At 67.4% G+C, this 57,197-nt stretch carries 53 protein-coding genes; 28 read left to right on the forward strand and 25 right to left on the reverse strand.

Annotated features, from left to right (window positions below; translation table 11 throughout):
* From NS334_RS01505 to NS334_RS01520, 4 genes are all read left to right on the forward strand, one after another.
* Positions 1–3,160: glycoside hydrolase family 2 TIM barrel-domain containing protein (locus NS334_RS01505; protein ID WP_058754217.1), on the forward strand; the 3,160-nt coding region annotated here is incomplete at its 5' end.
* Between the two features lie 117 nt (positions 3,161–3,277).
* The gene (locus NS334_RS01510) at positions 3,278–3,691 is read left to right on the forward strand and encodes a YbaN family protein (protein ID WP_058754218.1); all 414 of its coding nucleotides are present in this window, start codon (positions 3,278–3,280) and stop codon (positions 3,689–3,691) included.
* Complete coding sequence (locus NS334_RS01515) at positions 3,691–4,038, forward strand: HNH endonuclease signature motif containing protein (protein ID WP_058754219.1); 348 nt, start codon at positions 3,691–3,693, stop codon at positions 4,036–4,038. Before NS334_RS01510 ends, NS334_RS01515 begins: the two co-directional genes overlap by 1 nt.
* A gap of 226 nt (positions 4,039–4,264) precedes the next feature.
* Entirely contained in the window at positions 4,265–4,861 is a 597-nt protein-coding gene (locus tag NS334_RS01520) for a hypothetical protein (RefSeq protein WP_058754220.1), read from the forward strand.
* Positions 4,862–4,992: 131 nt separating this feature from the next.
* Here the strand turns inward: NS334_RS01520 and rnc are convergent, their stop codons facing one another.
* Together rnc and lepB are read right to left on the reverse strand one after the other, a co-directional pair.
* Positions 4,993–5,748, reverse strand: coding sequence for a ribonuclease III (gene rnc, locus NS334_RS01525; protein ID WP_241491776.1), 756 nt, complete (start codon positions 5,746–5,748; stop codon positions 4,993–4,995).
* Positions 5,703–6,518, reverse strand: a complete 816-nt coding sequence (gene lepB / locus NS334_RS01530) for a signal peptidase I (protein ID WP_058754221.1) — start codon at positions 6,516–6,518, stop codon at positions 5,703–5,705. Before lepB ends, rnc begins: the two co-directional genes overlap by 46 nt.
* A 96-nt stretch (positions 6,519–6,614) precedes the next feature.
* On the opposite strand from lepB, the gene pgi reads away from it, so the two are divergent.
* The 4 genes from pgi (at position 6,615) to gorA (ending at position 10,244) form a co-directional block, all read left to right on the forward strand.
* Positions 6,615–8,105: a glucose-6-phosphate isomerase gene (pgi, locus tag NS334_RS01535; RefSeq protein ID WP_058754276.1), complete on the forward strand. Its 1,491-nt coding sequence runs from the start codon at positions 6,615–6,617 to the stop codon at positions 8,103–8,105.
* Between the two features lie 44 nt (positions 8,106–8,149).
* A complete protein-coding gene (locus NS334_RS01540) occupies positions 8,150–8,362 on the forward strand; it encodes a type II toxin-antitoxin system VapB family antitoxin (protein ID WP_058754222.1) in 213 nt (70 codons plus the stop codon).
* Positions 8,359–8,766 (forward strand): type II toxin-antitoxin system VapC family toxin, encoded by a 408-nt coding sequence (gene vapC, locus NS334_RS01545; protein ID WP_058754223.1) that lies wholly within the window; start codon positions 8,359–8,361, stop codon positions 8,764–8,766. Before NS334_RS01540 ends, vapC begins: the two co-directional genes overlap by 4 nt.
* A gap of 128 nt (positions 8,767–8,894) precedes the next feature.
* On the forward strand, positions 8,895–10,244 hold the full coding sequence (gorA, locus tag NS334_RS01550) for a glutathione-disulfide reductase (protein ID WP_058754224.1): 1,350 nt from the start codon (positions 8,895–8,897) through the stop codon (positions 10,242–10,244).
* Between the two features lie 112 nt (positions 10,245–10,356).
* Here gorA and NS334_RS01555 read toward each other — a convergent pair whose 3' ends face one another.
* The 6 genes from NS334_RS01555 to NS334_RS01580 all read right to left on the reverse strand — a co-directional run bounded on the left by NS334_RS01555 (position 10,357) and on the right by NS334_RS01580 (position 15,785).
* Entirely contained in the window at positions 10,357–10,797 is a 441-nt protein-coding gene (locus NS334_RS01555; protein ID WP_058754225.1) for a hotdog fold thioesterase, read from the reverse strand.
* Positions 10,794–11,258: a hypothetical protein gene (locus tag NS334_RS01560; RefSeq protein WP_058754226.1), complete on the reverse strand. Its 465-nt coding sequence runs from the start codon at positions 11,256–11,258 to the stop codon at positions 10,794–10,796. Before NS334_RS01560 ends, NS334_RS01555 begins: the two co-directional genes overlap by 4 nt.
* Positions 11,249–11,479, reverse strand: coding sequence for a hypothetical protein (locus NS334_RS01565; RefSeq protein WP_153002539.1), 231 nt, complete (start codon positions 11,477–11,479; stop codon positions 11,249–11,251). Before NS334_RS01565 ends, NS334_RS01560 begins: the two co-directional genes overlap by 10 nt.
* Positions 11,480–11,525: 46 nt before the next feature.
* Positions 11,526–11,966, reverse strand: a complete 441-nt coding sequence (locus NS334_RS01570; protein ID WP_058754277.1) for a copper chaperone PCu(A)C — start codon at positions 11,964–11,966, stop codon at positions 11,526–11,528.
* A 61-nt stretch (positions 11,967–12,027) separates the two neighbouring features.
* A complete protein-coding gene (gene hrpB, locus NS334_RS01575) occupies positions 12,028–14,448 on the reverse strand; it encodes an ATP-dependent helicase HrpB (RefSeq protein WP_058754228.1) in 2,421 nt (806 codons plus the stop codon).
* Between the two features lie 344 nt (positions 14,449–14,792).
* A complete protein-coding gene (locus NS334_RS01580) occupies positions 14,793–15,785 on the reverse strand; it encodes an adenosine kinase (protein WP_058754229.1) in 993 nt (330 codons plus the stop codon).
* Between the two features lie 89 nt (positions 15,786–15,874).
* On the opposite strand from NS334_RS01580, the gene NS334_RS01585 reads away from it, so the two are divergent.
* From NS334_RS01585 to NS334_RS01595, 3 genes are all read left to right on the forward strand, one after another.
* Positions 15,875–16,543, forward strand: coding sequence for an EI24 domain-containing protein (locus tag NS334_RS01585; RefSeq protein ID WP_058754230.1), 669 nt, complete (start codon positions 15,875–15,877; stop codon positions 16,541–16,543).
* Positions 16,540–16,908: a hypothetical protein gene (locus tag NS334_RS01590; protein WP_058754231.1), complete on the forward strand. Its 369-nt coding sequence runs from the start codon at positions 16,540–16,542 to the stop codon at positions 16,906–16,908. The genes NS334_RS01585 and NS334_RS01590 overlap by 4 nt, the downstream gene beginning before the upstream one ends.
* Positions 16,909–16,973: 65 nt before the next feature.
* Positions 16,974–18,260: a cation:proton antiporter gene (locus NS334_RS01595; protein ID WP_428835027.1), complete on the forward strand. Its 1,287-nt coding sequence runs from the start codon at positions 16,974–16,976 to the stop codon at positions 18,258–18,260.
* Here NS334_RS01595 and NS334_RS01600 read toward each other — a convergent pair.
* Genes NS334_RS01600 through NS334_RS01610 form a run of 3 tightly spaced genes read right to left on the reverse strand, consistent with a single transcriptional unit; the run spans position 18,257 to position 20,350 of the window.
* The gene (locus tag NS334_RS01600; protein WP_058754232.1) at positions 18,257–18,550 is read right to left on the reverse strand and encodes a hypothetical protein; all 294 of its coding nucleotides are present in this window, start codon (positions 18,548–18,550) and stop codon (positions 18,257–18,259) included. The genes NS334_RS01595 and NS334_RS01600 overlap by 4 nt on opposite strands.
* Positions 18,543–20,099: a PepSY-associated TM helix domain-containing protein gene (locus tag NS334_RS01605; RefSeq protein ID WP_241491772.1), complete on the reverse strand. Its 1,557-nt coding sequence runs from the start codon at positions 20,097–20,099 to the stop codon at positions 18,543–18,545. The genes NS334_RS01600 and NS334_RS01605 overlap by 8 nt, the downstream gene beginning before the upstream one ends.
* A complete protein-coding gene (locus NS334_RS01610) occupies positions 20,096–20,350 on the reverse strand; it encodes a hypothetical protein (RefSeq protein WP_058754233.1) in 255 nt (84 codons plus the stop codon). Before NS334_RS01610 ends, NS334_RS01605 begins: the two co-directional genes overlap by 4 nt.
* A 207-nt stretch (positions 20,351–20,557) precedes the next feature.
* Here NS334_RS01610 and NS334_RS01615 point away from each other — a divergent pair, with 207 nt between their 5' ends.
* From NS334_RS01615 to NS334_RS01665, 11 genes are all read left to right on the forward strand, one after another.
* Positions 20,558–22,768: a TonB-dependent siderophore receptor gene (locus NS334_RS01615; RefSeq protein ID WP_193752967.1), complete on the forward strand. Its 2,211-nt coding sequence runs from the start codon at positions 20,558–20,560 to the stop codon at positions 22,766–22,768.
* 66 nt (positions 22,769–22,834) lie between these two features.
* Positions 22,835–24,598 (forward strand): type I secretion system permease/ATPase, encoded by a 1,764-nt coding sequence (locus tag NS334_RS01620; protein ID WP_241491773.1) that lies wholly within the window; start codon positions 22,835–22,837, stop codon positions 24,596–24,598.
* A gap of 3 nt (positions 24,599–24,601) precedes the next feature.
* Complete coding sequence (locus NS334_RS01625; protein ID WP_058754236.1) at positions 24,602–25,960, forward strand: HlyD family type I secretion periplasmic adaptor subunit; 1,359 nt, start codon at positions 24,602–24,604, stop codon at positions 25,958–25,960.
* 267 nt (positions 25,961–26,227) lie between these two features.
* A complete protein-coding gene (locus tag NS334_RS01630) occupies positions 26,228–27,160 on the forward strand; it encodes an ABC transporter ATP-binding protein (RefSeq protein WP_058754237.1) in 933 nt (310 codons plus the stop codon).
* Positions 27,157–28,386 (forward strand): ABC transporter permease, encoded by a 1,230-nt coding sequence (locus NS334_RS01635; RefSeq protein WP_058754238.1) that lies wholly within the window; start codon positions 27,157–27,159, stop codon positions 28,384–28,386. Before NS334_RS01630 ends, NS334_RS01635 begins: the two co-directional genes overlap by 4 nt.
* Before the next feature lie 174 nt (positions 28,387–28,560).
* Complete coding sequence (locus NS334_RS01640; protein WP_058754239.1) at positions 28,561–31,962, forward strand: TonB-dependent receptor; 3,402 nt, start codon at positions 28,561–28,563, stop codon at positions 31,960–31,962.
* Positions 31,963–32,056: 94 nt separating this feature from the next.
* Positions 32,057–33,208, forward strand: a complete 1,152-nt coding sequence (locus tag NS334_RS01645; protein ID WP_058754240.1) for a sensor histidine kinase — start codon at positions 32,057–32,059, stop codon at positions 33,206–33,208.
* Positions 33,208–34,008 (forward strand): LytR/AlgR family response regulator transcription factor, encoded by an 801-nt coding sequence (locus NS334_RS01650; protein ID WP_058754241.1) that lies wholly within the window; start codon positions 33,208–33,210, stop codon positions 34,006–34,008. Before NS334_RS01645 ends, NS334_RS01650 begins: the two co-directional genes overlap by 1 nt.
* Complete coding sequence (locus tag NS334_RS01655; RefSeq protein WP_058754242.1) at positions 34,008–34,937, forward strand: rhodanese-related sulfurtransferase; 930 nt, start codon at positions 34,008–34,010, stop codon at positions 34,935–34,937. Before NS334_RS01650 ends, NS334_RS01655 begins: the two co-directional genes overlap by 1 nt.
* Positions 34,938–35,203: 266 nt before the next feature.
* Positions 35,204–36,283: an AI-2E family transporter gene (locus NS334_RS01660; protein ID WP_058754243.1), complete on the forward strand. Its 1,080-nt coding sequence runs from the start codon at positions 35,204–35,206 to the stop codon at positions 36,281–36,283.
* 675 nt (positions 36,284–36,958) lie between these two features.
* Positions 36,959–38,824: an ABC-F family ATP-binding cassette domain-containing protein gene (locus NS334_RS01665; RefSeq protein ID WP_058754244.1), complete on the forward strand. Its 1,866-nt coding sequence runs from the start codon at positions 36,959–36,961 to the stop codon at positions 38,822–38,824.
* A gap of 148 nt (positions 38,825–38,972) precedes the next feature.
* Here NS334_RS01665 and NS334_RS01670 read toward each other — a convergent pair whose 3' ends face one another.
* Positions 38,973–39,242: a DUF3297 family protein gene (locus NS334_RS01670; protein WP_058754245.1), complete on the reverse strand. Its 270-nt coding sequence runs from the start codon at positions 39,240–39,242 to the stop codon at positions 38,973–38,975.
* A 77-nt stretch (positions 39,243–39,319) separates the two neighbouring features.
* Positions 39,320–39,691, reverse strand: coding sequence for a hypothetical protein (locus tag NS334_RS01675; protein ID WP_058754246.1), 372 nt, complete (start codon positions 39,689–39,691; stop codon positions 39,320–39,322).
* 284 nt (positions 39,692–39,975) lie between these two features.
* Here NS334_RS01675 and NS334_RS01680 point away from each other — a divergent pair, with 284 nt between their 5' ends.
* Complete coding sequence (locus tag NS334_RS01680) at positions 39,976–42,273, forward strand: TonB-dependent receptor (protein WP_058754247.1); 2,298 nt, start codon at positions 39,976–39,978, stop codon at positions 42,271–42,273.
* 30 nt (positions 42,274–42,303) lie between these two features.
* Here the strand turns inward: NS334_RS01680 and NS334_RS01685 are convergent, their stop codons facing one another.
* The 3 genes from NS334_RS01685 to NS334_RS01695 form a co-directional block, all read right to left on the reverse strand.
* Complete coding sequence (locus NS334_RS01685; RefSeq protein ID WP_058754248.1) at positions 42,304–43,002, reverse strand: HAD family hydrolase; 699 nt, start codon at positions 43,000–43,002, stop codon at positions 42,304–42,306.
* A gap of 20 nt (positions 43,003–43,022) precedes the next feature.
* Positions 43,023–43,742 (reverse strand): hypothetical protein, encoded by a 720-nt coding sequence (locus NS334_RS01690; RefSeq protein WP_193752968.1) that lies wholly within the window; start codon positions 43,740–43,742, stop codon positions 43,023–43,025.
* 604 nt (positions 43,743–44,346) lie between these two features.
* Positions 44,347–44,961: a TetR/AcrR family transcriptional regulator gene (locus NS334_RS01695; RefSeq protein ID WP_058754249.1), complete on the reverse strand. Its 615-nt coding sequence runs from the start codon at positions 44,959–44,961 to the stop codon at positions 44,347–44,349.
* Positions 44,962–45,037: 76 nt separating this feature from the next.
* Between NS334_RS01695 and NS334_RS01700 the strand changes: the two genes are divergently transcribed.
* Positions 45,038–45,400, forward strand: a complete 363-nt coding sequence (locus NS334_RS01700) for a darcynin family protein (protein WP_058754281.1) — start codon at positions 45,038–45,040, stop codon at positions 45,398–45,400.
* A gap of 211 nt (positions 45,401–45,611) precedes the next feature.
* Here NS334_RS01700 and NS334_RS01705 read toward each other — a convergent pair whose 3' ends face one another.
* The 4 genes from NS334_RS01705 to NS334_RS01720 form a co-directional block, all read right to left on the reverse strand.
* A complete protein-coding gene (locus NS334_RS01705) occupies positions 45,612–46,373 on the reverse strand; it encodes an alpha/beta fold hydrolase (protein ID WP_058754250.1) in 762 nt (253 codons plus the stop codon).
* A 152-nt stretch (positions 46,374–46,525) separates the two neighbouring features.
* Positions 46,526–48,346 (reverse strand): translational GTPase TypA, encoded by a 1,821-nt coding sequence (gene typA / locus NS334_RS01710; protein ID WP_058754251.1) that lies wholly within the window; start codon positions 48,344–48,346, stop codon positions 46,526–46,528.
* A 157-nt stretch (positions 48,347–48,503) separates the two neighbouring features.
* Positions 48,504–48,674: a metallothionein gene (locus NS334_RS01715; protein WP_058754252.1), complete on the reverse strand. Its 171-nt coding sequence runs from the start codon at positions 48,672–48,674 to the stop codon at positions 48,504–48,506.
* A gap of 4 nt (positions 48,675–48,678) precedes the next feature.
* Positions 48,679–48,984: an ArsR/SmtB family transcription factor gene (locus NS334_RS01720; RefSeq protein WP_058754253.1), complete on the reverse strand. Its 306-nt coding sequence runs from the start codon at positions 48,982–48,984 to the stop codon at positions 48,679–48,681.
* A gap of 192 nt (positions 48,985–49,176) precedes the next feature.
* On the opposite strand from NS334_RS01720, the gene NS334_RS01725 reads away from it, so the two are divergent.
* The gene (locus NS334_RS01725) at positions 49,177–50,382 is read left to right on the forward strand and encodes a toxic anion resistance protein (RefSeq protein WP_058754254.1); all 1,206 of its coding nucleotides are present in this window, start codon (positions 49,177–49,179) and stop codon (positions 50,380–50,382) included.
* 20 nt (positions 50,383–50,402) lie between these two features.
* Positions 50,403–51,068, forward strand: coding sequence for a hypothetical protein (locus tag NS334_RS01730; RefSeq protein WP_241491774.1), 666 nt, complete (start codon positions 50,403–50,405; stop codon positions 51,066–51,068).
* Between the two features lie 186 nt (positions 51,069–51,254).
* On the opposite strand, the gene NS334_RS01735 is transcribed toward NS334_RS01730, so the two are convergent.
* Positions 51,255–52,556 (reverse strand): Nramp family divalent metal transporter, encoded by a 1,302-nt coding sequence (locus NS334_RS01735; RefSeq protein ID WP_058754256.1) that lies wholly within the window; start codon positions 52,554–52,556, stop codon positions 51,255–51,257.
* Positions 52,557–52,719: 163 nt separating this feature from the next.
* The gene (locus NS334_RS01740; RefSeq protein WP_058754257.1) at positions 52,720–53,592 is read right to left on the reverse strand and encodes a 5'-methylthioadenosine phosphorylase; all 873 of its coding nucleotides are present in this window, start codon (positions 53,590–53,592) and stop codon (positions 52,720–52,722) included.
* A 24-nt stretch (positions 53,593–53,616) separates the two neighbouring features.
* Here NS334_RS01740 and NS334_RS01745 point away from each other — a divergent pair, with 24 nt between their 5' ends.
* Positions 53,617–54,036 (forward strand): DUF2147 domain-containing protein, encoded by a 420-nt coding sequence (locus tag NS334_RS01745; protein ID WP_428835028.1) that lies wholly within the window; start codon positions 53,617–53,619, stop codon positions 54,034–54,036.
* 6 nt (positions 54,037–54,042) lie between these two features.
* On the opposite strand, the gene NS334_RS01750 is transcribed toward NS334_RS01745, so the two are convergent.
* On the reverse strand, positions 54,043–54,984 hold the full coding sequence (locus NS334_RS01750; protein ID WP_153002540.1) for a GGDEF domain-containing protein: 942 nt from the start codon (positions 54,982–54,984) through the stop codon (positions 54,043–54,045).
* Positions 54,985–55,075: 91 nt separating this feature from the next.
* Complete coding sequence (locus NS334_RS01755; RefSeq protein WP_058754259.1) at positions 55,076–55,702, reverse strand: DNA-3-methyladenine glycosylase family protein; 627 nt, start codon at positions 55,700–55,702, stop codon at positions 55,076–55,078.
* A gap of 53 nt (positions 55,703–55,755) precedes the next feature.
* Between NS334_RS01755 and NS334_RS01760 the strand changes: the two genes are divergently transcribed.
* Entirely contained in the window at positions 55,756–56,073 is a 318-nt protein-coding gene (locus NS334_RS01760) for a 2Fe-2S iron-sulfur cluster-binding protein (protein WP_058754260.1), read from the forward strand.
* Positions 56,074–56,200: 127 nt separating this feature from the next.
* Here the strand turns inward: NS334_RS01760 and NS334_RS01765 are convergent, their stop codons facing one another.
* Positions 56,201–56,968: a TrmH family RNA methyltransferase gene (locus NS334_RS01765; RefSeq protein ID WP_058754261.1), complete on the reverse strand. Its 768-nt coding sequence runs from the start codon at positions 56,966–56,968 to the stop codon at positions 56,201–56,203.
* Positions 56,969–57,197: the final 229 nt, after the last annotated feature.

Raw genomic sequence — 57,197 nt, forward strand, 5'->3', positions numbered from 1 at the left:
CCCGCCCGCCCCGCTCCAGCCGCAGATCGATCCTGCCCGCCCCGACTGGGAAAATCCGGCCGTCAATTACATTGGCAAGCTGCCGGCGCACGCGACGGCCTTCCCGTTCGAGACGCGCGCCAAGGCGCTGACCGCCGACCACGCGCGATCGTCACGCTTCCTGTCGCTCAACGGTCCATGGCAGTTCAGCTTCTCTCCCGATGCCGACACCTTGCCCACCGGGTTCGAGCGCCCGGATTACGACGCGTCGCAGTGGAAGACGATCAAGGTGCCCGCCGACTGGCAGACCGAGGGCTATGACCAGCCGCGCTACAACAACATCGCCTATCCCTTCCCCGCCAACCGCCCGCTGATCCCGCACGCGACCAACCCGGTCGGGTCGTACCGCCGCACGATCCAGTTGCCGGCGGGCTGGTCCGGGCAGGACGTGGTGCTGCACATCGGCGCGGCGGGTTCCGCCTATAAGGTGTGGGTGAACGGCAAGCCGGTCGGTTATTCGGAGGACAGCAAGCTGCCGTCCGAATTCGATGTCACCCGCTTCGTGACGCCGGGCGCGAACACGATCGCCATCCAGGTGTTCCGCTGGTCCGACGGCAGCTATCTGGAGGATCAGGATTTCTGGCGCGTCTCGGGGATCGAGCGCGAGGTCTATCTGATGGCCGCGCCGCGCACCCGCGTGCGGGACGTGTTCGTCCATGCCGGGCTGGATGCGGCGTATCGCGACGGGAGGCTGGCGGTCGACATGGCGGTCGCGCCCGGCGCGGCGGTCAGCGCACGCTACGTGCTGATGGATGGCGACCGCATCGTGTCGCAGGGGCGCAGCGCGCTGGCGGCGAGCGAGGCGGAGCGCAAGACGACGCTCGACGCGACGGTGGGGAACGTGAAGCCGTGGAGCGCGGAGACCCCCAACCTCTATACCTTGCTGGTCGAGCTGTATGACGCCAAGGGCGCGCTGATCCAGTCGACGCCGCAGCGGATCGGCTTCCGCACCGTCGAGATGAAGAATGGACTGGTCAGCGTCAACGGCAAGCCGATCACCATCCGCGGCGTCAACCGCCACGAACATGACCCCGAGACGTTCCACGTCGTCAGCCGCGAGTCGATGGAACGCGACATTGTCCTGATGAAGCGCAACAACATCAACGCGCTGCGGACCTCGCACTATCCCAACGACCCGTATCTCTACGAACTCGCCGACCGTTATGGCCTATATGTCATGGACGAGGCGAATATCGAGAGCCACGCCTATATGGAGATGGGGAACAACTTCCCCGACCATCGCAGCGTCTATCAGCTCGGCTTCGATCCGGCATGGAAGTCCGCGCATGTCGACCGCGTGCTCAACATGGTCGAACGCGACAAGAACCACCCGTCGGTAATCTTCTGGTCGCTGGGCAACGAGGCGGGGATCGGCCCGAACTTCGCCGCTGCCGGCACCGCCGCCAAGGCCCGCGATCCGGGTCGCCTCATCAGCTATCTCGGCTGGGGCACCTATGAGGGCGTGCAGCAGCACCGCACCAACTGGTTCGCCGACATCTATGCGCCGATGTACGATCCGGTCGCCAAGATGGTCGATTACGCGACCAACTGGAATTACAAGCAGCCGATGATCCAGTGCGAATATGCGCACATGATGGGGAATTCGGGCGGCAACCTGAAGGAATATTGGGACACGATCTACGCCCATCCCGACAAGCTGCAGGGCGGCTTCGCCTGGGACTGGGTCGATCAGGCGATGTACCGCTACACGAAGGACGGGCGTCGCTATTGGGGTGACGGCGGCGAATACGGCCCCAACCCGGGCGGTGACATCGAGTTCGGCGACGGGATGTTACAGGCCGATCGTACCCCGAACCCGCAATTGTACGAGATCCGCAAGGTCTATGCGCCCGTTCAGTTCACCGGCTATGACGCCGGCACCGGGCAGCTGACCGTCGCGAACCATCACGATTTCCTGGGCGCGGACGGCTATGACTATGGCTGGGAAGTGCTGGAGAATGGCGTCGCGGTCGCGCGCGGCGCGCTGCCCGCACCGACCGTCGCCGCACATCAGACTGCGAAGGTCGCACTGACCCCGACCGGCTTCACCCGTCGCCCTGGTGCCGAATATGTCCTGACCGTCAGCTATCGTGCGAAGGCCGACACCGCCCCCGGCGTGAAGGCGGGGACATTGGTCGGCTGGGAACAGTTCGCACTCGGCGACACGCCCGCGCCTGCCGCACTGGCGGACAGCGGGCCGGTGACGCTGGACAGCAAGGGCGCGACAATCCGGCTGGCGGCGAACGGCACCGAGCTGGTCATCGACCGCAAGACCGGGCTGATCGACCGTTATGCGCAGAACGGTCGCCTGCTGCTGTCGGGCGGCGCGCCGAACTTCACCCGCGCGCTGACCGACAACGATCTCGGCGTCGGGACCGAGAAGCGCAACCTGCCGTGGCAGCGCGCCAGCGACGAGCGCATTGTCGAGAGCATCGACACGAAGAAGCTGCCCGGCGGCGGCGCGCAAGTGACGGTCAACTGGCTGACCGGCGGCAATGTCGCGCGCTTCGCCGCGACCTATCGCATGGCCGCCGACGGCAGCGTCGCGGTGACGGGGGACTTCCAGCCGCTCGACACGACGCTCGGCGATCCGCTGCGCGTCGGTCTCTCCTATGTCACGCCACGCGATTTCCAGACCGTGCAATGGTACGGGCGCGGGCCGCACGAAAGCTACAGCGATCGCAAGACCAGCGCGCCGCTGGGGCTGTGGCGCGGCGATATCGCGGCGCAGAACCACGACTATCTCCGCCCGCAGGAAACCGGCAACAAGGTCGACGTGCGCTGGATGGAACTGGTGCGCGGCGCCGATGGCGGGTTGCGCGTCACCGGCGACCGGCCGCTGTCGATGAACGCGCTCGCCTTCCCGTACAGCGAACTTAGCCGCCGCACGCCCGGAACGCGCAAGAGCACGGACATCGTGCCGGGCGCGAACGGCAGCCTCCTGGTCGACGCTGCGCAGTCGGGCGTCGGCGGCGATACGCAATGGAGCGACTGGGGCCGCCCGCTTGAGGCGTACCGGATCAAGGTCGCGCCGCTGCGCTACGGCTTCACGCTGTCGCCGGTGGCGGACGACCGCCACGGTGCGGGCGCGAAGCCGGCGAGCGCGACCGGCGAGGAGTGACGGCGCCGCGCCCGCCCGGTCCGGCACTGGACCGGGTCGGCGATGCCCGAAAGGTCTTGCGCGGCACCGCTCGCCCGCGCGATGCGTTGCGCCTCTCGCCGTAGAGGAACCGACACGATGGCGACCGAAGCTCCCGCCGATCCGCCGACGCCGCGCCGGCTGCACGCCGCGCTGCGGCTTGGCTGGCTCGCGCTCGGCTTCCTGTTCGTCGCGCTGGGGGTGATCGGCGCGCTGCTGCCCCTGATGCCGACGACGATCTTCCTGATCCTCGCCACGGGCTGTTTCGCGCGCTCCTCGCCCCGGCTGGAGGCGTGGCTGCTCGATCATCCGCGCTTCGGGCCGACGTTGCGCGCGTGGCGGCGCGACCGCGCGATCCCGCGCCGCGCGAAGATGCTTGCCTGTAGCGGCATCGCGGGCGGCTATGCGCTGTTCCTGCTGACCGCCGCGCCGCGCTGGCCGCTGGCGGTGGCGGTCGCGGCGATCATGGCCGGCTGCGCGCTCTATATCGTGACCCGCCGCACCGCGCGCTGATGGCGGGGCGTATCAAGCGCAAGGCGGGGCTTGCCGCTGCCGCCGCGCGCACCGAACGGGAGAGCGCCGCTCCCGACGTCTGCGCGCTCTGCGGACGCCCGCTCGGCCGTCGCGTCGAATGGCATCACGTCGTTCCGCGCAGCGAGGGCGGCACGCACACGGTGCCGCTGCACCCGATCTGTCACCGCGCGATCCACGCCAGTGCCGACAATGTCACGCTCGCACGCGCCGGGACGCTGGAGGCGATCCGCGAACGACCGCCGCTGGCACGATTCCTCCGCTGGATCGCCGACAAGCCGGCCGACTTTCACGCGCCGACCCGGCGTGCTCGCGAGTCGTCGCAATAAGGCGATATTGCGGCGCAGCACGGCGGGTGTGGCGGGATTGCGGCGGCGCCGTTCATCGCGCCGCAAGGAACCGTGGCTTTCCCGCAACAGTAAGTTTGTTCCATGCAATTGCGGCGCTTTTCTCCGCAACCAAGCCGCGAAGGCGCGGTTAAGGCAGTCCCCGGCCCGGTCGCATCGCTTTGTTGATGCGGACACCCCGGGCAACGAAACTAGTTAGAGGTATTGTATGCGTAAGCTCGTTCTTGCGGCCGTTGCCGCGTCCGCCGCGTTCGTCGCCACCCCGTCGCTGGCGCAGGACGCCACCACGACCGACACCTCGGTCGCGACGGCCCCCGACGGCACGCGCGCGTTCGGGATCGAGCCATATGTCGCCGTCCGCGGCGGCTGGGAAGAATTCCAGAGCGACAGCGTGCCCGGCGCCCCGCGCGCGGACAAGCTGAACGGCTCGCTGGTCGAGGGTCTCGCCGGCGTCAACATCCCGCTGGGCCCGGTGTTCGTCGGCGCCGAAGGTAATGTCGCCAAGGGCATCTCGGGCGACATCGACTGGCAGTACGGCGCCGCCGGCCGCTTCGGCTTCCGCGCTGGCGACAGCGGCCTGATCTACGGCAAGGTCGGCTATCAGTGGGTGAACTTCGACAAGCGCGTCGACACCAGCCGCGACTTCCACGACGTCACCTACGGCATCGGCTTCGAGGTCGGCCCGAAGGACATCGGCCTGGGCGGCATCACCAGCAACTCGGGCATCCGCCTGCGTGGCGAAGTGTCGTCGTTCGGCTGGACCAACAGCTTCCGCCCGACTCTGGGCATCGTCGCGCACTTCTGATGCGCTGACGACGGGTTTCCGGTCGCCAAGGGAGCTTCAGGCGACCGGTCCGCACCAGTTGCGTTTCGTGCGGGGAGAAAAGGGCGGGGCCAAAAGGCCTCGCCCTTTTCCTTATGCGTCGTTGACCGGCGCTACCGCCGTCGCCGCTTCGCGACCGGCACCTGGGCCTTCAACTGCGTCAGCAGCGCCTTGGCGGCGGCCGTTTCGGCTTCCTGCTTGCTGGTCCCCTCGGCGGTCAGTTCGTCCTTGCCCACCGCGACCTTCACCGTGAAGCGCGGCGCATGGCCCGGCCCGGAGCGATCGACGATGCTATAGGCCGGCACCGCGCGCCGGTTCGCCGCCGCCCATTCCTGCAACGCCGATTTGGGGTGTTGCGGCGCGCTGTCGCCGGCGTGGATGCGATCGGCCCACAACCGCCGTACCGCCGCGCGCGCCGCGTCCAGCCCGGCGGTGCGGTATAGCGCGCCCAGCAGCGCCTCCATCACGTCGCCCAGCAGATTGTCGCCGTGCTGCGCGCCATCGTCGCGCGCCTGCTTGCCGAGCCGGACATGCGCCGTGGCGCCGATCCCGCGCGCAACCTCGGCGCAGACGGCCCCCGTTACCAACGCATTGAACCGCCGCGACAATTGCCCCTCAGGCTCGTCGGGGAACGTTTCCCACAGCCACTCGGCCATCACCAGCCCAAGCACACGGTCGCCCAGGAACTCCAGCCGCTCATAGCTGTCGCCCGCCTGCCCAGAAGCATGGCTAGAATGGGTCAGCGCGCGGACGAACGGCGCGGGATCGTCGGGCACGACGCCCAGCGCCTGCCCGATCCACGCCGTCAGCTCGTCATGCGCGCTCAGAAGCCGTGCCCGATCCGGTCGAGACGCGCCGCCGATACCCAGGTCCACGGCTTGATCCATTCCGCCGCGCCGTTGGTCGACCAGAAGGTGACCAGCGCCTTGCCCTCGATCCGCTCCATCGGAATATACCCCATGCCCTCGGGCGGCGCGAAGCGGCTGTCGGCGCTGTCGTCGCGATTGTCGCCCATCAGGAACACGTTGCCGGCCGGCACGCGATAGACGTCGGTATCGTCGGCGATCGGCAGATTGCCCTGGTCGAGCACGTTGTAGCTCTTGCCGTTCGGCAGCGTCTCGCGGAACTGCGGATAGCGACAGATCGGCTGACCGCCAGCATCCACGTCCTGAAACGGCGCGCCGCATTTCTCGGCGGGAAAGTTGGGTGTCAGCGGCACGATGAAATCGGCGACGCGCTGTTTCGGGATCGCCTTGCCGTTCAGGAACAGCTGCCCGCTCTTCATCTGGATCGTGTCGCCGGGCAGGCCGATCACGCGCTTGATCACGTCATGGTCGTCCGGCCCCATCGAGCGGAACACCACCGTGTCGCCGCGCGCCGGATCGTGCGCGAAGATCCGACCCGGGATCAGCGGGATGCCCCACGGCAGCGACCAGCGCGAATAACCATAGTTCCACTTCGACACGAACAGGTAATCGCCGATCAGCAGCCGGGGCAGCATCGACTCCGACGGGATCGAAAAGGGCGAGAAGATGAAGCTGCGCAGGATGAAGACGAACAGCGCCAGCTTCAGGAGGAAGCGGATCGTCTCGTTCGTTTCCGAACGCGCGGGCTTGCCGGGGGCAGCGGGGGTGGCCATGAAGCACCGCGTCGCGCAACCGCCGCGTCGCGTCAAGCGGGAGCGTTGCGGGCGTTGAACGGTTGTGCACCGCAACAGGTCAGAAGGATGAAGCAGATGGCGGATTGGTCAAGGATCGAGGCGCTGCCGGCCGAGCGGCTGGAGACGCTGTTCGCGAACGATTCCGGCCGGCTGGCGCGGCTCTCGCTGGATGTCGCCGGCATTCACTTCGACTGGTCGAAGACGCACCTCACCCCCGATGCGGTCGCGGCATTCGAGGCACTAGCCAGGGAAACCGATCTGGCCGGCCGGCGCGAGGCGATGTTCGGCGGGAGCCATGTCAACGTCACCGAGGATCGGCCGGTCGAGCATACCGCCGAGCGTGGCGAGGGTAAGGCCGAGAGCGTCTCGCGCGCCGCTTCCTATCACGCGCGGATGCGCGCGGTGATCGACGCGATCGAGGCGGATGCGTTCGGCCCCATCCGCCACGTCCTGCACGTCGGCATCGGCGGCTCGGCGCTGGGGCCGCATCTGCTGATCGACGCGCTGGGGCGCGACAGCGACCGCTATGACGTCGCGATCGTCTCCAACGTCGACGGCATGGCGCTCGACGATGTGTTCGACCGTTTCGATCCCGCGACGACGCTGCTGGTGGTCGCCTCCAAGACCTTCACCACCACCGAGACGATGATGAACGCCGAAAGCGTCATCGCGTGGATGAGCGGCGCGGGCGTCGAGGATCCCTATGGCCGCGTGATCGCGCTGACCGCCTCGCCCGAAAAGGCGATCGATTGGGGCGTCGACGAGACACGGATCCTGCCCTTCTCCGAAGGCGTCGGCGGCCGCTATTCCTTGTGGTCCTCGATCGGCTTCCCGGCGGCGATCAAGCTGGGCTGGGAACAGTTCCAGGAGCTGCTCGACGGCGCGGCGGAGATGGACCGGCACTTCCGGCTTGCGGCGCTGCACGAGAACGCCCCCGCGCTCGCCGCCTTCGCCGACCTCTATTACACACAGGTCCGCCATGCCGAGACGCGCGCGCCCTTCGCTTATGACGAACGGCTGCGGCTGCTGCCGAGCTATCTCCAGCAGCTGGAAATGGAATCGAACGGCAAGGGCGTGACCGTCGATGGCCAGCCGGTCGGCCGCCCGACCGCCGCGATCACCTGGGGCGGCGTCGGCACCGACGCGCAGCATGCGGTGTTCCAGCTGCTGCATCAGGGCACGCACCTGGTGCCGGTCGAGTTCCTCGCCGTGATCGAGGCCGGCGACACCCTGCCCGCCGAGCACCACCGCCAGCTGCTGCTCAACGCCTTCGCGCAGGGGGCGGCGTTGATGAAGGGCAAACAGGCCGAGGATCCCGCGCGCAGCTATCCGGGCGATCGCCCGTCCTCGACATTGCTGCTGGAACGGCTCGACGCCCGAACGCTGGGCGCGCTGATCGCCTTTTACGAACATCGCGTGTTCGTGAACGGCGTGCTGCTCGGCATCAATTCCTTCGACCAGTTCGGCGTCGAGCTGGGCAAGGAAATGGCCAAGGCGGCGGCGCAGGGCGGCGGCGACTTCGACCCGTCCACCAACGACCTGATCGCGCGCGCCGGACTGGCATAAGCGCGGCCGACCGCCTATGTGTATGGCTCTGCGGAGCCATACACATGCGGACCAATATCGACATCGACGACGATCTGATGGCAAAGGTCATGCGGATCACTGGCAAGCGAACCAAGCGTGACGCCATTCACGAAGCGATGGCGCGACTGGTCGAGATCGATCAGCAGACCGCCATTCGTACCTTGCGCGGCACGATCGATTGGGACGGGAACCTAGACGATATGCGGACCAGCAAATATATCCCTGCCGACCTATGATCCTCGTCGATACGGGTGTCTGGATCGATTATTTTGGCGGCACTCGAACACCGCAAAGCGACTGGCTGGACAATCACCTATCGTCGCGACGTTTCCTCGTCGGCGATCTCGTCCTGCTGGAAGTGCTGCAGGGGTGTCGGACCGATCGACAATTTGACACGCTGCAGACGGCGCTTGGCGGTTTTCGGCGGATCACGATCGTCGATGACGGTGTGGCGGTGGCCGCTGCATACAACTATCGTACGCTACGCGCTCTCGGCATCACGATCAGAAAGACCATCGACACGCTGATCGCCACCCGCTGCATTCTCGCCGACGTGCCGCTGCTTTATAGCGACCGCGACTTCGATCCGTTCGTGCGGCATCTTGGCCTCCGCTCGGCCATGCAGGTGCCGACGCACTGACCGCCCTGTCCTACACGCGACCCGCCTGATACCAGCGCGGCACGGCACCATCCGCCGCCCCGCAGGTTCATTATCCAACGCGTGATCGTCTCAACATTCGCAACATTCGCATCTCCCGGAGCCTTTCCATGTCCGATTTCGACTACGACCTTTTCGTCATCGGCGCTGGCTCGGGCGGCACGCGCGCGGCGCGGGTGTCGGCGGCGCATGGCGCGAAGGTGGCGGTGGCCGAGGAATATCGCGTCGGCGGCACCTGCGTGATCCGCGGCTGCGTGCCCAAGAAGCTGCTCGTCTATGGCGCGCATTTCGCCGAGGACCTGCGCGATGCGCAGCAATTCGGCTGGGACGTGCCCTCCGACTGCAACTTCTACTGGCCCCGCCTGCGCGACAACGTGCTGAAGGAGGTGGACCGCATCAACGCGGCCTACACCACCACCATCGAAAGCTCGGGCGCGGAAATCATCCACCAGCGCGCGACCGTCTCCGGTCCCAATGAGGTGACGCTCGCCGACGGCACGAAGAAGACCGCCAAGACGATCCTGATCGCGGTCGGCGCGCATCCGGCGGTGCCCGAATGCCCCGGCCACGAACATGGCATCACCTCCAACGAAGCCTTCCATCTGGAAAGCATCCCGAAGCGGATCCTGATCGCGGGCGCGGGCTATATCGCCAACGAGTTCGCGGGCGTCTTCCACCAGCTTGGCGCGCACGTCATCCTGATGAACCGCACCAAGGAGATCCTGCGCGGTTACGACCTGCAGATCCGCGACCGCCTGCTCCAGATCAGCATGATGAAGGGGCTGGAGTTTCGCTTCGACGCCGCCTTCCAGGGGATCGAGAAGCAGGAAGACGGCTGCCTGACCGTCCATATGTCGAACCACGAGCCGGTCACCGTCGACCTCGTGATGTTCGCGACCGGGCGCAAGCCGAACACATACGGTCTGGGGCTGGAAACCGCCGGGGTCGAGCTCGACGATCATGGCGCGGTGAAGGTCGATGACGACAACCGCTCCACCTGCCCGTCGATCTACGCGGTCGGCGACGTCACCAACCGTATCCAGCTTACCCCCGTCGCGATCCGCGAGGGACAGGCGTTCGCCGACAATCTGTACGGCGGCAAGAACACCAAGGTCGATTACGAATGCGTCCCCGCCGCCGTCTTCAGCCACCCGCCGCTCGCGGGCGTCGGGCTGACCGAGGCGCAGGCGCGGCAGAAGCTGGGCTCGGTGAAGGTCTATTCGTCGGACTTCCGCCCGATGAAGAACGTGCTGGCGGGCCGCGACGAACGCGCGCTCTACAAGATGGTCTGCGACGGCGAGACCGACCGCGTCGTCGGCATCCACATGATCGGCCCCGACGTGCCGGAGATTATCCAGGCGGCCGCCGTCGCGGTGAAGGCCGGGCTGACCAAGGCGCAGTTCGACGCCACCGTCGCGCTCCACCCGACGATGGCGGAAGAACTGGTCCTGCTGAAGTAGCGATTCGTCATTCCCGCGAAGGCGGGAATCCAGAACCTCTGACGTTGCGGCCCTTGCAGCGAGCAGCGTGTCTGGATTCCCGCCTCCGCGAGAATGACGAAAGTGGGGCGGCTCACCCCACGCCGCCCCGCACCGAAGGGATCACCGCCGCCGTCATCCGCGCCAGACACACCAGCCGCTCCGCCTCGTCGGTCACCCGGATCGTCCACACCTGCGACGTCCGCCCCTTCGCCTCGCACGTCGCGGTGGCATATACGAACCCTTCGCCCACCGGCCGCAAGTGATTGGCGTTGATCTCCATCCCCACCGCCGCGAATTGCGTCGGATCGACGGTCGCCATTGCCCCGACCGAGGCGACCGTCTCGGCCAGCGCGACCGACGCCCCGCCATGCAACCGGCCGTACGGCTGGCGCGTCCGCTGATCGACCGGCATCCGCGCACGGATCCAGTCGTCGCCCGCCTCCACGAACTCCATGCCCAGGAACCCCGGCATCGACCCCGCACAGGCGGCGGTCAGCGCGTCGAGGTCGAGCGGTCGGTGCCAGATGGTCAAGGTCGATCTCCGAACGGCAGGATGGTGCGATATTGGTCGAGCGGCGGCGCGCCCGGCACGATGCGATGGCGGCTCAGCAGGAAGGCGTGCCGGACGATCTCCGCCTGCTGCTCGATCCCGTAGCGCTCCAGCCGCCAGCCGGGCCGGATCGCATAATCGTAGCGGCAGAACGGATGGCGCTTCAGCGGCAGGAAGATGCCCTTCTGATGCTGCCAGACATGGCACATCTCATGGATGAACAGCCCCTGATCGTCGATCGACGCAGCAGCGAAATCCTCGCGGCACAGATCGCCCTTGGGGTGGAAATGGATGCACCCGCGCGGCGCCATCACCGTCTCGCGCGGCTGGAAGAAGGCCCATTTCCCGCGCACGATCCGCACCGGCGCATAATCGATCGCCTCACCATAAACCGACCGCGCCAGCGCCACCTCGCCGTCGGTGAGCGGGCGCGCTACAGCCATTCAGCGATCCCACCGATCAGCATGAAGGGGCTATACCCCGTCCGTCGCGAACACAGGCTGTCGAGCCCCCAGATCGCCACACATCCCACCGCCAGCGCGCCGCCGATCCCCAGCGCATCGATCATGTCGACCATCTCGCCACTGAGGCAGCGATAGGCGATCACGCAGGCCACGGCTGCGACGGCGAGTTCTGTCAGGAGAAAGCCGAGGAACAGCAACATGCCCCGCAGCCCATCGACCTCGTCGTTCGGCGGCCGATACGGCGGCTCAGTCCGGCGCGACATCGCCCGCCGCAATGACCTTCGCCGACGCCTGCGCCGCGCTGCCGTCGGCGAAGCGCAATGTCAGCGGCAATGTCGTTCCTGCCGTCGCGGTCGCGGGTACGCCGAACAGCATCACGTGCCGCGCGCCCGGCGCGAAGGTCACCGTCGTCCGCGCGGGCACCGGCACGCTCGCCAGCGAGTCCATCGTCGCCATGCCGTTCCCCGTCATGCGGCTGTTGTGGAGTTCCGCGCGCTCGACGCCCGCCACCGCGACCTGCGTCAACACCATGTCGCTCGCGCCGCCATGCAGCAGGAAATAGGCCGCCGCAGGCCGCCCCGGCACCGCCGCCAACCGCACGTAAGCATGGTCGACGACCGGCGCGGCGCTGGGCGAGGAACAGGCGGCGACAGCGAACAGCGGCGCGATGATCCAGCGGCGTTGCATCCTATCTCCCTCTTTGTCGGACCGGGTGTAGGTGCCGCGCGACGCCGGAGCAAGCCGCGCATCACGACCGCCGCCGCGCGTCGGCATTCTTCGTCCGCAACGTCGGTGCGGCACCCGCCGGGTCATCCGGCCACGGATGGCGCGGATAGCGGCCGCGCATCTCGCGCGCGACATCCTTCCAGCTCCCCTGCCAGAAACCGGGCAGGTCGCGCGTCGTCTGGATCGGCCGCCCGGCAGGAGAGGTCAGCGACAGGACCAGCGGCACGCGCCCCTCCCCCACCACCGGATGCGTCGCCAGCCCGAACAGCGCCTGTACGCGCAGCTCGACCGTCGGCCCCGCCTCCGCGCCATAATCGATCGCGTGCGTCGATCCCGCCGGACTGGTGAAGTCGGCGGGCGCGAGCCGTTCGACCTGCCGCATCGCATCCCAGCCCAGCAGGTTGCGCAGCGCCTCGGTCAACGCCCCCGGTGCAATCGCATCCAGCCGCCGCTTCCCCGCGAGCAACGGCGGCAGCCAATCGTCGATCCGCTCCCGCAGGGTCGCATCGTCGAGCGGGATGCCCGCGAACCCCGCCCGCGTCCGCAGCGCCCTCGCGCTCTCCGACCACGGCAGCGACGCCATGCCGTGCGCGCGAACACCATCGACCAATGCCGCCACCAGCACCGCCGGATCAGCCTGCGTATCCGGACCGCTTGAAAGACGGATCGCTCCCAGCCGCCGCTCCCGCACCGGCTGCACGGCGCCGGTCGCCGCGTCGAAAGCGGCGGTGCGACGCGTCTCGATCCGATCGGCGAACATCGCCTCGACATCGCCCGGTTCGATCGTCGCGGCCGACAGGATGCGCGCGCCCGCCGCCATCCCCTGCGTCTCCGCGACCGCCAGCCATTCCGCGCGTGCCAGCGGAGACGTCGCGTCCAGCTTGAACCCGCGCCCGCCCGCCGATACCCAGCGCTCGCCACTCGCATCGCGCCGCCGCGCCACCCGGTCCGGGAAGGCCAGCGCCACGCATTCCGCTATCGTCGCGCCCGAGCCCCCACGCCCCGCCATCACCGCCCAGCGCTTCGCCAGCCCGCGCGCGCTCTCCGCTTTGGCCGAGCGATCCCCGCGCCAGCGCCGCAACCGCAGCTCCAGATCGGCATCCGCCCCGCCCAGCCCGCGCTCCTGCAACAGCACCGCGACCTCGGCGGCCAGCCGTTTGTCGCCCGCCTTCAAGAGCATGTGCGCGAGGCGCGGCGTCATCGGCAGCGCGGCGATCCGCCGACCGTGCGCGGTCGGGCGGCCATCATCATCAATCGCACCCAACGTCCGCAGCCGCGCGCGCGCCTCCACCACCGCCGCCTCGGGCGGCGCGTCGATCCACTTCAGCGCGCGCGGATCCGCGACACCCCACAGACCGCACGCCAGCACCAAGGCCGACAGATCGGCCTCCAATATCTCCGCCTGGTCGAAGCGCGGCATCCCCGCCGTCGCCGCCGCCTCCCACAGGCGATAGGCGACCCCCGGCCCCTGCCGCGCCGCGCGCCCGGCGCGCTGCGTCGCCGCCGCCTGCGCCGCGCGCTCGGTGACCAGCCGCGTCATCCCCGCCGCGCGGTCGTACCGGGGCCGGCGCGCCAGCCCGCTGTCCACCACGATGCGGATGCCGTCGAGCGTCAGGCTCGTCTCCGCGATCGAGGTCGCCAGCACCAGCTTGCGCACGCCATCCGGCTCGGGCCGGATCGCCGCCCGCTGCTGCGCGGGATCGAGGCTGCCGTGCAAGCGGTGCAGCCGCACGCCGGGCAGGTCGCCGATGCGCTCGGCGGTCCGTTCGATCTCGGCGACACCCGGCAGGAAGGCAAGCAACCCGCCCTCCGCTTCGCCCAGCGCGCGGCGGATCGCGGCGGCCATGGAATCCTCGATTCGCGCCTCCGCCGCGCGCCCGATATGGCGCAGCTCCAGCGGGTGGCTGCGTCCCTCGCTCTCCACCACCGGCGCACCGTCCATCAACGCCGCAAAGCGCGCGCCGTCGAGGGTCGCCGACATCGCCACCACCCGCAGGTCGGGCCGCAACCCCGCTTGCGCATCCAGCGCCAGCGCCAGCCCGAAATCGCCGTCCAGGCTGCGCTCATGCACTTCGTCGAAGAGGATCGCCGAGACGCCGGTCAGTTCGGGATCGTCCTGCAACCGCGCGGTCAGGATACCCTCGGTCAGCACCGTCACCCGCGTCGCGGCCGAGCGTTTGGTGTCGAGCCGCGTGGCATAACCGAACGTCTGCCCGACCGGCTCCCCCGCCTGCGCCGCCATCCGCTCGGCCGCCGCGCGCGCGGCAAGGCGGCGCGGACTGGTGATGAGGATTTCGCCCGAGCACCATGATTGGTCGAGGAGCGCCGGGGCGACCGCCGTCGTCTTGCCCGCGCCCGGCGGGGCAACGAGCACCGCAGAGGATCGCACGGCCAGCACGCCGAGCAGGTCGGGAAGGACGGCATGGATCGGCAGCTCACTCACCCGCTGCCTGTGGCAGACCGCCGCGCGCTTGAGAACACCGCCGCCCCACCCTGAGCGTCATTGCGAGCATAGCGAAGCAATCCAGCGACGAATCAGGACGCACTGGATTGCTTAGCTATGCTCGCGATGACGGACCGGGCATCAATCCGTCAGCGGCTCGAACTCCGCAGATTCCGTCGCCCCTGCGCAGGCACGGGCCCATGTCTGCACAATTCGGCCGGGAAGGCCCGACACAAGCACGGCCCTCCCATGTCAGCCGCTCACCTCAATTCGACAGCGATAGGCTCCTGCCTTCGCAGGGGCGACGGTGGTCATGACAACGTCGCCCCGACAACCTCAGCGCCTCACACCCCCGCCGTGATCGCCTTCAGATCGACGATCGGCCGCGCGCCGAAATGCTGGATCACCTCCGCCGCGCAGATCGCGCCGAGCGTCAGCGATGCCTCCAGCGACTTGCCGCGCGCCTGCCCGTGCAGGAAGCCGGCCGCGAACAGATCGCCGGCGCCCGTCGTGTCGACGACCTTGTCGATCGGCTGCGCGGGAACCGTGACGCGCTGATCGCCCGCCACCGCCATCGCGCCCTGTTCGGCCAGCGTCACGACGACCAGCGGCACCTTGCCCGACACCGCCGCGACCGCCGCGTCCACGGAGGACGTCTCGGTCAGGAACATGATCTCCGCCTCGTTGGCGAACAGCACGTCGATCAACCCGGCGTCGATCAGCTCCAGGAACGCCGCCCGGTGGCGGTCGATCACGAACTCCGCCGACAGCGTGAAAGCGACCTTGCGGCCCGCGTCCCGCGCGATATCGATCGCGGCGCGCATCGCGGCGCGCGGCTCTTCCGGATCCCAGAGATATCCTTCGAGGTACAGATAGCGTGCCTCGGCGATCAGCGTCGCGTCGAGCTGGTCGGAGGGCAGATAGTGCGACGCGCCCAGGAAGGTATTCATCGTCCGCTGCCCGTCGGGCGTCACGAAGATCAGGCAGCGCCCGGTTGTCGGCGCACCCGCGCGTGCCGGCGTGTCGAAGCGGATGCCCGCCGCGCGAATGTCGTGCGCGAAGACCTCGCCCAGTTGATCGTCGGCGACCTGCCCGATAAAGGCACAGGAACTACCCAGCGCCGCCATGCCCGCGATCGTGTTCGCCGCCGAACCGCCCGACACCTCCTGCCCCGGCCCCATCTTCGCATAAAGCGCGTCGGCCTCTTCCGGCGAGAAGACCAGCGCCATTGCCCCCTTGGTCATGCCGTTGTCGGCGATGAAGTCGTCGGCGGCGGGCGAGAGGATGTCGACGATGGCATTGCCGATCGCGACCACGTCATAACGAGGTTCGGTCAAGATTCTGGTATCCTGGCAGCGCGGGAAAGCGCCCGCCTAGAGCCCGCCCGCGACTTGTGCAATGGGCGCGCATGGCGCATCGCCGGGCGATGGTACGCGCGTTCCTCCTGTCGGTGCGGCAACTCGGCGATCCGCCGGTGCTGCGCGTGCTGGCCTTGTCGCTGGCGATCACGCTGGCGATATTCGTCGCGGCGGGCGCGGCGCTGTGGTGGGGGATCGACGCGGCGTTGTCCGACTGGGCGTGGCACGGGACACTGGCCGGAGTGGCGGCGACCGGCGCGACTGTGCTCGGTGCATGGCTGTTGTTCCGCGCGGTCGCCATCCTGATCGTCGGGCTGTTCGCCGATACGATCGTCGAGGCCGTCGAGCGACGCCATTATCCGGCGGCGCTGGCGAGCGCCCGGCCCGTCTCCTTCGCGCGCGGACTTCGGATGGGGCTGGCGTCGGCCGGGCGGTTCGTCGCGGTCAATCTGCTGATGACGCCAGTCTACATTGCGCTGCTCGTCACCGGCGTCGGCACGGCGGCGGCGTTCTTCGTCGTCAACGGCTGGCTGCTCGGGCGTGACCTTGGCGACATGGTCGCCGCGCGCCATCTGCCCCACGCGGCGATCCGAGACTGGCGCGCGGCGAGCGCCGGACGCCGTTTCGCGCTGGGACTTGCCGGGACCGGGCTGTTCGTGGTTCCGCTCGCGAACATCCTCGCCCCCGTGCTGGGGGCGGCGATGGCGACGCATCTTTTCCATGGAACCCGCCGATGAAGCCTCTCGCCCCGGTCGCCATCCTGATGCTGCTGACGGGTTGCGCCACGACCACCGCGAAACGCACCACCGTTCCGCGCGCGATCCCGGTTGCGCTGCCGACGCCGGGGCTGGAGGCCGTGATGGGCCAGAACGCCGCCGCGCTCACCAGAAGCTTCGGCCAGCCCGATGCCGATGTGCGCGAAGGGACCGCGCGCAAGCTGCAATTCGCCAGCGCGATCTGCATCCTCGACGCCTATCTCTATCCGGCGAAACCGAACGAGGAACCCCGCGTCACCTGGCTGGACGCGCGACAGCGCGACGGCAGCGCGATCGATCGTGCCAGTTGCGTGGCGGCGCTCAACCGCCGGGCCGGGGGACGGTAGCGCGACTCCCCGGCCCGCGCTAAGCAACGCAAAATGGAGGGGAACCGCGAGTGGCACCAGCGCAGTTGAGCGTCGTCTTCTTCATGCAGCTTTTTGCGATCGTCGCCGTCTCGCGCGGCGTGGGATGGCTGGCGAAGCGCTACCTCGGACAGCCGCAGGTCGTGGGGGAGATGATCGCGGGCGTCCTGCTCGGCCCCTCGCTGCTCGGGCTGCTCGCGCCGGAGTGGCAGGCCATGCTGTTCCCCAAGGAGACACGCGGCCTACTGTACGCGGTCGCGCAGCTCGGCGTCGGGCTCTACATGTTCATCGTCGGACTCGGCTTTCGCGCCGATCATTTTCGCAGCAACGCCCGCAGTGCCACCGCCGTCTCGCTGTCCGGCATGATCGCACCGTTCCTTGTCGCGGTGGCGATCACCCCCTGGCTGCTGTCGATCCCCGGCCTGTTCGGCCCGACCGTCACCCGGACGCAGGCGGCGCTGTTCACCGGCGCGTGCATCGCGATCACCGCTTTTCCGATGCTGGCGCGCATCATCCATGAGCGCGGCCTGTCGAATTCCCCGCTGGGCACGCTGTCGCTGTCGTCGGGGGCGATCGACGATGCGGGCGCGTGGACAGTGCTCGCGGTGGTGCTCGCCACCTTTGGCGACGGCCCGGTGGTGGCGGTGAAAGCCATCGGTGGCGCGATCCTGTTCGCTATCGTGGTGCTTGGCGTCGGGCCGAAGCTCCTTCGGTCGCTCGGCGTCCGTGCCCAGCGCACCGGGCGGATCGGCCAGAGCGACACCGGCATTGCCTTAATGCTGTTCCTGCTCGCCGCCTTCGTGATGGATGCGGTCGGCATGCATGCGGTGTTCGGGGGCTTCCTGCTGGGAGTCGCCATGCCGCGCGGCGTATTCGCCGAGGAGTTGAAGCGACAGCTGGAGCCTCTCACCGTCCTGCTCCTGCTGCCGTGCTTCTTCACCTTCTCGGGCCTCAATACGCAGCTCGGCATGGTCGCCGATCCGGCGCTGATCGGCGTCACGCTGGCCGTGCTGGTCGCCTCGGTGGCGGCAAAGGGCGGCGCCTGCTGGGCTGCCGCGCGGTTGACCGGTCAGGATAACGCCACCGCGCTGGGCGTCGGGGCGCTGATGAACGCGCGCGGGCTGATGGAACTCATCATCATCAACATCGGGCTCGCGCGCGGGATCATCGGGCCGGCGCTGTTCTCGATGCTGGTGCTGATGGCCATCGCGACCACGCTGATGGCCTCGCCGCTGTTCGAGCTGGTCTATGGTCGCACGGCGCGCGCTTCGGGCTCGCTGGGCGCGCTGACCGATGCCGATGAGACGCCGCTCGCAAAGCCGGAGCGCGCTTAACGGCGGCGCAGCGCCCGGCGTACCGGATAGAGGATCGCGGCGGGCGCCACCGACAAACCCAGTACCACCGCGACGGCGGCGATCGAGGCGCAGCTCAGCAGGCGGACCCAGCGCTCGCCATCCATCGGCGTGCCCGCGCGGACCAGCGCCAGCACGATCAGTATCGCGGCGCCGCTGCGCAACGCCCGTGCCGCGCCATCGCCGAGGACGCCCGCGTCACGCCGGAACTTGTGCGACGCCGCCGCCAGCAGCACGAACGCCGCCGCGCAGAACAGGACACCTTCAAACATGCAACGCCTCCCTCGCCCGCCGCGGTGCCTTCGTCACGCGCGGCCTGCCCGCCCGCCATGCCGCCACGGCCAGCACCAGCGCGGTCGTCAGCATCGACAGATCGAAACTCACAAACAACCAGTCGCCCGTCCGCACCGATGACCATAATCCGCGCGTCGTCGTCAGCGCGTTAACGACCGGGATGCCGGCGAACAGCAGCGCGCCGAGCGCGAACGACGCCCGCCATGCCTGCCGCGCCGGACGCGCCAACTGCAACAGCGCGACCGCACCCCAGGCGTAGAACATCGTCGCCACCTCGGCGTCCGCACGCCCCTCGGCACCGGCGGCAATCAGCCGGTTGGCAAGGAAATAGGCGGCGATCGCGATCGGCAGTCCGGCGATCGTCGCAATGTTCAGGCGCTCGACCAGCCGCAGTCCGAAGAACGGCGCGGCGTTCGGGCGGCGGCGCGCAGCCGTCCAGAGCAGCAACCCGGTGCCGACCATCGCGCATCCCGTCAGCCCCAGCAGGAACAGCACCCAGCGCAGCCCCGGTGCGGCGAACCGCGCCATGTGCAGCCCCAGCATCACGCCGACGGTCGACACACCCGGCCCCGCCTCGATCGGCTGCTGAAGGATCGCGCCGGTCGCGCCGGAATAGACGACGGTTCTGGCCCGCGCGCTGAGGCTGCTGTCGCTGCCGCTGCCGATCGCGACGGTTGCCGCCGCGTCGCCCGGATGGCGGATGATCATGCGGGATGCCGCCCCGCCCAGTCGTGCCTCCGCGTCGCGGACCAGCGGGGCGATCGCGACCAGTGGGGCAGGCCGCCCGCTCGCCGGCGTCTCCGCCGGCATGCTATAGGCTTCGCGCATGAACCGGGACGGATCCTTGTAGTTTACGGCAAGCGGATACGGCAGGTACATCAGCACCAGCGTCATCAGCCCGGTGTAGGTGATGACGGCATGGTACGGCAGCGCCAGCACCGCCGAGACATTGTGCGCGTCCAGCCAGCTGCGCTGCCCCTTGTTCCAGCGCAAGGTGAAGAAATCCGCGAAGATGCGCTTGTGCGTGACGACGCCGGAAATGATCGCGCCGAGCATGAACATCGCGCAGACGCCCGCCAGCCAGCGGCCCCATGGGTGCGGAAGCTGCAACTGGAAATGGAAGCGATACAGATGCTCACCGCCCAAAGTATCGCGGGCGTGCACCGGCGCGCCGGTCGCCGGATCCAGCACGATTTCGGGCGCACGCCTGCGGCGCTGCCCGGGCGCCGGCGTCGCGTCCGGTTTCGGAACGGCGAACACTTCCGTCACCACGTCGCGGTCATCGGGCAGCGTGATGAACCACTGCTCGTCCCCGGCATTGGTGCGCAGCAACTGGCCGACCGCGCTCTGCGCCGCCTGCGCGGGGGCGGTGCGGTTCGGCGGTAGCTCCGGCTGCATCCAGCGCGTGATCTCCGGCCGAAAATAGCTGGTGGTGCCGGTCACGAACATCGCGAACAGGATCCAGCCCGCCAGCAGACCCAACCAGCCATGGATCCACGCCATCGACTGCCGGAGCGAGCGCGTCACGGCCGCACGCCCAGCAACCAGATCGCGGCGCCAGCCACGATGGCGGTGCCCCACACCACGCCGACGACACGCGCCAGCCGCGGTTCGTGGAAGCACCAGAGCGACAGCAGGGCATAGAAGAGAAACGCGGGGATCACGCCCCAGACGGTCGCCTCGACCCGGGCGATCGGCAGCAACCGCGCGGACAAGGTGGCGACCGTTGCCATCGCGACATAGCCGCCCACCAACGCGGTCAGGCAACGCGCGAGCATCGCCCAGGCGGAACGCCGAATTTGCCACCTTCTCCGTGCCGGCATCAAAGGCTTGTCCGCCCGCTGCATCAGCATCCGTCGCTTTCCCCTTGCCTCACTCCGAGCGCCGTTATAGCAGCAACTGCGACTGACTATCAATAGTATTTGGGGATTTCGATGCATAATCCGCGCTGGGCCGCCCTGATGGCGGCGACGATGTTGTGTGGCATGACCACACCGGCCTGGGCAGCGGAAGACGAGCGTTCGATCGACGGGGTGGCGGGTGACGATGCGGGCGAGCGGGATCGCGACGAGGTGCTGGTCACCGGCGAGCGCGCGCGGCGCGGCGGCGCGATCGGCGCCAAGACCGACACGCCGCTGATCGCGCTGCCGCAGACGGTGGTGGTGATCGACGACGCAGAGCTTCGCCGCCGCAACGCGCTGTCGATCAACCAGGCGCTCGGCTATGTCGCGGGCGTCGCCCCGAACCAGCGCGGCAACGTCGCGACCCGCTACGATCAGTTGTACCTGCGCGGCTTCACCCCCGGCATCTTCGTCGACGGGATGCGCGCGCAGGGCGGCGTCTATGCCAACACGCAGTTGGACTTTCACCTGGTGGAGAGCGTCGACATCATCAAGGGACCGGCCTCCGTCCTGTACGGCAGCGGCACGCCCGGCGGGCTCGTCAACCTGGCCAGCAAGCTGCCCTATGCCGAGGCGGGCGGCCGAATCGAACTGGCCGGCGGCAATTTCGACCTGTTGCGCTCCTCGATCGACGTGAACCAGCCGCTCGACGGCGACGGCCGCTGGCGCTTCCGCGCGATCGCGGGCGCGGAACGCTCGGACGGCTTCCTGACGATGACCCGCAACCGGCGCTGGTATGCACGGCCGATGCTGACCTTCGCGCCGGACGACGCGACCAGTATCACACTGATCCTCAGCTATCAGCGCGATCCCGAATCGGCGTCGTACAGCGGCGTGCCGGTGTACGGCTCCGCCCTCCCCAATCCGTTCGGTCAGTTGCCCGTCGATCTCAACGTGTCGGAGCCCGCCTATGAGGCGTTCGATCGCGTCCAGAAGTCCGCGACGATCCTGTTCCGGCGCGAACTGAACGATACGCTGACGTGGACCAGCAACGCCCGCTACTTCGACGTCGACCTGCACTATCGTCAGATCTATCTCAGCGCGTTCCGCACGGTCGGCAGTGGTGCGGCGCGGAGCACCGACTTCTCGACGATCGTGCGGGGCGGCGGTGGTGCCGACGAACGTTTCCGCACGCTGACGCTCGATAACCGCATCGCCGCCGACTTCGCCACCGGGCCTCTACGCCATACACTGCTCGCCGGTATCGACTATGCCCATAACGAAGGGCGCAACGACCAGCAGTTCCTGACCGGTGAAACCACCAGCCCAGTCACGAACATCCCCAATTTCAACCTCTATACGCCCCGCTATGGTGGGACGATCCCCAGCTTCGCCCTGACGCAGACCCGCAGCTTCCGCCGGATCGACCAACTGGGTGCCTACGTGCAGGACCAGATCACGCTCGGCGGATTGCACCTGATCGCGAGCGGGCGGTGGGACTGGTACGACCAACTTACCCGCAACCGCACCACCGGCGCGGTGACCGAGTCGTCGCAGACCGCCTTCACCACCCGGCTGGGCGCCTTGTACGAGACGCGAGCCGGGTTGTCGCCCTTCGCCAGCTATTCGGAAAGCTTCGAGCCGCAGACCGGCGCCGGCTTCGACGGCACGCCCTTCGTGCCCGTCACGGGGCGGCAGTATGAGGCGGGGCTGAAGTTCCGGCCGCGCGGCACATCGGCGCTCTTTACGCTGTCGGCCTATGACCTGCGCCGGCAGAACGTGCCCGTGGCGGACCCGGTCAACGCCAACTTCTCGGTACAGGTCGGCGAGGTGAAGGTGCGCGGAATCGAACTGGATGGCCGCGGAGAGATAGCCCCAGGACTAAGCGTCACGGTGGCCGGGAGCTACACCGACGCGCAGGTCGTGCGCGGCAACCCGGCGGTCGGCAGCGGGCCGCAACTGTCTGGCGTCACCGGCACGAAACCGCTCGGCGTGCCCAGTTGGAGCGCGTCGAGCTTCGTCACCTGGGATCTGGAACATGTCGCGGCCGGCGCGGCCGGCGGCCTCTCGGTCGGCGGCGGGGTGCGCTACGTCGGCGAATCGGACGGCACCGCCACCTATGCAATGGGCACAGCGACCGTCGTCGAGCGATTCGCGGCGCCTGGATATGTCGTCGCCGACGCACTGATCGGTTATGATTTCGGCGCGCTGGATCCGCGCTGGGACGGGCTGAACCTGTCGGTGAACGCCGCAAACCTGTTCGACAAGCGGCACATCGCCAGCTGTTTTTTCAACAATAGCTGCTACTTCGGGGCATCGCGCACGATCGTCGGAACCCTACGCTATCGCTGGTAAGCCCCGCCCGCGCTGCATCACGGATGTCGTCGCAACTTCGTAACGAGGATGCTAGGCATTCGTTCCATGACCAGAATTTCGTCCCAGATTGCCGATGGCCCGATGCGTGTGGCGCTGGCACAATGCCGGCGCCATGTGCTGGCCGCGTTCGGGTTCAGCGCGCTCGTCAACATCCTCTATATCGCCCCGACCCTGTACATGTTGCAGGTGTACGACCGTGTCGTGCCGACCCATGGCCGACTGACATTGGTCTTCCTGACGCTGGTGCTGGTTTTCGCGCTGGTCACACTGTCGCTGCTGGACCGGGTGCGCACCCGCCTGCTGGTGCGCGCCGGGGTCGGAATGGACGCGACGCTGGCGCCACTGCTCCTCGACGCCACGCTGGGACGCCCCGACCTGCCGGTCGCCCGTCAGGCACTGCGCGAGTTCGATACGGTCCGCCAGACGCTGAGCGGCCCAGGCGTGCTGGCGCTGTTCGACGCGCCGTGGACGCCGATCTACGTCGCGGTCTGCTTCCTGGTGCATCCGTGGCTGGGCGTCGTGGCACTCGCGGGCGGGACGATCCTGCCGATCCTCGCATGGCGCAACGAAAAGGCGACGCGTGGCGCGATGGAACGCGCGCAGGTCGCGGCGACCGCCAGCTACGCCAGCCAGGAAGCGGTGCTGGGTGGTGCCGAGGCGGTCCGCGCGCTGGGAATGCGCCGCGCAATGGTCACGCGCCAGCTTCGCCACCGCGAGACGATGCTGTCGCTGCAGACCGCGGCGGGCTTCACTGGCGGCAATTACCTGACCGCCACCAAGTTCGTCCGTCTCGCGCTGCAGAGTTTCGCACTCGGGCTGGGCGCGCTGTTGGCCATCAATAATCAAATCTCGGGCGGTGCCATCTTCGCCGCCTCCTTCCTGATCGCGCGCGCGCTCGCGCCGATCGAGCTGCTGATCGGCAGCTGGAAGGGGATCGCGCAGGCGCACGGCAGCTACAAGCGGCTCGACAAGTTGCTGGCTGACGCACAGTCCGCCGGTCCGGTGACGCAGCTGCCCGCACCGAAGGGCGCGATCACGCTGGAGCATGTGACGATCCTCAACGACCAGCGTGACGGCGCGATCGTCAATGACGCGCACCTGTCGATCCTGCCTGGCGAGGTCGTTGCGATCGTCGGTCCCAGCGGCGCGGGCAAGTCGACGCTGGCGCGCGTCATTGCCGGAGCAATCCGCCCGGATCGCGGGCGCGTTCGCGTCGATGGCGCCGACGCGACCGACTGGGATCCCGAACGGCTGGCCGTGCATATCGGCTATCTGCCGCAGGATCCGACTTTGTTCGCGGGCACCGTGAAGGAGAATATCGCGCGCTTCCGGACCGAACTGGGCGAGGATGCAGCCGAGTTGGACGCGGCGGCGATCGTCGCGGCGGAGCGCGCACGGGCGCGCGAGCTGATCCAGCGGCTGCCGGGCGGTTTCGATCACGCGCTGAAGCCCGGCGGGCGCGGGCTGTCGGCGGGTCAGGCGCAGCGCGTCGCCCTGGCACGCGCGATGTTCGGCGACCCGGCGGTGCTGGTACTCGACGAACCGAACGCGCACCTCGATGCCGAGGGCGACAGCGCGCTGCTCGCCGCGATCGACCATTACAAGCAGGCTGGGCACACCATCCTGGTGGTCAGCCACAAGCTAGGCATCCTGCCGGTGGTCGACAAATTGCTGGTGATGCGCGGTGGCCGTGTGGAGATGTTCGGCCCACGTGACGAGGTGCTGCCGCAGATCGCGCCGCGCCGTCCGCGTCCGGTGCCCGACACGCCCGGCACCGTCACGATCCCCGCCCCCAGCGCGAGCGCCTGAGCCATGGCCACCCTGCCCTTTTCCGAGTCCGCTCCGACGATCGACGCGGTGCATCAGCCGGCCGATCCGGGGCGCGACATTCGCAACGGCGCGATCGTCGCCGCACTGTTCTTCATCGTCTTCCTCGGCTGGGCGGCGTTCGCGCGGCTCGACGCGGCGGCGTACGCCGAAGGGGTGCTGGCTGTCTCCGGGCAGCGCCAGTCGGTGCAGCATCGCGACGGCGGCGTGGTCGAGAAGATCTTCGTCCGCGACGGTCAGCGCGTGCAGCAGGGGCAGATGCTGATCCGCCTCGCCTCGCCCGAAGTTCTCGCCACCGAACGCGCGCTGTCGTCGCAGGTGATCCGGCTGCTCGCGCAGCGTGCGCGTCTTCAGGCCGAGCAACTCGGGCAGGGCCGTGTCGCGACGCCGCGTGAGTTCGCGTCGCTGACCGGCGAGGATCGCGCCGAGGCGCAGCTCGCGATGCGGCTGCAACAGACGGAATTGTCGGCACGCACCGCCACGCTCTCCGCCCAACGCGATGCGCTGGCCCAGCGCGGTGCGCAATCGAACGAACAGGGTCGCGGCTTCGGCGAGCAGGTCACCTCCGCGCAGGAGCAGCTCAAGCTGTTGAACGCCCAGATCGACGCCCTCCGTCCGCTGGCCGCGAAAGGCTTCGTATCGCAGACCCGGCTGCGTGAGCTGGAGCGGATGCGGGCCGAGTTGCAGGGGCAGCGCGGACAGTTCGCCGCCAGCGTCGCGCAGACCCGCGAGGCCGCGCGTGAGAGCCAGATCCAGCGCCTGGAAGCGGAACGCACCTTTTCCGAGCGCACCGCCGCCGACCTGCGCGACGTCGAGGTGCGGCTGGGCGAGATGCAGCCGAAGCTCGCCGCCGCGCGCGAGCAGCTGGCCCGCACCGAAATCCGCGCGCCCGCAACCGGTGCAGTCGTCGGCCTCACCGTCTTCACGCCCGGCGGCGTCATCCAGCCGGGCCAGAAGCTGATGGACATCGTGCCGGAACAGGCGCCGCTGCGCATCCAGGCGCGCATCTCGCCCGACGATGCCGACGACCTGAAGGTCGGGCAGCCGACCCGCGTCAAATTCCCCAGCCTGCACGAACGCGACATTCCCGACCTGCACGGTACGCTGACCCGCCTGTCGGCGGACAGCTTCACCGACGAGAAAAGCGGGATCAGCTACTTCACGGGCGAAGTGACCGTGCCGCCGGCGGAGTTGAAGGTGCTGTCGAAGTTCCGTGGAGCGTCGTTCCAGCTTCGTCCCGGCATGCCGGCACAAGTGCTGATTCCGCTGCGTAAACGAACCGCGCTGGATTATGCGCTGGAACCGCTGGTCGGCAGCTTCTGGGCGTCGTTCCGGGAACATTGATCGCGCGATGCGGCGGACAGCACGCGATGTTGTCCGCCGCAACCACCCGCCATATTGCAAATGCTCCCAGGACGATCGCCGAAAGCGCGCTTGACCACCTGAGATGCTCCGCCGCCCCTGCTCATGCGGACACGCAAAGCGCGCAAAACGGAGCTGACCGCTCCCGCCGCGACCGACACATGACGATCGCGCACGTGGTCGACCGAACGGCGACGATTGGCGCGCCTGCGGTCGCCCGCTACTGATGCCGCAAAGAGGGGCAAGCGCGTGGCATCAACCGGATTCGCCGTCATCGCCGATGGCCTGGTAAAACGATACGGGGATCGGCGCGTCGTCGACGGGGTCGATCTGGCGGTGCCGGCGGGCGCGATCTACGGCGTGCTCGGGCCGAATGGCGCGGGCAAGACCACCACGCTGCGCATGATGCTCGGCATCATTGAACCGGATGCCGGGGCGCGGATCCTGCTCGACACCGCTCATCCGCGAGATGCCGGCGACCGCGTCGGCTACCTTCCCGAAGAACGTGGCCTGTATCCGTCGATGACGGCGCGCGAAGCGGTGGCCTTCATGGCGGCGTTGCGCGGACTCGACTGGCAAACAGGACGCGCGCGCGCCGCCGACCTGCTGGAGGCGGCGGGCCTGGGCCATGCGATCGACGCGAAGATCCGCAAGCTCTCCAAGGGCATGGCGCAGCTTGTGCAATTGCTGGGTGCGGTCGTGCACCGCCCGGAGCTGCTGGTGCTCGACGAACCGTTTTCGGGGCTCGATCCGGTCAATCAGGAACGGTTGGAGGCGCTGATACTCGCCGAGCGCGATCGCGGCGCGACGATCCTGTTTTCCACCCATGTCATGCAGCATGCGCAGCGGCTCTGCGACCGGCTGGCGATCATCGCGGGGGGCCGCCGCCGCTTCGAAGGCACGGTGGACGAAGCGCGCGCGCTGTTGCCGCAACAGGTGCACTACGTGCCCGTGCGCGCCGATGACACCTTGCCGGATATGCTGCCCGCCGGGGCGCGGCGGCATGGCGAGGAATGGCGCTTCGTACTGCCGACCGATGGCGTGGAGGGGCTGTTGAAGCGCCTGATCGACGCCGGTTACGGAATCGCCGGCCTGTCGATCGAGCGACCGGGACTGCACGACGCCTTCGTGCGGATCGTCGGGCGGGATGCCGTGGCGCCGGGTCCGGACACCACCGCATGACCCGGGCGCGTCGCTACCTTCGCCAGACGCTGACGATCGCACGCCGCGATTTTACCGCGACCGTGTTCACGCCGATCTTCCTGCTGTTCCTGTTCGCGCCGCTGATCATGGCCTCGTTCGGCGCCATCGGCGGACTCGGCGCCGCAAACGCGTCGCAGGGGTCTGCGGACAAGGCGCGGCTGGTCCTGCTGCTGGCCCCTGCCGAGCAGCGAATGGTCGGTACCGCCGACACCCGGTTGCGCGCACTGTTCACCGGTGACCGGCAGCCCCCCGCGATCGACGCCCGTGCGGCGGCGGGCGACCCGCACCAGCAGGCCCGCGCCGCGTTCGACGACGCACGAGTCGATGTCGCGGCGGTGCTGTATGGCACGCTCGACCAGCCGACGATCCTGTATGCGGCCGGGAACCGTGACGATGCCCGCTATCTGGCAGTCGTCGCGCGGCAGGCGGTGCTGACCGTGCGCGCCGGCACCGCCCCGTTGCCCGAGCCGCGCATCGAGCGGATCGTCAACGGCGCACCCTCGCTGGGCGGCCGCACGGCTTCGTCCTTCTTCGCGGTGTTCGGGATCTTCTTTCTGACCTTGTTCCTGTCCGGGCAGGTCGTCGGCACGATGGCCGAAGAGCGTAACAACAAGGTGATCGAGGTGCTGGCCGCCGCCGTGCCGCTGGAAAGCGTCTTCCTGGGCAAGTTGCTGGGAATGTACGGGGTCGCGCTGCTGTTCGTCGCCTTCTGGGCGACGGTGCTCAGCCAGATCGGCATGCTGTTGCCCGCGGACATCGCGGGCGGGCTGCGGCAATTGCATCCGGCGATCGGCATGGGCGGGTTCGCTTTGCTGTTCGGTGCCTATTTCACCACCGCCTATCTCCTGCTGGGATCGGTGTTCCTCGGCGTCGGTGCGCAGGCATCGACGATGCGTGAGGTTCAGATGCTGTCGCTGCCGATCACGATCATCCAGGTCGCGATGTTCGCGCTTGCCTCCGCCGCCGTCTCGCATCCCGACAGCGCCATCGCCACCGCCGCGGCGCTGTTTCCCCTCTCCTCCCCCTTCGCGATGGCCGGGCGCGCGGCCGCGTCGGGCGGTTGGTGGCCGCACCTCGCCGCGTTGGCGTGGCAGTTGATGTGGGTGGCGATCTTCATCACCACCGGGGCGCGGCTGTTCCGGCGCGGCGTCCTGCAATCGGGCAGCGCGAAGCCCGCTTGGCGGCGGCTGCTCATCCGCGGCTGACGCGGCCGGTCAGGTCATCGGTGCTGTCGCTTTTTTGCAACGCCGCGGCAAAGTGTTGCAGCGCATGAAAGAACGACTCGGAACTGTCATGCAACCGACATAATGTCCCGCCATCGGCGCCCTGACGACGAAGCCGTCGCGGGTCGCGCTTCGGCCAAAGGGGACAATTTTTCGATGCGAAACAACCTGTTCGTGGGTGTGGCTGCGGTCGCGCTCATCATGCCGGTCGCTGCGGCGGCGCAGGAGACGACCTCGGCGATCCGCGGCAGCGTGACCGCCAACGGCGCGCCGGTCGCCGGGGCGAGCGTGACGATCCTCAATGTGCCGACAGGTGGAACCTCGACGGTGACGACCGATGCTGGCGGCAGTTTCAATGCCACGGGTCTGCGCGTTGGCGGCCCTTACACGGTGACCGTCACGGCGCCGGGCTACGCCTCGACGCAGGTCACCGACATCGAAACGGTCGTCGCGCAGAGCTTTGAGCTGCCGATCGAGCTCACCGCCGAGACCGCTGGCGGCGGCGATATCGTCGTCACGGCGTCGCGCCTGCCGAACGCCCGCAACCTGAGCCAGGGTCCGGCCAACGTCCTGTCCGCCGCGCAGATCGCCAGCGTTGCATCGGTCAACCGCGACGTCCGCGATCTGATGCGCCGCGATCCGTTCGCGCGCCTCGACTATTCGGAAGGCAGCGGCCGCGCGGTCAGCTTCGCGGGCCAGAACGCGCGCTACAACCGCTTCTCGATCGACGGCGTGCCTGTCACCGACAATTTCGGCCTGAACCCGGACGGTCTGCCGACCCGCCGCTCGCCGGTCCCGTTCGACGCGATCGGCCAGTTCCAGACCAAGGTCGCGCCTTATGACGTCCGCGAAGGCAACTTTCAGGGCGGCGCGATCAATGCGATCCTGAAGTCGGGCACCAACGAGTTCCACGGCACCGGCTTCTACGCCTATTCGAGCGACGAACTGACCGGCAAGCGTACGAAGGCGGGCCCGGGCGTTCCGACTGGTCGCGTGACCATCCCGAACTTCAAGTATGAGAATTACGGTGCCGAGCTGTCCGGCCCGATCATCAAGGACAAGCTGTTCTTCATGGTCGCGGGCGAGCGCGTCCGCGCCGGCACGCCAATCGTGGAAGGCACGCCTGGCAACAATGCCGGCACCGTGATCCCGAACATCACCGACGCCGCGGTCCAGCAGATCCAGCAGATCGCCCAGAGCCGCTACGGCTACAACACCGGCGGCATCCTGAACAATTCGGACGATCGCGACGATCGTTTGGTGGCAAAGCTGGACGCGAACCTCTCCGACACGCAGCGCGCGTCGGTGACGTACATGTACACGAAGGACCAGATCCGCTTCAATCAGAACACCCAAGTGGGCCCGGCGAGCAGCACCGGCAACGCCCCGGGTCTGGGCCTCGAGTCGAACGGCTATGTCGGCTCCAACCGGCTGCATGCAGGCGTCGTCCAGTTGAACTCGGACTGGTCCGATGAATTCTCGACGGAAGTCCGCGGCTTCTACAAGGACTACAAGCGCGGTCAGGATCCGATCCTGGGTCGAGGCTTTGCGCAATTCCAGGTCTGCACCGCGGCGCAGTCGGATCGCGGCAGCTTCGGCACCGGCGGCAGCACCGCGACGGGGATCGATCTCTCGACCAACTGCGCGAACGGCTCGGGTGTCGTCTCGTTCGGTCCCGACATTTCGCGCCAGTCGAACGAACTGACCAGCCGCACATGGGGTGGCACGGTGCAGGCCCGCCTGACCCGTGACGACCACGATCTGCGCATCTTCGGCGAAATGTCGGATACGAAGATCGTCAACCTGTTCGTTCAGCGCACGGCTGGCGACTATTATTTCGACTCGATCGCCGATTTCCAGGCAGGCAATGCCCAGCGTCTGCGGTATCAGAACGCCATTCCGTCGCTGAATCCGATCGATGCCGCCGCGCGGTTCCAGTATCAGTCCTATGCCTTCGGCATCCAGGACAATTGGCGGATCAGCGATCTGCTGACGCTGTCCTACGGCATGCGCTATGACATGTACGGCGGTCACGGTCGTCCGGCGCTGAACCAGAACTTCGTAAACCGCTACGGCTTCACCAACCAGGAGTACATCTCGGGCAAGGGTGTTTTCCAGCCGCGTGTCGGGTTCGACTTCAAGGCGACACCGCAGCTCACCTTCCGCGGCGGCATCGGCATCTTCTCGGGTGGTTCGCCGGACGTCTATATTTCGAACAGCTATTCGAATACAGGCTTCCTGACGAACAGCATCGATGTCACGCAGGCCAACAACGGCAGCTATTCGGTCGGCACCGGCGGCCAGATCCTGACCAACGTCAATGGCACGACGATCCCGACTGCGGCCAATGATCTGGTGAAGAATGCGACGACCGCGACCGGTGCTCCCACCAATGCGCTGGCGCGTGACTTCCGCCTTCCCTCGCAGTGGCGCGGTACGCTGTCGGCCGATTACGACAGCGATTTCGGCGGCTTCCTGGGCGGCGGCTGGCATCTGGGTGCCGACTTCTTGTGGTCGGAAGTCCGCGATCAGGTCTATTTCGCCGACTATCGCGTCACGCCGACCGCTCTGAAGACACCCGATGGGCGCGTCCGGTACCAGTCGGTAACGACCTTCGGTGACCGGTTCCAGGACATCGTGTTGACCAACACGTCGCAGGGCCGCGCCTATATCGGCGTAGCGCGTTTCGACAAGTCGTTCGACAACTGGCTGAACATTTCGGCCAGCTACACCTACCAAGACGTCAAGGATAAGACGCCCGCGACCTCGTCGACCGCCGGTTCCAACTATGGCAATGGTGCGTTCTTCGACGGCAGCGGTACGACCTACGGCGTGTCGAACGATCAGGTCCGTCACTTCATCAAGTACGGCGCCACCTTCGATCACGCGTTCTTCGGCGACTACAAGACCAACGTCGCCATCTTCGGCGAAACCCGCATCGGCAAGCCGTACAGCTACACGATGCAGGATACCTCGTCGAACCGCAGCCCGATCTTCGGCAACGTCGGGACGCAGTCGCGCTACCTGCTGTATGTGCCGACGTCGACCACCGACGCGCTCGTCAGCTATGGCGACACGGTCGTGAACGGCGTGGTCACGCAGACCGCGGCGCAGACGGCGCAGAACCTGGACGCGCTCATCAATTCGTCGGGCCTGTCCAAGTTCCGCGGAAAGATCGCCCCGCGCAACGCCTTCAATTCGCCGTGGTTCACGAAGGTCGATCTGCACGTTTCGCAGGAAATCCCCACCGGACTGGGCGGCAGCCGCATCACGCTGTTCGCGGACGTCGAGAACGTCGGCAACCTGATCAACAAGAACTGGGGCCAGATCCGCGAATACGCCTTCCCTTATACCACGGCGGCGATCCGTGTTCAGTGTCTGCAGGCGCCCGTTGCAACCGGTACGGCCCCAACCAGCGCGCAGACGACGCAGAACACGGGTCAGGCCTGCGCCCAGTATCGCTACACGGCACCGTCGGTGGCACCTGGTCAGCAGAACGTGATCTCGTCGCGTCAGTCGCTCTACTCGGTTCGCGTCGGCGCCCGCTTCACCTTCTGATCCGCGCCACCTGACCGATCACGGGCCGCCTTCCCCAACGGGACGGCGGCCCTTCTTTTTGCGTGACGGCGCGCGGCGGTGTAGAGAGGCCGCGATGGCGACTTCCGCGACTTCCGTCTCCGCTGCTCCCGCGCCCTCCGCATACGCCGGCACGCCGGAGCGCCCGCTGTTCGTCCGGCCGTTCTTCGAGAATAAGGCCTCCGCCTTCTGGAAGCTCCAGGCTGCGGGATGGACCGGCTATCTGGTGCTGCGTTCGGTGTCGTCGCTCAGCAGCAATACGTCGCTGCAGGTGATCGTCTCGGTGCTGATCGAGTCGATCATCGGCTATTGCATCACGCTGCTGCTCTCGACGCTCTACGGCTATTACCGCCAGCTGCCGCGCGTCACCGGCATCCTGTTGTCGATCTTCACGCTGGCGGCGGCGACCTTCCTGTACGCGACGCTGTACGCCTTTTCGTTCAGCCTGATCCGGCTGGCGGCGCCCGGCGTCGACCTGTCGCTGCTGCTGGCCGCGCTGTTCCTCAGCTTCACGGTGCTGGCCGGTTGGTCGGCACTGTATTTCGGGATCAACTTCTACCTGATCCTTGAGGATCAGATCGACCAGATGGAGCATCTGGAGAACCAGGCGTCGTCGGCGCAACTCGCGATGCTGCGCTATCAGCTCAACCCGCATTTCCTGTTCAACACGCTCAATTCGATCTCGACGCTCGTCCTGCTCAAACAGACCGAGCGCGCCAATGCGATGCTCAGCCGCCTGTCATCGTTCCTGCGCTATACACTCGCCAACGAACCCACCGCGCACGTCACCGTCGCGCAGGAGGTCGAGACGCTGAAACTGTATCTCGATATCGAGAAGATGCGGTTCGAGGACCGCCTGCGCCCTAAGTTCGACATCGACCCGGCGTCGGAAAAGGCGCGACTGCCGTCGCTGCTGCTGCAACCCTTGGTCGAGAATGCGATCAAATATGCCGTGACGCCGCAAGAGGATGGCGCGGAAATCTGCGTCGCCATTCGGCTCGTCGGTGACAGGGTGCTGCTGGGCGTATCCGACACCGGACCGGGTTTGATGCCGACGAAATCGCGGCCATCCCTTTCAACCGGCGTGGGCATCGCCAATATCAGGGAGCGGCTGGCACAGGCCTACGGGCCGGACCACCGCTTCGATGTGCGGGCCATGCCGACGGGCGGGTTCGGGGTCGAGATCGAGATCCCGTACCAGCTCGAAGTACCGAACAGAGAGGTGTGATGACCATTCGTACCATCCTCGTCGACGACGAGCCGCTTGCCATTCAGGGGCTCGAACTGCGGCTTCAGGCGCACGACGACGTCGAGATCATCGCCAAGTGCCAGAACGGGCGCGAGGCGATCAGCGCGATCAAGACCCACAAGCCCGACCTCGTCTTCCTCGACATCCAGATGCCTGGGTTCGACGGCTTCTCGGTCGTCCAGGGGTTGATGGACGTCGAACCCCCGTTGTTCGTCTTCGTCACGGCGTATTCCGACCATGCGATCCGCGCGTTCGAGGCGCAGGCGACCGACTATCTGATGAAGCCGGTCGAGGAATCGCGCCTCGCCGACACGCTCGACCGGGTACGCCAGCGCCTGTCGGAACGTCAAAGCGCGGGCGAGGCCGAGAAACTGAAGGAAGCACTGGCCGAACACGCCCCCGAAGCGGCAGCCGAGATCGCGGACGGCGGCGATGCGGTGAACGCCAGCCGCTTCGAAAAAATGATCAACATCAAGGATCGCGGCCAGATCTTCCGCGTCGATGTCGACACGATCGAGCGGATCGATGCCGCCGGCGATTACATGTGCATTTACACCGGCGACAACACGCTGATCCTGCGGGAGACGATGAAGGATCTGGAAAAGCGCCTCGACCCGCGACGGTTCCAGCGCATTCACCGTTCGACGATCGTCAACCTCGATCTGGTCAAGCAGGTGAAACCGCACACCAACGGCGAATGCTTCCTGGTGCTTGATTCCGGCGCGAACGTGAAGGTCAGCCGCAGCTATCGCGACGTGGTGGCGCGCTTCGTCCATTGATGACGGACGGACCAGCGATCACGGTCGCCGCGCTCTATCGCTTCGCGCGGTTCGATGACCCGCACGCCTTGCGCGAGCCGCTGCTGACGTGCGCTCGCGATCATGGCGTGAAGGGCACCTTGCTGCTGGCGACGGAAGGCGTGAACGGCACGATCGCCGGGCCGGCGGCAGGGATCGCGGCGGTTGTCGCGCACCTGCGCGCACTGCCCGGCTGCGCCGACCTGTCGCTGAAATATGCGCAGGCCGCCGCCATGCCCTTTCACCGGCTGAAGGTGAAGGTGAAGCGCGAGATCGTGACGATGGGCGTCACGGTCGATCCGCTGACCGACGCGGGCACCTATGTCGCGCCGTCCGACTGGAACGCGCTGATCGCCGATCCCGAGACGCTGGTGATCGACACCCGCAATTCCTATGAGGTCGCGGTCGGTACGTTCGCGGGCGCGGTCGATCCGGGAACGGCGGGGTTCGCCGATTTCCCGACGTGGTTCCGCGATCATCGCGACGAATTGCTGGCGGGCAAGCGCCGCGTCGCGATGTTCTGCACCGGCGGCATCCGTTGCGAGAAATCGACCGCCTTCCTGAAGGCGGAGGGGGTCGAACAGGTCCATCACCTCGACGGCGGTATCCTGCGCTATCTCGAGGAAACGCCCGAAGCCGACAGCGCGTGGCAGGGCGAATGCTTCGTCTTCGACCAGCGCGTCGCGGTCGGCCATGGCCTGTCGCAGGGAACTTATGTCCTCTGCTACGCTTGCCGGATGCCGGTCAGCGCGACGGATCGTGCCTCACCCTTGTATGTCGAGGGCGAAAGCTGCCCCGCCTGCCATGCCATCCGCACGCCGGAGGACCGCGCGGGCTATGCCGAACGGCACCGACAGGAATCGCTGGCGGCGGCACGCGGCGAAACGCATGTCGGGCGCGTATTCGACTGAACCCTGCGCCTGTCGCCTGACCTTTCCGGCACGCCGGCGAAGCCCGGCGGCAAATCGGGAAGGCTGCCGTGACGAAGCGCTGCGTGTCGTCACGCCTGCTCCGTCACTGGACCCGAGCCTTCGCTGGGGTGCGGGAAGCGTGTGGCGGAGGAGGGCGAAAAGCCTGTAACCGAGCCCACGAAACCTAATCCACATCGATAGCGTTCCCCCACCGCAACGACCGGCGTAACGGTCGCTGTCGGAATATTACGGCGGGGGCTTCTTTCATGACGATCGGTCGGCGGCACGTCGAAAACGGCGGGCTCATCCTGTTCCTGACGCTCATCACGGTCGCCTTGCTGGCGGTCGTGTCCGGCTTTATCGGGGCGCTGCTATGGGCGGCGCTGGCCGCGCTGCTGTTTCAGCCGATCTTCCAGCGTTTCCTGAGGCGCTGGCCGGGGCGGCGCAACATGGCCGCTGCGCTGACCCTGCTGGTGATTACCGTAGCGGTCGTGATCCCGGCGCTGATCCTCGGCAGCCTGATCGTCGATCAGGCGGCGGGCGTCTATCAGCAGATCCGCACCGGCCAGATCAATTTCGCGATGTATTTCGAGCAGGTCCATGACGCCCTGCCCGCCCGGCTCCAGCGCACGCTCGACACCGCTGGCTTCGGCAGCTTCGAGCGCGCGCAGGCTCGCATCTCGGAGACCGTCAGCAACAGCGCCAGCATGTTGACGCGCCAGGCGCTGTCGATCGGTGCGAATGCGGCGGCGTTCCTGCTGGCGTTCGGCGTCGGGCTGTACGTCACCTACTTCCTGCTGCGCGACGGCGAGCGGATCGGCCCGGCGGTCGTCCGCGCGTTGCCGCTCGAACCCTCGGTCGCCGGGCGGTTGGCGGACAAGTTCGTCGCGGTAGTGCGCGCCACCATCAAGGGCTCAGGCGTCGTAGCGCTGGTACAGGGCGCGCTGGGCGCGATCACCTTCTGGATCGTCGGCCTGCCCGCCGGGTTGCTGTGGGGCGTGCTGATGGCGATCGCCGCGCTGCTGCCGGCGGTCGGGCCTGCAATCATCTGGGGGCCGGTGGCGATCTATCTGCTGGCGACCGGCGCGATCTGGCAGGCTGGCGTGGTGATCGCCTCGGGGGTGTTCGTGATCGGGTTGGCCGACAACGTGTTGCGGCCGATTTTGGTCGGGCGCGATACGGGGCTGCCCGACTGGCTGGTGCTGGTCACGACGCTGGGCGGGATCGACCTGCTGGGGCTGAGCGGGATCGTCGTCGGGCCGGTTGTGGGGGCGCTGTTCCTGACGGCATGGGAGATTTTGAGTGAGCAGCGTAGGGTGGAGGTGGCGGTCGCGACGGACGACTGAACGCGGCCATTTGCCGACAATTCGTCATTAAGACACGTTTGTTCGATGCGATCCGCACTATTGCGGACATTGGCATTATCGCTACTCTCCGCGTTATGATGAAGGAATATGTCATCGATGGCACGAAGATCACATCGTTAGAGGCGTTCTACGACGTGATAAGTGAAGTGCTAATTCCCGGTGCCGAGTGAGGCCGGAACCTAGATACCTTCAACGATATACTCCGCGGTGGCTTCGGAACGCCCGTCGAAGGATTTGTCCTAAGATGTACGCATTCTGACTCCTCGCGAGCGAGGCTTGGATATACCGGAACCACTAGGCAGTTGGAGAAACGGCTGGAGCGATGTCATCCGTCCAATCGTGCTCAGCTCCGCTCTGACTTTGAACAAGCTAAGCAAGGTGACGGACCCACGGTGTTCGACTGGCTCACGGAAATAATCCGCGACCACGACGTCGGCGGCGACGAAGCCCACGATGGCGTTCACCTCGTGCTTGAGTGAACGTTCGCTTCCCACCACCAGCCGTCATCCCCGCGAAGACGGGGATCCAGAACCTCTGACGTCGCGCCCCTATCGGCAGACCTGCACGTCTGGATTCCCGCCTTCGCGGGAATGACGGGCCGGCGCAAACACCCCTCCCTTTCCCCGTTGCCCGCGATCCGCTACAGGCGCGCGCATGCTTTCTCTCAACGGCATCACCGTGCGGCTTGGCGGCCGCACGATCCTCGACCGCGCCAGTGCCGCGCTGCCGCCGGGCAGCCGCGTCGGGCTGATCGGGCGCAATGGCGCGGGCAAGTCGACGATGGTGCGCGTCATCGCCGGGCTGCTCGATCCCGACGAGGGCTCCGCCGACATGCCGCGCGGCGCCCGCATCGGCTATATCGCGCAGGAGGCGCCCGCCGGGGATTCGACCCCGCTGGAGACGGTGCTGGCCGCCGATACGGAGCGCGCCGCGTTGCTGGAGGAAGCCGAGGCGTTCGACGGCACCGGTTGCATGGACCGGCTGGGCGAGGTCCACGATCGGCTGATCGCGATCGACGCCTATGCCGCACCGTCGCGCGCCGCGCGCATTCTGGTCGGGCTCGGCTTCGACGAGGAGGCGCAGTCGCGTCCGCTCGACAGCTTCTCGGGCGGGTGGAAGATGCGCGTCGCGCTCGCCGCGTTGCTCTTCTCGCAGCCCGATTTGCTGCTGCTCGACGAACCCAGCAACCACCTCGATCTCGAAGCGGTGATGTGGCTGGAGGACTTCCTGAAGAGCTATCGCGCGACGATCGTCGTCGTCAGCCACGAGCGCGACTTCCTCAACAATGTCGTCGACCACATCCTGCACCTGCAGGGCGGCAAGACCACGCTCTACCCCGGCGGCTATGACGCGTTCGAGCGGCAGCGGGCCGAGCGGATGGCACAGCTGGCGGCGGCCAAGGCCAATCAGGACGCGCAGCGCGCCAAGTTGCAGGATTACGTCGCTCGCAACTCGGCGCGTGCCTCGACCGCGAAACAGGCGCAGAGCCGCGCCAAGATGCTGGCGAAGATGCAGCCGATCGCCGAGGCAGTGAACGACCCGACGCTCAGTTTCGACTTCCCGAATCCTACCGAACTCCGTCCACCGCTCATCACGCTCGATCACGCGTCGGTCGGCTATGGCGAGACACCGATCCTGTCGCGGCTCAACCTGCGGATGGACCCGGACGATCGCATCGCCCTGCTGGGCCGCAACGGTAACGGCAAGACCACTTTCGCACGGCTGCTGGCGGCGCAACTGGCACCGATGGCGGGCGAGGTCAGCGCGACCGGGAAGATGAAGGTGGGATACTTCACGCAATATCAGGTCGAGGAGCTGGAGGCGGACGATACGCCACTGGCGCATATGACGCGCGTGATGCCGAATGCGACCCCGGCGGCGGTGCGTGGGCAGCTCGGCCGGTTCGGCTTTTCCGGCGACCGCGCCACCGCACGTGTCGGCAGCATGTCGGGCGGCGAGCGCGCGCGGCTGGCGCTGGCGCTGGTCACGCGCGAGGCGCCGCACCTGCTGATCCTCGACGAGCCGACCAACCACCTCGACGTCGATGCGCGCGAGGCACTGGTCCAGGCACTCAACGCCTATACCGGCGCGGTGCTGCTGGTCAGCCACGACCGGCATATGGTGGAGCTCACCGCCGACCGGCTGGTGCTGGTCGACAACGGCACCGCGAAGGAATTCGACGGCAGCCTCGACGATTATATCGCGTTCGTGCTGGCGGGCGACGGCAAGGGGGCGGACAAGTCGAAGGGCAGCAAGCAGGACCGGAAGGCCGCCGCCGCCGCGCGTGAGAATGACAAGGCGCTGAAGAAGGAAGCGCGCGACGCCGAGGCGGAACTGGCGAGGCTGACCGCCGAACGCGCGGCGGTGGATCAGGCGATGTTCGATCCGTCGCAGGCGCAGGCGACGCTCGCCAAACTGACGATGACGGAACTGCTGAAGCGGCGCGCGGACCTCAACGACCGCATCGAGGCGGCAGAGGCGCGCTGGATGGCGGCGAGCGAGGCGCTGGAGGCGGCGTAACATCGCCGCCATGCCATTATCGCGCGCGCAGCGGTCCGGACGCGCGGCTTTTCGCGGAAGTCGCTGACCTCAAAGGTTCGTTATTGCCGCCGTCGCCGGAGCGAGGCCGGCGGCAAGTGACAGAGCCCGAGTGAGGGCGGGCTGGCGCTTACGCCTCGCCCTGCCCTTCGTCACCCTCGACGGCATTTTCGAACCACGCTTCGACCGGGCCGACCAGCTTGATGGTCAGCGGGCGGCCGTGGCGGTCGACCTTCTTGCCCAACGCGACACGAATCCAGCCTTCGGAGATGCTGTATTCCTCGACGTCGCGGCGCTCGACGCCCTTGAAGCGGATGCCGACGCCGCGTTGCAGCGCTTCCTGGTCGAAGAACGGGCTCGACGGGTCGATCGACAGATGGTCGGGAGGAGTATCGCTCATGCCGAGCCCTTGCCGCAAAGCGGGGCGGCGAGCCACAAAAAAACGGCGCGGGCCCTGCACCCGCGCCGTCCGTCATCTCACCAGCCGTAATAGCCCGGGCCGGGATAGCTGCGATAGTAATCGCGCTCATACACCACCGGCGGGGGCGGCGGCGCGTAATAGCGGTCGCGGTAATAGACGCGCGGCGGCGGCGCATAATAGGAACGATCGTCGTAATAATAGCCGCCGCGATCGTAATAGCGCCGGTCGTAATAGCGGTCGCGGTTGCTCGACGCGATCGCCGCGCCCAGTCCCAGGCCGATCACCCCGCCGATCAGCGCACCCGCCGCAGTGTCGCCGCCGCGATCGCGGTGACGCCAATACCGTTGCGCCTCCGCCGGCGCGGCGCTGGCCAGAGCGCTGGCCGCGAGGCCCACGGCCAAGGCAGTCTTCTTCCAGAACGCAGACATAACCGAACCTCCTCCATTGGCCCGCCTGTTGGTCGAACGCATGAAGATGCGAGCCTGTGCCGCATGTGTGCCCCAACGGGGCTGAACCGGTGCGGAATGCGCCATTCATGAGCGGTTTAGCGCGTCAGCGACTGGAAATAATCTGTCACATTTCACAGTCCGGACACATTCGGGGGCTAGCGGCGCGCGATCGGGAAGCCGTCATCGACCGACACGGGATCAAGCGCCGCACAAGCCGGCGCCCCGATGCGGCGTGGCTTCCGTCGATTCGAAAAGGGGTAATCATGCGTTCTTCGTCCAAGTCGATCCTGCTCGCCGGCGTCGCCGCCGGCCTGATGCTGTCGCTTTCGCCTGCCACCGCGCAGACCGCGCCGAATACCGCCGCCGCCGCCGCCGCCGATGATACCGGCCTGACCGACGTCGTCGTCACCGCCGAGCGCCGCAGCGAAAACCTGAAGCGCGTGCCGGTTTCGGTCGCGGTGGTGGAGGGTGACGACCTGCGCACCTTCCAGGCGGGCGGTGAGGACGCGCTGGCGCTCGCGGGTCGCGTCCCCGGCCTCTATGCCGAGACGACCACCGGCCGCATCTTCCCGCGCTATTACATTCGTGGCCTCGGCAACATCGACTTCTACCTCGGCGCGTCGCAGCCGGTGTCGATCATCCAGGACGATGTCGTGCTGGAGCATGTCGTGCTGAAATCGAACCCCGTCTATGACGTGGCGAAGGTCGAGGTGCTGCGCGGCCCGCAAGGCTCGCTGTTCGGTCGCAACACCACGGCGGGCATCATCAAGTTCGACACGATCCGCCCGGGCCAGGTCTGGACCAGCCGCTTCAACGCCTCCTACGGCACGTACAATACCGCGACGTTCGACGCGGGCGTCGGCGGGCCGATCGTGCAGGACAAGATCGCGATCCGCCTGTCGGGCCTGTACCAGCACCGCGACGACTGGATCGACAACACGTTCACCGGTGCCAGCGCCGACGGCACGCGTGGCGGGCGCAACGCGCTGGGCGGGTTCGACGAGCGCGACGCGCGCCTGCAGGTGCTGCTGACCCCGACCGAGACGCTGTCGGTCAACCTTTCGGGCCATGTCCGCTCCTATGAGGGCACGTCGACGGTCTTCCACCGTGGCGCGCTGATCAAGGGACAGAACAATATCGGGCTGGAGCCGCGCGACCGGGTGGCGCTGGACGAAGGCGACAACAATCCGCAGGCGTACAAGACCTATGGCGGGTCGGTGAACGCCGGCTGGGACTTCGGCGCGGCGACGCTGACCTCGATCACCGCCTATGAGACCACCTCGGGCTACAGCCGTGGCGACACCGATGGCGGTGCGGCGGCCAACTTCGGCGGCGTCGGCTTCGGCGAGAGCATGGGCCGCATCCGTGGGCTGGACCAGTGGACGCAGGAGCTGCGGCTGGCCAGCAACGGCGACGGCGCGTTCAAGTGGCAGTTCGGCGGCTTCTATTTCGACAACCGAGACGTCACCGAATTCTACCAGCGCGGCTATTTCCTGTCGCCGGGTCAGGCGGCGCGCAATCCCAACAACTGGGTGCGGCTTCGTGACGTCAACACCAGCTGGGCGGTGTTCGGCCAGGCCAGCTATCGCCTGGCCGATCGCCTGACGCTGACCGCCGGCGCACGCTACACCGTCGACGAGAAGGAGACGCGGCTGGTCAAGGCGTCGCTGACGGCGGCAGGGGCCGACAGCTTCCCGGCGACCGCGCCGCGCACCGTCAAGCTGACCGGCAAGGAGCCGAGCTGGGACGTGTCCGCACTCTACGAGATCGACCCGACCACCAGCGTCTACGCCCGGATCGCGCGCGGTTTCCGCGGGCCGACGATTCAGGGGCGTTCGGCGGTGTTCAACACGCCGTTCTCGACCGCCGACAGCGAGACGATCATGTCGTACGAGGCGGGCGTGAAGACGCAGCCGACGTCGAAGCTGCGCATCAACGCCACCGCCTATACCTACCGCGTCAGCGACATCCAGCTGAACGGCAACGACGTGAACGGCAACGGGACGCTGTTCAACGCCGACCACGCCAACGCCTATGGCATGGAAGCGGAGATGGAGTGGCGGCCGATCCGCAACATCACCTTCTCGCTGGGCGGCAGCGCGATCCATACCGAGATCAAGGATCCGCGCGTCTATGCGCAGGTCTGCGCGTTCGGCGGTCGCCCGACCTGCACCGTGCTGGATCCGACCGTGCGCGGCGGGCTGTTCGCGCAGATCGACGGCAATCCCCTGCCCAACGCCCCGCGCTGGCAGGTCGATGCGGCGGTCCGCTACGACATCCCGCTCTCGGATCGCGGCAATTTCTTCGTGGCCAGCGACGTCAACATGCAGGGCTACACCAACCTGGTGCTGTACGAGACGCGCGAATTCTTCGCGAACGACAATCTGGAACTGGGGCTGAAGGCCGGTTTCACGACGGCGGACGGCAAGTATGAGATCGCCGCCTTCGCCCGGAACATCACCAACGAGAAGAACCTGAAGGGCGTGATCGAGAATTACAACGCCGCCGTCTTCAACGAGCCGCGCATCGTCGGCATCTCGCTGAGCGGCCGCTTCGACTGATCGTGCGGGGGGTGGCCGGCGCGCCGCCCCCTACCCCTCGATCTGCGCGATCCAGTCCGGCAGCTCCGCCAGTCGCGCGAGTTGCCGGAACCGCGGATGATCGGCGGGCGCGGTCGCCGCCTCATGGCTCCACGCCAGCGGTTGCGGGATATACGCCCCCCACGCCCCCGCCTCCAGCGCGGGGAGCACGTCCGAGCGCATCGAGTCGCCCGCCATCACCGCTCGCTCCGGCGCGCAGCCGTAACGGTGAAAGACGCGCACGAACGTGTCGGCGTGCTTGTCGCTGACGATCTCCACCCCGGTGAACAGCTGCCCCAGTCCGGACGCGGCGAGCTTCACCTCCTGGTGCAGCAGGTCGCCCTTCGTCACCAGCACCAGCCGCCCCATCCCGGCCAGCCGCTCCAGCGTGTCGCCGATCCCGTCGAGCAGTTCGACCGGATGCGCCAGCAGTTCGCGCCCGATCGCCAGGATGCGCCCCACCGCCGGCGCGGGCAGATCGTCGCCCGCCAGTTCCAGCGCGGTTTCGATCATCGACAGCGTGAAGCTCTTCGCGCCATAGCCGTAATGGCGCAGGTTGCGGACCTCGATGGCCTGCATCCGCTCCCGCACGGCGGCGTCCTCGGCATAGGGTGCGACCAGCTCCGCGAACGCCTGCTCGGCCGCGGCGAAGAAGCGCATATTGTGCCAGAGCGTGTCGTCGGCATCGAGGCAGATAAGATCGATCGGCATGGTGCGCGTCTCTACTGCGATCAGAGTTCGCGTACCAGCCGCACGCCCAATGCCGGCCGGGCGCGGTGATGGCGATGCTTCTCGACGCCCGCGCCCGCCTGCACCGCGACCTTGTTGGCCACCCGCTGGTGAAGCTGCGGCGTGACCCGCACCAGCCGCTCGCGCCCGCCCGCGACATTGACCTCGATCCCGACGGTGGTGCCCGGCGTCGCATCGTAGAAGGTCGCATGGTTGAGCAGCAGCGCATTGCGCCCCGCCCGCCGCGCCAGCGCGATGTCGTCCAGTCCGACCATGTTCATCATGCTCCACCGTCCGGAGAAGCGATGCCCGGCCATATAGAGCAGGCTGTTGGAATAGAGCCCGGTTTCACGGTCGTAGATGCCCAGATACTGCACGCCGTGTGCGCTGCTTCCGTTCGCCGAGGCGCCGAACGCGGCCTGTAGCCCGAGCTTCAGCGCCTCCAGCCGCGCGCCGTCGAACGGCAGCTCGAACTCGATCGCCTTGCCGTCGGCGAAGGCATATTCGATCTCCGGCGCCCATTCGGCGGAGCGGGGCCGGAACGGCGAGGTGGTCATCGCCAGCGCGTTGACCTCCGCCTCCCCTTTCCGCGCGCCGAGCGGGCGCATCATGTCGAAGATCATCGGTTCGGGAATGTCAGGATAGGTGGTCTGCGCGGCAATTGGTGTTGCCGCGGCGAACAGGGCGATGGCGAACGGGATCGCGGCGGGGGCGATGCGCATGGGGCTCTCCGCTGATGCTGGTGAAGCCTCTTCCCGTAGCGAGCCCGGATTGCGCAAGATGCTGACGAAGCGTGACATTGTGTTGCGGCGCCGCCGCGAATGTTGCGAATGTTGCGACGGTGGCGGTTGGCGGAAGTTCACAAAGTTGACGCCACGCTCGCGCCGGGCGACGGGTTTTCGAGCGGCTGGCGCGATGGTGCGGGGGTAGCTCGTGGCGGCAGGGCGAGACATGGCGCGAGAATAGCATCGGCGTCCGCTTGTAGGACAGGGTGCCTGCCTGCGCGTCGCCGGTTTTGCGCAGCCGCGCATCCTCGCGCCACTCGCTTCGACGTCGATCATGCGAGCCGACCGGCGCCTTGTCGTGCGGCGTGAGCCCATCCGTCCAGCCGGCGACGCCCCGGGCGGCGACGAGACGGACAGCGATGGGCCGTCACCAGATCGCCATCAGCGGTAGCGCCGCTTTGCGATCGGCCTTGATCGGGTTGCGTCTGAAGCGTCCTGACGGCCTCCAGCCATGCTCAATAGCGTCTGTCAGGAACTGTGGGCCTGGATCGCCTTCGGGAATGTGTGCACGAGCGCAGTGAAAGACAGAATCGCCCGATCGTCAGGCGGCATTGTCCAGGTAACCATAGACCGCCCTGCCGACGCGCGAACCAAGAGCGTCCCGATCCTGTTCGCCACGTTCACCCGCGGCGTCCACCATACCCTTGATGATCGCCAACACGTCCTGCGCGGCTATAACGGGATCGCGCTGCTGCGGGAGATCGGTGCGCGCCAGGATCGACAACAGGATCGAATGCAGCCGGCGTGTGACACGCCGGGTATCTTCATCGAAGGGCAGCCGCGCCTCTTCCAGATCCAGCAGCCTGGCCAAGGCGGGTCGGCGCAGTTGATGGTTCACCGCCGATGCGATCACACCTCGCACTGCCTCTCGGCCGTTTGCACCAGCGGCGATCGCCTCGCACTCGACGATCAGCAGCGATGTCTCGCGCACGATCAAGGCCCCGATCAGCGCCTCCTTGCCGGGAAAATACTGATAGAGCGAGCCGATGCTGACGCCAGCCCGCTCGGCGACCGCATTGGTGGTGAATACGCCGAGTCCATCCTGTTCCAGAATGCGAGCCGCCGCCTCGATGATCGCCGCCACCGTCTCGGCGGAGCGGCATTGACGCGGCACTTTACGGGGGCGCGGGCGCTGCGACGTCGTCGTTTCTTCCATGGATCGAATGCGAGTAGCCAAATATGAGGTTATGCTCGCATTTTACGTCCTGCACATGATGATGCAAGGATACACGATGACTATCACACAATCGCCCTTCGAACCGACCGTTACCGTCTTCATGCTGGTCAAGACATCGCCGGAATGGCTCGGGTTCGCCGTCGATCACCGCTTCGAACTTCTGGCGAAGCATTTCACTCCTATCCTCAAGAATCACGCGGCGAACGTCTCGCTGCGCTTCTTCGACGTGGAATTCTATTCGACGCGCGTCACCGACATCTGGATGTGGGACGCAGCGGATCATCATTCCTACCAGTTACTGGTGGAAGACCTGCGCGAAACGGCCTTCTGGGATCGCTATTTCGACATCGTGGAAATCCTGACCGGCGTGGAAAACGCCTATGCCAAGAACTATGATAGGCCGGTCATCACCGCCTGACCGACCGAGAGGGGCGTCATCCCCGCCCCTCTTAGTCGTTCCCGCAAAAGACCGGCCAACGAGACGGCGCAGGCTTTGCCGCTGGGATCGAACATCGGGAAAGGGTCGGGTCGGGTGGCGCCAGCCGACCGTGTAGACTTTTTGCACGATACCGTTTGGTGTACGGTAGGTCTGAAAGCCCATCGCCTCATAGTAGCGAAGGCCGGACCGATTATCGGCGCCGGTTGTCGACGAGGTCGTCATCCAGATTGCGGAGCAACGTATCTGCGAACAGCTGCGGATTTTCGAGCATCATGAGATGACCCGTGTCCGCGATGACGGTGTCCGAAGTCGCGCGAGCCGAGAGCCACTCCGGCACGTTCCACCCGTGGCGAGAGCGGGCACCGGCCACGAGGTGAACGGGCACACCCGACGCGACGACGGCACGCAATTGCTCAAGATACTCCTCGGCCGCCGTCGCACTGACCACCGCCCGCGCCTGCGTCCGAAGCGTGGAGACAGGCTGGTTATCCAGCCATGCTGCGGCGGTGCTCAGGGTGAAGGCGGACGCCGCCACGCCAGATCGACCGATCCATGCGGCGACATCGGAGCGAAAGCCCGCAACCTCCTGCGCGATATCCGGCAGCGCTTGCCGTGCGATCTTCTGTGACCAGAAGGCGTCGCTCAACGTCATATTACCTTCGACACTCGTCAGCGACCGGGTGAGTTCGGGGTAGCGGTGAGCGAAGATGGTGGCCACGGCTCCGCCCACCGAGTGGCCGATGACGTCGACCTGGCATTCCACATGCTCTCGAACATGCGCGGCCACATGGTCGGCCTGATCAACGAGTGTCCATCCCGCGGGAGATTGGTCGCGCAAGGCACCATAGCCAAGCAGATCGGGCGCGAGCACCAAACGGTTTACAAAAGCGGAGAGGATGCGCGGCGCATTCAACGACCCGAACAAGCCGTGGATCAGCAAAACAGCTGTCATCGCCCCATCTCTTCCTTCGCACTGGTCCGGACCCGCTCGGACATCGGGCGCGCCACGGGCAAAGCCCGTGTCTTCGGTCGGCGCGGTGGCGCCGCCGGCCGGGCACAGCTCGGGGTTTGCGGGTAGCTTGGCTACCCGCTTGCCGCCGCGCGTTACGCCGCCTTCGCGCGGCTGGCGCGCTTGCGCTCGTGCGGGTCGAGGTGGCGCTTGCGCAGGCGGATCGACTTGGGGGTCACCTCGACCATCTCGTCGTCGTCGATATAGGCGATCGCCTGTTCCAGCGTCATCTTCTTCGGCGGGGTCAGGCGAATCGCATCGTCCTTGCCGCCCGACGCGCGGAAGTTCGTCAGCTGCTTCGCCTTCATCGGATTGACCTCCAGGTCATCCGTCTTGGCGTTCTCGCCGATGATCATGCCCTCGTACAGCGCCTCGCCGTGCCCGACGAACAGGATGCCGCGATCCTCGAGCGGACCCAGCGCATAGCCCTGCGCCTCGCCGGCGCCGTTCGAGATCAGGACGCCGTTCTTGCGGCCCTCGATCGCGCCCTTGTGGGGGCCGTACTTCTCGAACAGCCGGTTCATGATGCCGGTGCCGCGCGTGTCCGACAGGAACTCGCCGTGATAGCCGATCATGCCGCGCGACGGCGCGGAGAAGGTGATGCGGGTCTTGCCGCCGGTCGAGGGACGCATGTCGGTCATCTCGGCCTTGCGCAGGTTCATCTTCTCGACGACCGTGCCCGAATGCTCTTCATCGACGTCGATGATGACGGTTTCGTACGGCTCGGTCTTCTTGCCGTCCTCATCCTCGCCGAACAGCACGCGCGGACGGCTGATGCCCAGCTCGAAGCCTTCGCGGCGCATCGTCTCGATCAGGACGCCGAGCTGAAGCTCGCCGCGCCCGGCGACCTCGAAGCTGTCGCGGTCGGCGGATTCGGTCACCTTGATCGCGACGTTCGTCTCCGCTTCGCGCATCAGGCGGTCGCGGATCATGCGGCTGGTTACCTTGCTGCCCTCACGGCCCGCCATCGGCGAGTCGTTGACCGCGAAGCGCATCGACAGCGTCGGCGGATCGATCGGCTGCGCCTGGATCGGCACGCTGACCGAGGTGTCGGCGATCGTGTTGGCGACGGTCGCGACGGTCAGGCCGGCGAGCGAGATGATGTCGCCGGCGCGTGCTTCCTCGACGGGAACGCGCTCGAGCCCGCGGAAGCTCATCAGCTTCGACGCGCGGCCGGTCTCGATCACGTTGCCCTGGTTGTCGAGCGCGTGGATCGGCTGGTTGACCTTCACCACGCCCGACTGGACGCGGCCGGTGAGGATGCGGCCGAGGAAGTTGTCGCGGTCGAGCAGCGTCACGAGGAAGCTGAACGGCGCGTCCTGATCCAGCGACGGCGGCGGGACGTGATCGACGATCTTCTGGAACAGCGGGGTCAGCGTGCCCTCGCGACGGTCCATGTCCTCCGAGGCATAGCCATTGCGGCCCGACGCGTAGAGGACCGGGAAGTCGAGTTGCTCGTCATTGGCTTCCAGCGCGACGAACAGGTCGAACACCTCGTCCAGCACTTCCTGGATACGCGCGTCCGAACGGTCGACCTTGTTGACGACGACGATCGGGCGCAGGCCCAGCGCCAGCGCCTTGCCGGTCACGAACTTCGTCTGCGGCATCGCGCCCTCGGCCGCGTCGACCAGCAGGATCACGCCGTCGACCATCGAGAGGATCCGCTCCACCTCGCCGCCGAAATCGGCGTGGCCGGGCGTATCGACGATGTTGATGCGCGTGCCTTCCCACTCGATCGAGGTCGGCTTGGCGAGAATGGTGATCCCGCGCTCCTTTTCGAGGTCGTTCGAGTCCATCGCGCGCTCTTCGACGCGCTGATTGTCGCGGAAAGTGCCGGACTGGCGGAACAACTGGTCGACGAGGGTGGTCTTGCCATGATCGACGTGCGCGATGATGGCGATGTTGCGCAGGTTCATACGGGTTCCTGAGGGTGGCCCGCTTGTCCGCAGGCAGTTTCGCCGCGCCCCTTAGCGGAAAGTTGCAACGAACGCCAGCCTTGCCGCCCGAATGACGAACGGGCCGGCCACCCCGCGAGGTGACCGGCCCGCCCGTTGCTACCGTGACGGTCGCGGATCAGCCGTGGCAGACGCAACCGGCATGCTCGCAACCTTCGCCATCGCTGTGGTGCGTGGCGCAGGAATCGCTGCAGAAGCTGCGGCCGTCGGCCTCGATCGCCTTGCCGGCGCTGACGATGCAGACGCAATCGGCGCAGGCGCACTTCACCATTTCGACTTCGATGCTCATGATCTTATTCCTCGTGGCTGTGGTCGTCGGGTTCGAGAATATGGTCCATCATGTTGGTCAGCATGACGCGGACGTGGCAGTCGGGCAGCGCGTAATAGACGTTGCGCCCCTGACGGCTCTGTCGCAGCAGCCGCCCCGCGCGCAGCAGGCGAAGATGCTGCGATACGAGGCTCTGGCTGATCCCCAGCTCCTCGGTCAGCTCCCCCACCGAGCGCGCGCCGTCGAGACAGGCCGCCACCAGGCGCAGCCGGTTCGGCTCCCCCAGCAGGCGGAACAGCTCGGACAATTGGGCGCTTTCGTCAGGGGTCATGCCATCCTCATATGAACGATCTCTCATATATTCATATATGCGTTTCATGTCAAATGAATTGATGTCCATCAAGTCGGCGCAGGACGCTCTGCCCCTTGTCCACCCAATCAGCGTGTTATATTGGCAATACAGTTGAAAGCGCGGCGCAACGCGCCGACAATGCCGCGCACGTAAGATAAGGATGACCCGACGATGGCGACCGCTCCGAACGACGCGACCGAGCCGACGCTGGTGCTGACCCCGCCCGATCCGGTGCCGGAGGTGCGCGCGGAAAAGGCGGCCGGGCTGGTGCCCGTCGACGATACGAAGCGCAGCGAGCTGGAGCGGCGGGTCGATGCGTTCGTCGATCAACTGGTGAGCGAAGACGTCAACAGCCCCGAGTTCGGCAAGCGCGTCGATGCGATCACCGCGATGGGGCAGAAGGAGATCCGCGACGCGGCGGGCCAGTCGAACCGCTTCCTCGACCGCCCGGTGCGCGCGATGGATCAGGAGGCCGGGGTCGGCAAGGACCTGGCCGAGCTGCGCCGCGTGGTGGAGGACCTCGACCCCGGCAAGCGCGGCAAGCTGACCGCGCCGCAGAAGCTGTTCGGGGTGATCCCGTTCGGCAACAAGGTGCGCAATTATTTCGACGGCTACAAGTCGGCGCAGTCGCACATCGCCTCGATCCTGAAGAGCCTGGGCAGCGGCAAGGACGAGCTGCTGATGGACAATGCCGCGATCGATACCGAGCGCGCGAACCTGTGGTCGGCGATGGGGCGGCTGGAGCAGATGATCCACCTGTCGCGGACGATGGACGCGCGGCTGGAGGACAAGGCCAACGAGCTGGACCACACCGACCCCGCCAAGGCCAAGGCGATCCGCGAGAGCGCATTGTTCTATGCCCGGCAGCGGACGCAGGACCTGCTGACGCAGATGGCGGTGACGGTACAGGGGTATCTGGCGCTCGATCTGGTCAAGAAGAACAATGTCGAGCTGATCAAGGGCGTCGATCGCGCCAGCACGACGACGGTCGCGGCGCTGCGGACCGCCGTCACGGTGGCGCAGGCGCTGACCAACCAGAAACTGGTGCTGGAACAGATCACGCAGCTGAACGCGACGACCGCCGGGCTGATCGATTCGACCGGCAACCTGCTGCGCCAGAATACCGCGCGGGTGCATGAGCAGGCCGCGGCCTCGACGATCCCGCTGGAGACGCTGCAGCGCGCGTTCCAGAACATCTATGATACGATGGACGCGATCGACACGTTCAAGCTGAAGGCGCTCGACACGATGAAGGTGACGGTCGACACGCTCGGCAACGAGGTGGAGAAGTCGCGCGGCTATATCGCCCGCGCCGAGGGCGCGACGCAGAACCGTGTCGCGGGCGGGGCGGAGCAGTTCAAGCTGGAGTCGCTGTGACGCCGCTTCCCCCAACGGACGTGGACGACACGATCGCGCTCGCACGGGTCGCCCGCGAGCGGCGGCGCGGGGGTGAGATGGTGCCGGTGCGGCGGCGTCGGGCGCGCTCGCGGGGCAATCGGACGGTCAAGCTGGTGGTGGCGATCGGCGTGCTGCTGACGCTGGCGATGCTGTTCGGGTGGAGCGGGTTCGCGCTGGTCGCGGTGGCGGCGGCGATCGTCGCGCTGACCGTGCTGGTGTTGCGGAAGCGCCCCGCGCCGGTGCCGACGCCGGAGAAGATCGCGCAGGCGGAGCTGAAGACGCTACCCGCGCAGACCGCGCGCTGGCTGGAGGCGCAGCGGCCCGCGCTGCCCGCGCCGGCGGTGACGCTGGTGGAGCGGCTCGACCGGCGGCTGGACACGCTGGCGGGGCAATTGGCGACGCTGGACGACGACAGCCCGGTGGCGGGGGAGATCCGGCGGCTGGTGGGCGAGCAGCTGCCGGCGTTCGTGGCGGATTATGCGCGCGTCCCGCCGACGATGCGCGCGACGCCGCGCAACGGCAAGACGCCGGACCAGCAACTGGTCGAGGGGCTGGGCGTGATCGAGCGCGAGATGGGCGACATCAGCGCGCGGCTGGCGCAGGGCGATCTGGACGCGCTGGAGACCAAGCGGCGGTTTCTGGAGGTGAAGTACGAGGGGGAGTGAGGGCCTTTGCCTCCCTCTTTCGCCACCTTTTTCTTCTTTTCGTCACCCCGGCGAAGGCCGGGGTCCAGTTGCGGAACGGCGGTGACGACGCGCAGCGCTACCTTACGATGGCCTTCCCAACTGGACCCCGGTCTGCGCCGGGGTGACGGATTTCAAGTCGGGGTGAGATAGAGGGCAGGCGACGGCCTACCCCGCGACCATCCCCCACAACAGATAGCCGTTCAGCCCGACGATCACCGCCGCGATCACCCACGCCAGCGCGGCCAGCCAGCGCGGCGCGGCGAAGGAGCCCATCAGCTTTCGGTCGCCGGTGTAGAGGACGAGCGGGATCACCGCGAACGGGAGTTGCAGGCTGAGCACCACCTGGCTGAGCACCAGCAGGTCGGTCGCGCCGCGGTCGCCGGTCGAGGCGACCACCACCACCGCGGGTACGATCGCGATCGCGCGGGTGATGAGGCGACGCAGCCACGGCACGAGGCGGATGTCGAGGAAGCCTTCCATGACGATCTGCCCCGCGAGCGTGCCGGTGACAGTCGAGTTCTGACCGCTGGCCAGCAGCGCGACCGCGAACAGCACGCTGGCCGCCCCTACCCCCAGCATCGGCGCCAGCAGGCGGTGCGCGTCCTCGATCTCCGCCACCTCGAACCGCCCGGCGGTGTGGAAGGTCGCCGCCGCCAGGATCAGGATCGCGGCGTTGATGAAGAAGGCCAGCCCCAGCGCGACGGTGGAGTCGATCGTCGCCAGCTTCAACGCCTCGTGCCGGTCGCCTTCGTCCTGACCATAAGCGCGGGTCTGGACGATCGAGGAATGGAGGTAGAGGTTGTGCGGCATCACCGTCGCGCCGAGAATGCCGATCGCGATATACAGCATCGCCGGGTTCGCGACGATCTGCCCGGTCGGGATCAGCCCGGTCGCCGCCGCGCCCCAGTCGGGCCTCGCCCAGAACAGCTCGAACGCGAAACAGCTTGCGATCACGACCAGCAGCGCGGCGATGAACGCCTCCAGCCGGCGGAAACCATAGCGTTGCAGCGCGAGGATCAGGAACACATCGAGCGCGGTGACCAGCACGCCATAGATCAGCGGCATCCCGAACAGCAATTTCAAGGCGATGGCGGTGCCCAGCACCTCGGCCAGATCGCAGGCGATGATCGCCACCTCGGCCAGCGCCCAGAGCAGCCACGACACCGGTCGCGACGATTTGCGCCGGCACGCCTGCGCCAGATCGAGCCCCGCGCCGATCCCCAACCGCGCCGACAGCGATTGCAGCACGATCGCCATCAGGTTCGACAACAGCACGACGCTGAGCAAGGCATAGCCGAAGGCGGAGCCGCCCGCGATGTCGGTCGCCCAATTGCCGGGATCCATGTAACCGACCGCGACGAGCCAGCCGGGGCCGACGAACGCCAGCAGCTTGCGCCAGAAGCCCGCGCCTTTCGGAACGGGGACGGAGGCGAAGCTGTCGCCCAGCGAACGTGCGGGTGAGGTCATGTGCGGGGATGAATGCGGGAGAAGCGTGACGGTTTCAACCGCTTGGCGTGCTCGGGTCCGCGAGGATACCGTCATTGCGAGCGGCGCGAAGCAATCCAGTGGCGGGCCAGGACGCTCTGGATTGCTTCGCGCCGCTCGCAATGACGACGTTCTTTACGCAGCCTCAGCCCCCCAGCACGCGCGCCAGCAGTGCGGCGTTGCGCTCTATCAAGGCGGCATCGCGCTGCGACGGGGCGGTCATGATCGCGCCGTCGAGCGCGGTGTCGATCGGCGACGGGGTCCGCTCGGGCGGCAGGTGGCGGAGCAGGTGCGCCACCGCGGCGCGCGCGATGCGGCCGTTGGCCGCCATCTGCTCCACGATCTCCGCCACGTCGACCGCCGCGCGATCGTCGCGCCAGCAATCGTAATCGGTGACCATCCCGACCAGCGCGTAGGGCAACTCCGCCTCGCGTGCCAACCGCGCCTCGGGCATCGCGGTCATGCCGATCACGTCGCAGCCCCAGTCGCGGTAGAGGCGGCTTTCGGCGCGCGACGAGAATTGCGGCCCTTCCATCGCCAGATAGGTGGCGCGGTCCGCGATACGCCCACCCGCCGCGGTGAACGCCGCCGCCGCGAGCGCCCCCAGCCGCTCGCAGGTCGGATCGGCCATCGAGACATGCGCGACCAGGCCGGTGCCGAAGAAGCTGGCCGCGCGCTGCACCGTGCGGTCGATGAACTGGTCGACGACGGCGAAGGTGCCGGGCGGCAATTCCTCCTGCAACGATCCGACCGAGGAGATGGCGAGCAGGTCGGTGCAGCCGGCACGCTTCAGCGCGTCGACATTGGCGCGCGCCGGGATGTCGTGCGGGGCATGGACGTGCCCGCGCCCGTGGCGGGGCAGAAAGCGGATCGCGACCTCGCCGATGCGCCCGAACAGGATCTGGTCGCTGGGCGCGCCCCATGGGCTGGCCACGTCGCGCCATTCGGCATCCTCCAGCCCGTCGATCGCATAAAGCCCCGAACCGCCGATGATGCCGATCGTCCATTGCGCGTTCATCACTGATCTCCGATAGTCCGGCACATGCGTTTCATGCCCCTTGCCGCGCTTGCGCTGCTCTCCGCCGCCGTCCCCGCGACGGCCTTCGCCGCCACCCCGATCGCCGGACGCTACGTCACCGAGGACGGCGCCGGAATCGTCACGATCGGCCCGTGCGGCAATAGCGTTTGCGGCAAGCTGACGACGATTCTCAAGAAGCGCCCCGGCGCGGCCGATACCGACGTCAACAATTCCGATGCGGCCTTACGCAACCGTCCCATCCTGGGCCTGCCGATCCTGACCGAGTTCAGGGACGAAGGGAAGGACTGGCGCGGCCGGATCTACGATCCGCGCAACGGCAAGACGTACAAGTCGATCGTTGCGAAGAATGCCGACGGCACGCTGGCGGTGAAGGGCTGCATCGCCTTCTTCTGCCAGACCCAGACATGGCGGCCCGCGAAGTAACGCGGGCTATTCCTCCAGCCGGTTGCCGCCGCGATCGGCGGCCAGCGCGTTGTTGGCGCGGGCGGTGATCAGCGATTCTTCCTGCCCGCCCGCCTGCCCCACCGCCATCCCGGCGGACGCGGTGACGGTGCCGATCGGCTCCCCCGAGCCGCGGAGGCGCAGCCGCCGCGCGGCGAAGGCCGTCAATGCCTGTTCGGCGCGCAGCCGCGCCGCCGCGACGGGCAGGTCGCGAGTGATGAACAGGAATTCGTTACCGCTCCAGCGGATCAGTTCCTGATCGTCGAACGTCTGCTGAAGCGTGGTGGCGAAGGCGTTGAGCACGTTGTCGCCCACCGCCATGCCGAACCGTTCGTTGATCGCGGCCAGTTCGTCGACCGAGAAGGCGAGGACGATATGCCCCTCGCCGCTTTCGGCGCTCTCCATCAGCCCGCGCGCGCCGCTGCGGTTCAGCGCCTGGGTCAGGTCGTCGCGATCTTCGTCCTCCGGCGGCGCGACCGGCACGATATTGTCGCGCAGCCGCACGACCTCGCTGCGCAACGCCGCCAGTTCGCGTTCGGCGCCCGAGAGCCGCGCGACGAAATCGATCGCGGCGGCGGGGTCGCCGGCCTGATCGACCATCGTCCCTACGTCGCGCCCCAGCGCCGCCGTCAGGTCGTGCGCGTCCGAGGTCAGCGTGCCGAGTTCCTGCGTCTGTCGCGCCACCGTCCGCTCGCGCCGGTCGAGCGACACCTCGCGCGGGGGGCCGATGTGTTGGTCGATCAGTTCCTGCACGATGGCGCCGGTCAGCCGCAGCCCACCGTCGGTATGCGCGGCCACCGCCTCCGACAGCCGCGATCCGGGCGCGGCGATCACCGCCAGCGCGAATTCGTAATGACCGGGCGACGGATCGAGCTGATGCAGCTCGAGGAAGTTGATCGCGCGGCGCGCCCGCTCGAAAGCCGTCCTCACCACCGTCTGTCGCCCACCATCGCCCGACCCGCTCCAGCTTTGTCACCGCCTTGTCGATCGCGTCGTTAATTTCCCGTGAAGAGGATGTTTCTCACACCGGGGCCGCATCCGCGCCGGCGCCATAATGGTGCCAGGTGAAGATCGCCGCCGCGCCGCGATGCGGGCGCCACGCCTCGGCCAGTTCGCGCGTCAGCCGTTCGCTCGGCCGCTCGGGCAGGCCCAGGATGCGCCCGGTCTCGATCTGCACCGCCAGATCGCCGGCCGGCCAGATATCGGGCCGCCCCTCCGCGAACAGCAGATAGACCTCCGCCGACCAGCGGCCGATGCCCTTGACGCGGACCAGCTGGGCGACCGCCTCCTCATCATCGTCGGGCAGATTGTCGAGATCGAGCCGCCCACTGGTCACCTCGTCCGCCAGGCTGCGCGCATAGCCGGTCTTCTGGCGGGAGAAGCCGCAGGCGCGCAGGCTGTCGTCGTCCAGCGCCGCGACCACCGCCGGATCGGTCGGATCGCCCAGCACCTCCAGCTTGCGCCACACCGCATCGGCGGCCTTCACGCTGACCTGCTGCCCGACGATCGTGCGCAGCAGCGTGGCATAGCCCCGCGCGCGGATGCGGGGCGCGGGATAGCCGACCCGCTCCAGCGCGGCGGCGAAGGCCGGCTCGCGCGCGGCCAGCGCGTCCAGCCCGGCGTTGAGGTCCGTCGCGCTCAGCCCCATTGCGCGAGCCTGCGACAGCCGGCATGTGCGGCGCGATCTTTGGTGGAGTGCATATGCCCAAGCTTATCGTGGAGACGCGCAACGGGGAAGAACGCGAACTGGAGGGCCAGAGCGGCTTTTCGGTCATGGAGGTGATCCGCGACGCCGGCATCGACGAGATTCTGGCGCTGTGCGGCGGCTGCTGTTCGTGCGCCACCTGCCATATCCACGTCGATCCGGCCTTCGCCGACAAGCTGCCGCCGATCAGCGAGGACGAGAACGACCTGCTCGATTCCGCGTCGGAGCGCGACGCGACCTCGCGCCTGTCGTGCCAGTTGCCGTTCGGGCCGGAGCTGGACGGCATGAAAGTGCGGATCGCCGCCGAGGATTGAGCACAAGCGAGGTGTCGGGACGCGTGCTCGTGCCAAGGCAGGAGCCCGGAACCACAAGCGCCAGCGTGCATGACCCCGGACTCCGGCGTTCGCCGGAGTTCGGTGAGACTTTTCGCGGCGGCGGCGTCTACCGCGCCGTCACCGCATAGAGCGCGATCGCGGCGGCGTTCGAGACGTTGAGGCTCTCGACCTTCGACGAGATCGGCAGCTTCGCCAGCTCGTCGCAATGCGTCTCGGTATTCTGGCGCATCCCCTCGCCCTCCGCGCCCAGCACGATCGCGATGCGACGCGACGGGCCGATATCGGTCAGCGCCTGCGGCAGCGTCTGCGGCGCATGGCCGGTCAGCCCGATCCGCCAGCATCCCGCCTCCGCCATTTCCTCCAGCGCGCGAGCCAGATTGACGACGCGCACCCATGGCACGGTTTCCAGCGCGCCGCTGGCCGCCCGCGCCAGCGCGCCCGATTCGGGGGGCGCGTGCCGGTCCTGCGTGACGATCCCCAACGCGTCGAACGCCGCCGCCGATCGCAAAATCGCGCCGACATTGTGCGGGTCCGTCACCTGATCCAGCACCACGATCGGGCGTGGTCGCTCGGGATCGTCGTGGCTGCCCTGTTCCAGCAGGTCACCCAGCCACACGTCCTCCAGCGGATCGACCTCCGCCACCATTCCCTGGTGCGGCGCGTCGGACGGCACCAGCCGGCCGAGATCGGCGGCATCGGCGAACACCACGGGCAGCACCGGCGGCAGGTTCAGCGACGCCAGCGCCTCACGCGTGCCCCAGATCTTGCGCACGGTCCGCTCCGGGTTGGCCAGCGCGGCGATGACCGCGTGACGCCCCCAGAGGCGCGGACGATTGCCCTGCTGCTGGCTGGGGCGATGGCCACGGCGCGCCATCAGCGCAGCCCCCGGCGGGTGACGGCAGGATCGGGCGAGGGTCGGCACATCATTCGGTCGGGTCCGGTATCGAGGTCACAAACGGGCGGGCGCGGACGCTATGCGCCGCCGCCGCGCAGTGCAACCGTTGGCCGCCGTCGATCCGCACGCGAAACTTTTTCACGAAAAGGTGGGAGCGCGCCGTTGACAGCATCGGCCGGCGCGGGCATTGGGCGCCCTCGCTTTCGAG

The organism is Sphingomonas endophytica (genome assembly GCF_001476895.1).
Classification (GTDB): Bacteria; Pseudomonadota; Alphaproteobacteria; order Sphingomonadales; family Sphingomonadaceae; genus Sphingomonas; species Sphingomonas endophytica_A.

Bases quoted from the DNA above. Each gene is read 5' to 3' on its own strand.
- NS334_RS01680 (WP_058754247.1), top strand. From the start codon at position 39,976: ATGCGTTCTTCGTCCAAGTCGATCCTGCTCGCCGGCGTCGCCGCCGGC.
- NS334_RS01655 (WP_058754242.1), top strand. From the start codon at position 34,008: ATGACGGACGGACCAGCGATCACGGTCGCCGCGCTCTATCGCTTCGCG.
- NS334_RS01695 (WP_058754249.1), bottom strand. From the start codon at position 44,961: ATGGAAGAAACGACGACGTCGCAGCGCCCGCGCCCCCGTAAAGTGCCG.
- NS334_RS01640 (WP_058754239.1), top strand. From the start codon at position 28,561: ATGCGAAACAACCTGTTCGTGGGTGTGGCTGCGGTCGCGCTCATCATG.
- NS334_RS01760 (WP_058754260.1), top strand. From the start codon at position 55,756: ATGCCCAAGCTTATCGTGGAGACGCGCAACGGGGAAGAACGCGAACTG.
- NS334_RS01515 (WP_058754219.1), top strand. From the start codon at position 3,691: ATGGCGGGGCGTATCAAGCGCAAGGCGGGGCTTGCCGCTGCCGCCGCG.
- NS334_RS01660 (WP_058754243.1), top strand. From the start codon at position 35,204: ATGACGATCGGTCGGCGGCACGTCGAAAACGGCGGGCTCATCCTGTTC.
- NS334_RS01615 (WP_193752967.1), top strand. From the start codon at position 20,558: ATGACCACACCGGCCTGGGCAGCGGAAGACGAGCGTTCGATCGACGGG.
- NS334_RS01765 (WP_058754261.1), bottom strand. From the start codon at position 56,968: ATGGCGCGCCGTGGCCATCGCCCCAGCCAGCAGCAGGGCAATCGTCCG.
- NS334_RS01685 (WP_058754248.1), bottom strand. From the start codon at position 43,002: ATGCCGATCGATCTTATCTGCCTCGATGCCGACGACACGCTCTGGCAC.
- lepB (WP_058754221.1), bottom strand. From the start codon at position 6,518: ATGGCCACCCCCGCTGCCCCCGGCAAGCCCGCGCGTTCGGAAACGAAC.
- NS334_RS01700 (WP_058754281.1), top strand. From the start codon at position 45,038: ATGACTATCACACAATCGCCCTTCGAACCGACCGTTACCGTCTTCATG.
- vapC (WP_058754223.1), top strand. From the start codon at position 8,359: ATGATCCTCGTCGATACGGGTGTCTGGATCGATTATTTTGGCGGCACT.
- pgi (WP_058754276.1), top strand. From the start codon at position 6,615: ATGGCGGATTGGTCAAGGATCGAGGCGCTGCCGGCCGAGCGGCTGGAG.
- NS334_RS01745 (WP_428835028.1), top strand. From the start codon at position 53,617: ATGCGTTTCATGCCCCTTGCCGCGCTTGCGCTGCTCTCCGCCGCCGTC.
- NS334_RS01620 (WP_241491773.1), top strand. From the start codon at position 22,835: ATGACCAGAATTTCGTCCCAGATTGCCGATGGCCCGATGCGTGTGGCG.
- NS334_RS01650 (WP_058754241.1), top strand. From the start codon at position 33,208: ATGACCATTCGTACCATCCTCGTCGACGACGAGCCGCTTGCCATTCAG.
- NS334_RS01715 (WP_058754252.1), bottom strand. From the start codon at position 48,674: ATGAGCATCGAAGTCGAAATGGTGAAGTGCGCCTGCGCCGATTGCGTC.
- NS334_RS01590 (WP_058754231.1), top strand. From the start codon at position 16,540: ATGAAGCCTCTCGCCCCGGTCGCCATCCTGATGCTGCTGACGGGTTGC.
- NS334_RS01565 (WP_153002539.1), bottom strand. From the start codon at position 11,479: ATGTTGCTGTTCCTCGGCTTTCTCCTGACAGAACTCGCCGTCGCAGCC.
- NS334_RS01610 (WP_058754233.1), bottom strand. From the start codon at position 20,350: ATGCTCGCGCGTTGCCTGACCGCGTTGGTGGGCGGCTATGTCGCGATG.
- NS334_RS01510 (WP_058754218.1), top strand. From the start codon at position 3,278: ATGGCGACCGAAGCTCCCGCCGATCCGCCGACGCCGCGCCGGCTGCAC.
- NS334_RS01725 (WP_058754254.1), top strand. From the start codon at position 49,177: ATGGCGACCGCTCCGAACGACGCGACCGAGCCGACGCTGGTGCTGACC.
- NS334_RS01560 (WP_058754226.1), bottom strand. From the start codon at position 11,258: ATGGCTGTAGCGCGCCCGCTCACCGACGGCGAGGTGGCGCTGGCGCGG.
- NS334_RS01665 (WP_058754244.1), top strand. From the start codon at position 36,959: ATGCTTTCTCTCAACGGCATCACCGTGCGGCTTGGCGGCCGCACGATC.
- NS334_RS01645 (WP_058754240.1), top strand. From the start codon at position 32,057: ATGGCGACTTCCGCGACTTCCGTCTCCGCTGCTCCCGCGCCCTCCGCA.
- NS334_RS01735 (WP_058754256.1), bottom strand. From the start codon at position 52,556: ATGACCTCACCCGCACGTTCGCTGGGCGACAGCTTCGCCTCCGTCCCC.
- NS334_RS01635 (WP_058754238.1), top strand. From the start codon at position 27,157: ATGACCCGGGCGCGTCGCTACCTTCGCCAGACGCTGACGATCGCACGC.
- NS334_RS01540 (WP_058754222.1), top strand. From the start codon at position 8,150: ATGCGGACCAATATCGACATCGACGACGATCTGATGGCAAAGGTCATG.
- NS334_RS01705 (WP_058754250.1), bottom strand. From the start codon at position 46,373: ATGACAGCTGTTTTGCTGATCCACGGCTTGTTCGGGTCGTTGAATGCG.
- NS334_RS01755 (WP_058754259.1), bottom strand. From the start codon at position 55,702: ATGGGGCTGAGCGCGACGGACCTCAACGCCGGGCTGGACGCGCTGGCC.
- gorA (WP_058754224.1), top strand. From the start codon at position 8,895: ATGTCCGATTTCGACTACGACCTTTTCGTCATCGGCGCTGGCTCGGGC.
- NS334_RS01675 (WP_058754246.1), bottom strand. From the start codon at position 39,691: ATGTCTGCGTTCTGGAAGAAGACTGCCTTGGCCGTGGGCCTCGCGGCC.
- NS334_RS01740 (WP_058754257.1), bottom strand. From the start codon at position 53,592: ATGAACGCGCAATGGACGATCGGCATCATCGGCGGTTCGGGGCTTTAT.
- NS334_RS01520 (WP_058754220.1), top strand. From the start codon at position 4,265: ATGCGTAAGCTCGTTCTTGCGGCCGTTGCCGCGTCCGCCGCGTTCGTC.
- NS334_RS01690 (WP_193752968.1), bottom strand. From the start codon at position 43,742: ATGCGCATCGCCCCCGCCGCGATCCCGTTCGCCATCGCCCTGTTCGCC.
- NS334_RS01625 (WP_058754236.1), top strand. From the start codon at position 24,602: ATGGCCACCCTGCCCTTTTCCGAGTCCGCTCCGACGATCGACGCGGTG.
- NS334_RS01570 (WP_058754277.1), bottom strand. From the start codon at position 11,966: ATGCAACGCCGCTGGATCATCGCGCCGCTGTTCGCTGTCGCCGCCTGT.
- NS334_RS01720 (WP_058754253.1), bottom strand. From the start codon at position 48,984: ATGACCCCTGACGAAAGCGCCCAATTGTCCGAGCTGTTCCGCCTGCTG.
- NS334_RS01600 (WP_058754232.1), bottom strand. From the start codon at position 18,550: ATGTTTGAAGGTGTCCTGTTCTGCGCGGCGGCGTTCGTGCTGCTGGCG.
- typA (WP_058754251.1), bottom strand. From the start codon at position 48,346: ATGAACCTGCGCAACATCGCCATCATCGCGCACGTCGATCATGGCAAG.
- NS334_RS01670 (WP_058754245.1), bottom strand. From the start codon at position 39,242: ATGAGCGATACTCCTCCCGACCATCTGTCGATCGACCCGTCGAGCCCG.
- NS334_RS01585 (WP_058754230.1), top strand. From the start codon at position 15,875: ATGGTACGCGCGTTCCTCCTGTCGGTGCGGCAACTCGGCGATCCGCCG.